Raw genomic sequence first — 57,671 nt, 5'->3', positions numbered from 1 at the left:
AATTTTGTCGGAAGATTATGGCGTGAGTCTCGCCAACCGGAAGATCCTATCCAGGCATATATGCGGCTCAATGGTATTGATGTGGCTACTTTTAATGGAGAAATTTACGATCAGGCGGTAAGATTTGTGACCTGGGATATTCCTTCACTCCGGTCTTATGGTGCCAATTACCATGGCGCCCAAACGTGGAATTATACCAGGCTGACGGACGGAAGCTATCAGGTAGCCTATAATCGTGCCCCGGGTACTACTGGTTACAATGTTATTCCTTTAACCGTTCCGGCCGCAGGTACGGTAGTATCAACCGTGTTTACCGGTATGGTTAATGCGCTCGGGTATAACCAGGTGGCAAATCCGGCAAGAGCCGGTTGGCGCCATGGATATGTTGCGATTTTAAGTACAGGAGAACGCCGGTATAGCGGCATGTGGACCAACAATGCCACCAGCAGCTTTACTGTGCCGGCTGGAACAGTAAAATTATGGTATGTTGTAACCGGAGCGCCGACTACCTATGCACCACATCCATGGGATGAAAATGAAGCCAATGATGACCAATGGCCTTATAAGGTAAAATTCACCAATAGCTCCGTGTTGTAAGACACTGCTCAATTATCCATTTTATGTAAATGAAGATGAGGCCGTCTCCAGCTTGTGGAGACGGCTTTTTTTCCATCACGTGGGTAACTTATTTAAGAAGGCTTAAAGGAATCAATTTGGTTAAGCGTTTTCTTAAAAGTAGAATGCCCTAATGTACCATAATTGAGCAGAAAGGCCGATTTTAGTTCGATTTCCTGCTGAAGGTAAAACCTTTCTTGAAAGCATTAGATCGGGTTTTTTATTTTTCTTCTTATCCTGTGCGTATGGTCACCATAAATTGGACCTAACGATAACAACGAACAATAAGATGAATTTCCATACCTGCTGGCTTAATATATGATTTCCAAAACTCATTATCCCATAAATCAGTTTCAAACCCCATTTCTTCCGCTTCGGGTAAATAATCAAATCAGCCGCCCTTACTTATAGCCACATTTGCACCATTATTTAGTGCAATCATATGGCTGGTTTAAAAAATTATGTTGTTTTTATTGGAATAGCAGTTTGTTCTTTCCTGGTAAGCTGTGGGAGCAAAAAGGATAGCGAAAAGCAAGCGGCGATAAAAAAGTTACCTGTTTTAACTCTTCAACGATCAGACGCGAATATTGATACCGATTATCCGGCGCGGATAGAAGGTAAGGTGATGGTTGATATTCGTTCGCAGGCCGATGGCTATATCGAAAAAATATTTGTTGATGAAGGTGCTTATGTTAAAGCCGGACAGCCCTTGTTCAAAATTAACGACCACGCGCTGAAAGAACAGCTCAATACGGCGAAAGCAAGTTTCAATGCGGCTAAAGCTACACTTACTAATGCAACTTTAGAACTCGAAAAAAATAAGGAGCTCAGCACAAGTAATGTGGTTTCTGATTATCAGCTTAAAGCTGCTCAGGCTAATTTTGAGCATGCAAAAGCGCAGTTAGCTCAAAATGCTTCTTTAGTTGAAGTAGCTAAAGTAAATCTGGCTTTTGCTATAATTAAAGCACCTATTTCTGGCTATATCGGAAGTATTCCCAAACGTATCGGGAACTTAGTATCAAAAGGAGATGCACTTCCGCTCACCACTTTATCTGATGTGAGTGAGGTATATGCCTACTTCTCAATGACCGAAAAAGATTACTTGCGCTTCATTTCACGGAGTGAAGCAAAATCTTTTCAGGATAAAGTTTCGGCTATGCCTAAAGTGAAGCTCATGCTGGCTGATGGAAATGCATTTGCCAATCAGGGAAGAATACAGATGATTGACGGACAGTTTGACAAGGCAACTGGTGCCATCAGTGTAAGGGCAATTTTCAGCAACAAGGAAAATATTTTACGCTCCGGCAATACCGGAAGGGTTGTGTTGCCCGAAAATTATAAGGATGTGATTTTGGTACCGGTTTTGGCAACGCTGGATGTACAAAATAAAATTTTTGTTTACCGCTTAAGCCAAGACAATAAAGCCGAGCGTGTAGCGGTAACTGTAAACGGTAAAAGTGGAGATAATTACCTGGTTTCCGGCGGGCTACATGCCGGCGATAGAATTGTGACCAAAGATTTAACCCTCATTCAGGAAGGCGAACAAATCACGCCTGAAAAATAACAATTCCTTATCTCATTCAAGATGCTGAAAAAAATAATTACAAGGCCGGTTTTGGCTACCGTAATCTCGATCATGTTGGTTTTACTGGGTTTGGTGAGTATGCAACGCATTCCGGTTACCATGTTCCCGGATATTGCACCACCAACGGTTACGGTATCAGGTTCTTATCCGGGCGGTAACAGCGAAAGTGTAATCCGTTCGGTAATTACGCCCCTGGAAGAAGCCATTAATGGTGTCGAAAATATGCAGTATATCTCTTCTTCTGCAGGTAGTGATGGTGCTTTTTCTTTGCGAATTGTATTTAAGCAGGGTGTTGATCCTGACCAGGCTTCTGTAAATGTTCAAAATCGTGTAGCGCAGGTAAACAGTCTTATTCCGGCTGAAGTAATACGGGCCGGGATTACCACCACCAAGCAACAGAACAGCAACATCATGTTCTTCAATATTTCGAGTAAATACAAGGCTAAATATGATGAGCTTTTTTTACAGAACTATGCTAAAATTAACCTCATTACCAGCCTGAAACGCATTCCGGGAATTGGTAACGTACAGCTATTTGGCTCGAAGGATTACGCGATGCGCATTTGGCTCGACCCACAAAAAATGACGGTTAACAACCTTGTACCGCAAGATATAGACAATGCTATTGCCAATAGCAGCCTGGAAGCCTCACCCGGAAAATTGGGTGAAGAGTCGGATGCACCAATGCAATATACCATCAAGTATAAAGGGAAACTGAACACTGCCCAGGCTTTTGAAAAGATTGTCGTTAAAGCCAATCCTAATGGTGCGATGCTTCGCCTGAAAGATGTGGCAAGAATTGAATTTGGAGCCTCATTTTATGGTAGTGATAATAAAGAGAATGGCTTCCCGGCAGTAACCATTGGGATTCAACAGGCAAGCGGATCTAACGCCAACGAAATAGAAACTGCCGTGAGGGCACAGCTGGAAACCTTTAGCAAGCGTTTTCCCAAAGGCGTTGAATACCATATAATCCAAAGTGTGAAAGAACGGTTAGATCAATCTATTAAACAGGTTCGCAACACTTTTATCGAAGCTTTTATGCTGGTGTTTATAGTGGTTTTCTTGTTTTTGCAGGATTTCCGATCTACCCTTATTCCGGCCATTGCTGTGCCTGTAGCCATTATTGGTACCTTCTTTTTCCTGCAATTGCTGGGTTTCACAATGAATGTGCTTACGCTTTTTGCGCTGGTACTGGCGATTGGCATTGTGGTAGATGATGCCATTGTGGTGGTTGAAGCGGTTCACGCCAAGATGCAAAAAACAGGTTTGCCTGCAAAGGAAGCAACTATTGCCACCATGGGAGAAATTACCAGCGCCATTGTTTCCATTACCTTAGTGATGTCGGCAGTATTTTTACCCATTGGTTTTATGGATGGCCCGGCCGGGATTTTTTATAAACAATTTGCCTTTACCTTAGCAATTGCCATCCTTATTTCGGCATTGAATGCCTTAACCTTAAGCCCTGCACTTTGTGCGCTTTTGCTCAAAAATACGACGCACCATAACACTGAAAAAGAGGTAAACCAGAATTTTAAGCAACGCTTTTTTACGGCCTTTAATGCTGGTTTTGATACAATGACCGGGCGTTATATCCAATCAGTTAAATGGCTGATTAAAAAGAAATGGCTGGCTTTGGCAGGATTGAGCCTGATGACTGTTCTTTCTGTCTGGATGATGAATAGCAGTCCGAAATCATTTATTCCTGAAGAAGATGACCGATTTGTGATGTACGCTTTAACATTAAAGTCGGGTACGAATATCGATTACACAACTAGAGTGATTGACCGGATTGACAGTGCTTTTGAAAAAATGCCCGAGGTAGAACTGGTGACGAGCGTATCGGGATTTGATATGATTAGTGGTAGTTCAGGCCCATCGTATGGCATTGGTTTTATCCGTTTAAAAGAAAGCAAAAACCGGGGCGAGATTAAAGATATGAACCAGGTGGTGATGGCCATGAATGAAAGGCTTAGCACCATAAAAGAAGGTGAATTGAGTATTTTTCGTTCGCCCCCTGTGGAGGGTTTTGGCAGTATAAGCGGTGCAGAACTGGTGCTTCAGGATAAGATGGGCGGCAACATTGATGACTTTTCAAAAGTGGCGCAAAAGCTGGTTGCCGAACTGAATCAATCGCCTGAAATTGGTTCGGCATTTACGATGTTCAGAAGTGATTTTCCACAATTGGAAATGGAACTGGATGAAGATAAAACCTATCAGCTTGGTACCACGCCAAAAGATGTTATGAATACGCTTGGTCTTTTTTACGGCGGTAGCCAGGCAAGTGATTTTATCCGCTTCGGAAGGTTTTACCGGGTAAATATTAAAGCTGAAGGAAAATACCGGGCTGATGAAAACTCACTCAGCCAGGTTTTTGTGAAAAGCAATAACGGCAAAATGATCCCCATCAGTACCTTGGTCACGCTGAAAAAAGTATATGGCCCTGAACTCATTAACAGGTACAATTTGTACAACAATATTTCCGTAAATATTATTCCTGCCGATGGCTTTAGCAACAGCCAGGCGATGGCGGCGGCAGAAAAAATGATGAAAAAGAAGCTGCCTGAATCTTACGTTTATGAGTGGACAGGCTTAAGCAAGGAAGAAAAAGAATCAGGCAACCAGATGATTTTTGTTTTTTCACTGTGTGTGCTTTTTACCTACTTTCTTTTGGCTGCACAATATGAAAGTTACCTGCTTCCTTTGGCAGTTATTTTTTCTATTCCTACTGGTTTGCTGGGTGTGTATTTGGCTATAGGAATGGTGGGTTTAACCAACAGCATTTATGTACAGGTAGGTTTAATTATGCTCATTGGCCTGCTTGCTAAAAATGCCATTCTGATTGTGGAATTTGCCTTGCAGGCGCGTAAGAACGGGATGGGGTTAGTTCGTTCTGCTTTATCCGGTTCAAGGCACCGGTTGCGTCCAATCCTGATGACTTCTATTGCCTTTGTGGCTGGAATTACGCCATTGATGTTTGCAAGAGGTTCTTCAGCCATTGGCAATAAATCAATCAGTATCAGTACCGCTGGCGGAATGATTTCCGGCGTTTTGCTTGGATTATTTATTATTCCGGTTTTGTTTGTGCTGTTCCAAAGTATGCAGGAATATTTTAGTCCGGTCAAAAAGCAAGATATGAAAGTACATTTTAATGATGAAAACGAATAAACTCCCGGTTATGAAACGATACAAAAGCAGCCTTCCTGTTTTATTCATGATGCTGATGCTGGGCGCTTGCAGTGTAACCAAAGATTATACGAAACCAGCTTTAGCAATGCCGGTTCAATTTGGTACAACCGAAAATGGCAGGAACGACACGACTGTGCTCGATAGAAAAGACTTTTTCAAAAACGAAAAATTAGTTAAGCTAATTGATCAGGCCATTGAAAAAAACAGCGAAATACAATTGGCAATACAAAATATAGAAAGTGCAGGAGCTATTTTTAAAAAAGTAAAACTTAATTATTTACCTGAGTTGAACGCACAAATGAATGCGAACAGAAGTACTGCATCAAAAAACAGCTTGGCCGGGATATCTGCACAACAATTTACTTCCAGTACCACCACACAAGATTTTACCACTTCTTTAGGCCTTACCTGGGAAATTGATATCTGGGGAAAAATCAAAAGGCAAAAAGAAGCGGCACAGGCTGATTATTTACAAAGCCAGGCGGTAAAAAAAGCCGTACAAACCAAGCTGGTTGCCGATGTGGCCAATGGCTATTATAATTTACTGATGTTGGATAACCAGCTTTTTGTAGCCAAAAGGAATATAGAATTGGGTGAAAATACCTTGCAAATATTACGCATTCAGTTCAAATATGGTGATGCCAATGCTTTGGGTATCCAACAGGCGACGGCGCAATTAGCACAAGTAAAGGTGTTACTATCACAGATAGGACAGGATATCGCACAGCAAGAAATTGCGCTGAGTATTTTGTGTGGAAACTATCCATCGTCAATAGACCGACAAGAAAACATAAATGATGAACTCAATACCACTCATATGGATTATGGGGTTTCGGTGCTGGCAAATCGTCCGGATGTTTCTGCTTCAGCACTCAGCTTGCGCTCAGCAAATGCAAAAGTGGGTGTGGCACAGGCTTCATTATACCCAACCATCAGTTTATCCGCACAGTCCGGACTTAATTCACTAAAAGTAAGCAACTGGTTCACTGTTCCTGCATCATTATTCAGTACTTTTGCCGGTGGGATTACCCAGCCTGTTTTCAATCGGGGTGCTTTAAAATTACAACAAAAACAGGCAAAAATAGATTATGAAAAAGCCGTTATTAATTTCCGTCAATCGGTTCTGACGGCTTATGGCGAAGTTTCTATTGCACTGATTAAAGAAGAAAAATTAAAAGAACAAGCCATACATACCAGGTTGCGGGCGCAGGAATTGGAAAAAGGAATGGTAACTGCTAAAAAGTTATTTAAAAATGGAATGGTTAATTATCTGGAAGTGATCATTGCAGAAAATAACTACCTGCAGGCAAGCCTGGCAAGCGCACAACTGCAACGGGACCAAATTGCCAATAAAATAGAACTTTACCGTGCCGTAGGTGGCGGTTGGAATTGATGTATGTATCTTTACCATCTTAATATTTCACACCAAAAAATATGAAACCCATAAAGTGGCCCGTTAAGCTCATTTCCATATTGGTAGTATTCGTATTGGTTTATTTATTTTCCTATTTAATAAATCCATTTGTCGATTTTATGAAGACGTATCGGCAGATGAGTGTATATGAAATACTGGAAGAAGTAGTTTTTGTTTTCTTACAGTCTTGGGCAATTATAGAAACCAGTGTGTTTATTGCCAAATTTTTGGATAAAAAATTGCCATGGAACAATGCACCAATGCAACGTGTGCTGGTACAATTGGTTTTGGTTATCTTTGTGGTCACGCTTATGCTCTACCTGCAACATCTGTATTACCAGGCAGAATATGATGAGCCTGAAAATACCGAGCAAGCCATCAGTATCTGGCAGTTTTTTCTGGTTGGTGTGATTGTTTCTATTTTTGTAAGCACTTTTCACACCGGATATGCTTTACTCGAATATTGGAAAAAATCGATGTCGGAAACCGCAGCACTGAAAATAAAAACCCTGGAACTCAAAGAAGTGGCCATGCAATCTGAATTGCAATCCCTCAAACTGCAACTGGATCCGCATTTTATGTTCAATAATTTCAGCACGCTATCTGCCCTGATTAATGAAGACCAAGAACTTGCCAGTCTTTTTTTGGATAATCTTTCGCAGGTGAACCGATATATGATGATCAACCTAAAAAAGAATTTGGTTACCCTGCAGGAGGAAATCAATTTTGTGAAATCGTATAGTTACCTCATCCACATCCGCCATGGTGAGAATGTTAAGATTGAAATGGATATTCCTGACGAATTTATAAACAGGTATATCCCACCTATAAGCTTGCAGCTGTTAGTTGAAAATGCCATTAAACACAATAGGGCAACAGGGGCGATGCCGCTACTCATTTGTATTAATATTGACAAGGAAACTGATTTTTTATGGGTGAGAAATAATTTACAACGCATAGCAAACCCTTTACCAACAACCGGATTTGGGCTGAACAATATCATCAACCGTTATGAAATTTTATCTGATAAAATTCCTGTAATTAAAGAAACCAGCAACAGTTTTGAAGTGGGCTTGCCTTTGTTGAACTAATATTTTAATAAATGAACATTCTGATTGTAGAAGATGAAAAACACAATGCCATACGCCTGCAACAGTTGGTTGCAGAAATATCGGATGCCTATCATATTGTTGGTACGGTAAGCTCGGTTGAGGAAACAGTGCAGTGGATAAAAAACAATGCCAAACCAGATGTTGCACTGATGGATATTCGCCTGTCTGACGGCTTGAGCTTTGATATTTTTCAGCAAACTACCGTTAGCTTTTCTGTGATATTCACCACAGCTTATGATGAATATGCGATAAGGGCTTTTAAAGTGAATAGTCTGGATTATTTGCTCAAACCCATCCAGAAAGAGGAGCTCGCCATAGCTTTAAAAAAAACTAATCCTGCCGCTTCACAGCCTGATATGGAAAAGTTGCTGGACCTGATCAACAGTAAAGCAAAAATATACCGCAAGCGTTTTCTATTGCCAGCTTTCGATGGTTTCAAAACCATAAATGCAGATGATATAGCGTTTGTGTATTTCGAATATAAATCTACACGGCTGATGTTAAAATCTGGGCAGGAAGAGATGGTATCATATTCTTTAGACGATCTGGAAGACGAATTGAACCCGGATGATTTCTTTAGGGCTAACCGTCAGTTTATCATTTCTATCAATAGCATCGAGCGTATTCTGAACAGTTTTAATGGCAAGCTGAAGGTTGTGCTTAAAGCGCATCCTGAAAAAGAAGTGTTGGTGAGCAAAGAAAAAGCAACGAAATTTAAAGAGTGGTTAAATCAATAAAATCGACCCATTATAAAAAGACTGAAAAACAAATAAGATGAATAAAATTTCAAGTACATTAAAGCCAGATCTTGGCATCCTGTTATTGCGTATCGCTACTGGTGGCTTAATGATCTTTCACGGCATAGCCAAACTGTTCCATGGATTTGATTTTATCAAACAGAGCCTTATCGAAAAGGGCTTGCCGGCTTTTGTTTGGGTTGGTGTTCCAGTGGGTGAAGTACTGGCACCGCTGATGTTGATTTTGGGTATCTTTTCACGCCTTTCCGGGCTGATGATTGCTATTGTAATGTTATTTGCAATATACCTGGCCCACGGGATGTCAGCATTTACAATTAATGAAAACGGCGGACTAGATGGAGAACTTGCACTAATCTATATGTTTGCAGGCATTGGTATATTTTTTACAGGGGGAGGGAAGTACGTTTTGTATAAAGCCGGAAATGAATGGACTAAGTAGTAAATTGTATAATGTGCAAAACCTTGTGCAAGGTATATAGCCTAAGTTATTGTTAAACGATTTATAAATAGATCTCAGTTGGCAATGCCATAACGAATTGGGAGAGGGTTTGTGCACGTTAAAGTAAGCTCGGATAAAATAATTTCAAATGACTACTTTTATCAGCTCTATTGGATCGCTGTGGATAGTTTGCTGGCAAAGAGAGAGGTCAAATGCACCGATGGCTTAACTCTGCATTTAAATAGTGTATGAAATACATTAACAATGAAGACCTTTAAATTTCTGAAAAATAAGTATGATGTTGAGCTCCTGATTGATATCGGTGCTTATAAAGATATTCCGAATTATTTTTTCGAAAGTAAGCTTCATGACGCTGATTTTTATGAAATCATATTTTTTGCTAAAGGGAACGGCTATTTAGCACTTGATCAGCAGCGCATTGAAATTACTGATCATACCATTGTTTTTATCTCTCCATTTCAAAAAAGAAGGTGGTTTTTAGACAAAACTAAGGTGGATTGTTATTTCCTGTTTTTTCAGGATAGCTTTTTGTCTGATTTCTTCTCGGATAAATTATTTGCTTTCAGGCTGCAGTTTTTCTATAACAAAACAAAACCACTCTACCTGAAGGTTAATGAGGGCTTCTTTTCACAGCTGGCGAATATTATTCAGGAGCTGCTCATGGAGATCAAAACATTTAAGTCAGATAGCGAACATATGATCAGGGCGTTGTTATACCTGGTATTAATTAAACTCAATCGCGCCTATGCACAGCATTACCTGTTGTCTTCAGAAACAGAAAATAATAGCCTGGCATTCAGGTTTAAGGAGGTTTTACAAAATGACGTATGTAAAACCAGAAATATCGATTATTATGCACAGCAGTTAGGCATTAGCAGGGTAACACTCAATAAATGCATCAAAAGGCAATTCGGGCTTACCGTTTCTGAAATGGTCAATGAATTTATCCTGTTTGAAATTAAGTCGCTTTTATCTTATACGCAGCTGAATATCAACGAAATTTCGTATCAGTTGCAATTCTCACAGGCCAATCATTTAACACGTTTCTTCAAGTCGCAAACCGGGATCTCCCCGAAAGCATTCAGAAATGCTTATCAAAAGGGTAGTTCTGTTATCTGATTGGTCTTGATTATTTTTTTATGCATGGTATTTTTGTGCAGGTGCCTGTTCACCACTAACTTTTATACAAAAAACAGGCAGACGTTCTTCACATAAAAGAAAAACCGATAAACGATCACACCATTAAAACAGCATTTAAATGAAAAAGCGAATCAGATTTATCTTCGTATTTACCCTGATTTTACTTCCCTGCTTACTCTTCGGACAGCAACAGCAAACCATCGAACTTGCTAAACTGTACAAAAAAGGAAAGCTTAAAGCCGTAAACAGAACGATCAAAATTATTTCAAGTGATAGTGGAGCTTACCTGAAAATATCGGAAAGTAAAAAGGAAGGTATTGTTTGGCTACCGGTGAAGGACTTTAAAAACGGAACCATTGAGATTGAAATGCGGGGAAAAGACGTTTTTCAGCGCAGTTTTATCGGGATTGCCTTTCATGGTGCCGATGATCTTCATTATGATGCGGTGTATTGCCGTCCTTTTAATTTTTTTGCTAAAGATGCTGTCCGGCGAGTTCATGCGGTGCAATACATTTCACAACCCGATTTTACCTGGGAAAAACTGCGAAAGGAGCGGAATGGGGTTTTTGAGAAAGAAATCATTGATCCACCAAATCCTGATGATTGGTTTAGTATGAAATTAGTAATGGAGGGCACTACTGTTAAAGCGTACATCAACCACGCCAGCCAGCCTTCACTGGTGGTCGAAAAACTCAACCATCGAACAGCTGGAAAAATAGGACTTTTTACAGCAGATAGCAGCGGAGGCGACTTTAAAACCATGAAGATAAATAATCGGTAGTGTCTTGAATTTTTTGTAAAAAAAGATGTGGGTCATTCCTGTTGTAATTAAAGAAATTCAGAACTTTATTACAAGATAATTTAGTTGATCCAGATTTTTCAATGAATTTAGTTAGGTTAGGGAATTAAATTAACAGTATTAAATCTATAATTCATTAAATCAAAACCTTGCATTAACCAAAAATAATGTCAACATCCAGACCATTAAAAATAACAGTTTTCTTTGTATTGAGCCTGCTTGCCTTATTTGGTTTAGTCATTTCATCTGTTATTATGATCAACCAGCTTGGGATGGATCAGCGGTTACAGGGGTGGGTAAATTTGCTGTGGTTACCTCTTCCCGTATTGATTTTAATTGTAGACAGGATCTGTGTAAGGAAATTTGGCGCCAAAAGCGTAAATAAAACTCAATGGTATATTTTCGTTATACTTATTTTACTCGTTATTCTAAATTATGTGAGGCTACTAATTGAATAAGAATAAAATCACAAAATCCGCAATAACTATTTGCATCTATCTATTGTTATTTAGATGATATGGATACTGCATTTAATAACTATTACGCCGGAACAAGTGGTCTTTTGCTGCCTGTTCCCAATAAACTTCATTATCCGGAAGCATTTAAAGATAAATCCAGGCTTTGCTACTATGCTTCTTTAATGAATACCATTGAAATTAATAGTTCATTCTATAAAATTCCACAAGCCTCAACAGTTAAAAAATGGGCCTTAGATGTAAACGAGGATTTTCGTTTTACCTTTAAGCTTTTTAAAGAAATTACGCATAATAAAGATCTGGCCTTTGATCCTGATGTAGTTTCCCGTTTTTTTGAAGTCATCTCGCATATAGAAGAAAAGAAAGCTTGTATTTTAGTTCAGTTTCCGCCAAGTATTAAACTCAATCATTTTAAACAGTTGAAGTATTTGATGTCTGTCCTTCGGGAAAATGATCCGGGTATGGCGTGGAAAATTGCCCTGGAATTCAGACATCCATCACTTTACATCGATGAAATATATGAGCTTCTGGATGAGTATAAGCTGGGCATGGTGATCCATGATAAGTCGCCGGCAAATTCGCCTGTCAGAGATTCAGATACTGATTTTGTTTACCTTCGTTTTCATGGTCCCGGAGGCAATTATAGGGGAAGTTACCCGGATGATATACTTGATGAATATGCAGACTATATTTCAGAATGGCTGGCGGAAGGTAAAGTGGTATTTGTTTACTTCAATAACACCATGGGTGAGGCCTATGCTAATCTGACTACCCTTCGGGAATTGGTCAGGAATAGGTGCTAAGCAGTAACTCTTGAAGACCATAAAATAAATAATTTCCATCACCACGTAATGGATTTTTGACCAGCCCGTCATTTGTAAGGCTGGCCACACATCGAAGTGTAAAATACACTAATCATTATCTCAAATTTCCTGCTAATCGCTTCCCATGTCTTATGGAGTGGCATAATTCCACATTTTTTATAGCATTGGATTCAATTTTTATATCGCCATGATTGGCAAAGCACTAACATTGTTCTGTTAAATTTTCTCCAGGATTAACGAATTGCTAACCGATATAAATCCATCATTGTCCATGAAAAAAAGCCAAATACATCCGCTTTTAAACTGTCCTTTAAGGTACAGAACCAATCGAACTTCTTTTCAACAAAACCAAATGTAACTATTATGAAAAAAAGAAATTTACGCAGTTTATTTCACGTACACCAGGTTAGTAACCTTAAAGGAATGCTCGCTTTGCCATTGCTGATGGCAGCCGCTATTGCTCCGGGTTATGCTGCCGATGTCCACCGTATGGCTTACGAAATCAACGCTTTTCAACGTGATGTGCAGATCACCGGAACCGTGCGGGCAGCTTCTGGCGAAACCTTGCCAGGTGTTTCCGTAAGTGTAAAGGGGGGCAGCAGGGTAGTGGCCACCGATGCCAATGGAAAGTATAGCATCTCTGTCCCGGAGAATGCCACTTTAGTCTTCAATTATATTGGCTTCCAATCCAAAGAAATTGTTGTAGGCAGCAATCCCGTAATGGATGTGACCTTAACTTCAGCTGATACCTCATTGGATGATGTGGTCGTAATCGGCTATCAAACCATTCGCCGGAGAGATTTAACCGGAGCTACCGGCTCGGTAAATACCACTAACACCGAAAAACTGGTCTCACGTTCTTTACCAGAAGCATTGCAAGGGCAAACCCCAGGCGTAGCCGTTAGAAATGGTGGTGCTCCAGGTCAGGAAGCGGTGGTAAATATCCGTGGTCTGGCTACTTTTGGTAACGCCAGTCCTTTGTATGTGATCGATGGGATGATTGCCGATCCGAATACCACGGTGAGTCCGAATGATATTGAAGACGTACAAATCCTGAAAGATGCTTCAGCTGCTGCCATTTATGGATCAAGAGCCGGGAATGGGGTGATCCTCATCACCACGAAAAAGGGTAAGGATGGCCCCGCAAAAATAGCGGTAACCTCCAGGTACAGTATTTCTCAGGTACCAAAAACTTACGACATGATGAATGCTGCGGAATATGCAGCCACCAATACCCGTGCTTATCAGGCTTCAGGAATGGCCATTCAGCCGGGTGTTGCCAACTATAATGGCAGTACCAATACGAATTGGGTAGATGAAACGCTTCGTACCGGATCGGTTCAGGATTATAATGCCAGTATTTCCGGTGGAGGCAATGGTTCAAAATACCTGATCTCCGGGGGTTATTTCAAAGATAAAGGCGTACTGATTGCCAGGGAATTTGAACGGGCTTCGTTCCGGGTAAATACTGAAACCACCAAAGGCAGGTTCAAATTCGGAGAAAACCTGGCTTTTTCTTCTTCCACTTCAAAATCGCCTTTTCAGGGTGGTGCTTTTGCCGGAAATCCATGGTATGATATGTTTACCAGCGTGCCTTTAATCCCGGTTCAGGATAATGCTTTAATCAGTACCAATAACCCTGGAGGATGGGGCTACGGATCAAATGCCAGTATCAATACTTTTTCCCGTAACCAAACGGCTATTGCCAATATTACTTCGGTCAAATCAAATTTCGCCAAGCTTCTGGGTAACGCTTTCGTCGATTTTAAAATCATTGAAGGCTTAACTTATCGCTTTAATGCCGGTATCGAAACCAGCTTTGATAAGAGCAAATCGCTCCGGAAAGATGGTTCGTGGTACCAGAACCAATCGCCTGATTTTAGTCAGTTAAGTGATAACCGTTCCCAGTTCCTCAGCTATTTACTGGAGCATACCTTAAACTATAACTATGTAATCGGTAAACACAGCATCAACGGGGTGGTGGGTTACACCGAGCAGACTACGCAAACGGATAATACTTTTGGCAGCGGGATTAAGCTGGCACAATTTGGAGGTGATTATTTCAATACCTTAACTTCTACAGCCGGTGAGGGGCGTACTTCTTCCGGCACGATCTATAAAAGCCTGTTAGATTCTTATCTGGGAAGGGTAAATTATACGTATAACGATAAATACCTGGTTACCTTTACCTTCCGGGCAGATAAAGATTCCCGTTTCTCTCCTCAGTTCCGAACAGGTTATTTCCCGTCAGGTGCTTTAGGATGGAGAATTTCGAAAGAAGATTTCTTTAAAGTGGATTGGGTATCTGATTTAAAACTAAGAGGTTCATATGGTTCTCTTGGTGTGAATACTTTAAGTCCCTACCAATACATCGGTTTCTTAAACCAGGCACCAGATGTAGTTTTGGGCAGCGGACAAACCACCAATGCAGGTGCTATTCAGGCTAAACTGGCTTCGGGTGATTTAAGATGGGAAAAGAAAAAGACAACCAATTTAGGTTTTGATGCCTCCTTGTTTAAGGATCAGTTCACCGTAAACTTTGATGTGTTCCGGTCAGTTTCTGAAGATGTTTTACTTGCTCAGCCTTTGCCGGGTTATCTGGGGAATTTACAGGGCGATCCAATTGTGAATATCGGCTCCATCCAAAACAAGGGGATTGAGTTAAATTTAGGCTACCGCCCAAAACTGGATGGCGATTTTAAATGGGACATCGCAGGGAATATAAGTGTAATAAGAAATAAAGTATTATCACTGGGTAACCTAGGGATTGATACAGAAACCGGTCAGCCGAAAGATTATATCCAGTCGGGCAATACCCGTACGCAGGTGGGCCGTTCCATCGGTGAGTATTATGTGTTAAAAACAGATGGTATTTTCCAGAACCAGGCAGAAATTGATGCACATAAAGCCCAGAGTGCTTATGCCAAACCGGGTGATATCCGTTATGTCAATACTGTTGATGGTGGTACCAATGATGATATCAACGATAAAGACCGTGTTTTTGCAGGTTCTGCTTTCCCTAAATTCACCACAGGTTTACAGTTCAACTCCAGATATAAAGATTTTAGTCTTTCTATTCAACTTTATGGTGCCTTCGGACAAAAACTCTATAACGATGTACTCCGGGAACTGGATAGTTACGGAAACTCCAACTACAGAAGGGCAATTAACCCGTGGACCCCAACCAATACTGCTACCACATTTCCAAGATTGGGTTACCAGTTTGCGGCGAACGACAGGGGCATTAATGAAAATGCAAGGGGCAACACCGATCGCTGGATTGAAGATGGTTCTTTCCTAAGATTGCGTAATGTAGAACTGGGTTATAACCTGCCGGTTAAATTCATTTCTAAGGCCAATATCAGCAGTGCCAGGTTATATGTAAGCGGTCAAAACTTGTTTACCATCACCAAATACAGCGGATTGGATCCGGATGTGGTAGGCGCAAATGCAAACCTGGAGCCGGGCGTAGACAATGGAAATTATCCATCATCCAGAATTATCTCATTTGGTTTAAGCGTAGGATTCTAATTTATAAACAGATCATGAAAAAATATATATTCATCTTAACGGCATCACTTATGGCCTTCTTAGGTTGCAAAAGAGATTTTGATGCCGTTAATCCAAATGCACCAACTATTTCCAGCTTCTGGAAAACAGGTGATGATGCAACAAAAGGCATTAATGCGGTTTACAGTACGTTTTACCGTACCGCCAGTTTATATTCGAGATGGATGTTCTACCATGGCATCCTGAAATCGGATGAAGGTTTTGGTTCAGGTGGCGATGGCGGATTGAATAACCTGATGCGCTTCAATCAAACCAATTATAATGATGGCTTAACCGCTCAAACCTGGTCTACTTTATACGTAGGCGTGTTCAGGGCCAATCAGGTGATTGCAAATGTACCAGCCATACCGATGGATGAAACCAATAAGAAAAGGATCATTGCCGAAGCCAAATTTTTAAGGGCCTTATTTTATTTCAACCTAACGCTTTATTATGGCCGTCCGCCTTTAATGTTAACGCCCTCGCAACCGAAAGATGTACCTGCAAATGCCACTACACAACAGGCTTATGCACAGGTGGCCAAAGATTTAACCGAGGCTTTGGTCGATTTACCGGTAAGTTATTCGGCAACAGATTTGGGCCGTGCAACAAAAGGAGCCGCTTATGCGCTTCTGGGTAAAACCTATCTGCAACAGCGCATGTATCAGGAAGCAGCCAATGCTTTTGGCTATCTGGTTACGGGTGCCGGAAGTTCAATCTACTCCCTAACAGCTGATTACCGGGATAACTTTATCATCAGCAAGGAAAATAACAGTGAATCTATCTTTGAAATTCAGTTCAGTGAAAACCAGTCTGAAAGTACAGATGATGATGTGGATGAAGCCCGAATTAACAATACTGGTTCATCTATCGCTCAGTTTTTCGCACCTCCGGGTGTTGGGTATTCAGATGGAGCAGCCCGCAGGTGGGTTGTTGACGAATTTTTACAGGAAAAAACCACCACTGGAGTGCAGGACTCGCGTTTGGCTGCTTCCTTTATTTTTAATAATGCAAATCCGGCCGGACCAACTACCACCATCGTTTACGGACAAACTTTCGCCAGTCGCTATGGCAACGGACCAGATGCCAATGGCGTATGGTTCCGGAAATTGCTAAACGATCACTGGAGAAACCAGGAAGGTTTTCGTTCGCCGAATAACTACCGTTTAATCCGCTATGCAGATGTGCTCTTAATGTATGCAGAAGCACTTAATGGTCTAAACAGAACGGCAGAAGCTTATCCATTTGTTGATCGGGTAAGGCAAAGAGCAGGTTTGGCTACGCTTACTTCAACTAAACCAGGTTTAAGCCAGGCACAATTCTTAACTCAGCTCAAACATGAGCGGGTAACGGAACTGGCAGGAGAAGGCTGGCGTTGGGCTGATTTGTTGCGTTGGGGTGATTTAACTCCGGCTTTGGCCAGCAGAGATGCAGATTTTACCGGATTTATTGTTGGAAAGCATGAGTTGTATCCGATCCCGCAAAGCGATATTGATTTGAATTCAAATTTAACGCAGAATCCGAGGTATTAATTGATTCGTTATTGCTAAAGTAATTTTTAGTCTGTGGGATTAGCGAAAATCAGCGGAGAGTATACTGTGCCACATTTAGTTTCCCGCAGATTAAGAAGATTTACGCAGATCAATTTTCATCAGCGGGATCAGCGAAAATCAGCGGGAGATATACTGTATCATGTTTTAGTTTCCCGCAGATTAAGAAGATTTACGCAGATCAATTTTCATCAGCGGGATTAGCGAAAATCAGCGGAGAGTATACTGTATCATGTTTTAGTTTCCTGCAGATTAAGAAGATTTACGCAGGAGCAATTTTATTAAGCAAAATTGATGAAAAAAACTTTGCAATGAAGATCAATAGAAAAAAAACATATTTAATCATATCCTATGAAAAACAACCCCATATTAATAAACTTAAAACTCCATTCCATCGGACTGGCGATTTTAATTTCTGTAGGTCTTTCCTGCGGGAAGACAGACAACCCCATTCCGGTTGATCCCGTCATTCCACCTCCAGCAGCAGGTACTTTTTCCAACCCTTTGATGAACGGAGCTGATCCATCGGTATTCCAGAAAGACGGGGTGTATTATTACCTGCAAACCAATGGAACTTCCATCAGTTTATGGGCCACCACTGCGATGTCTAAACTGAGTGCAGCCATTCCTAAAACCGTATTTGTTCCGATAGTAGGTGCAGCCAATTCCAGGAATGTTTGGGCACCGGAATTGTACTTTTTCGATGGCAAATGGTACATTTATTACACCGCCGGCAATGGTACTGATATCAGTCAGCGGACATGGGTACTCGAAAACAGCAGTGCCGACCCCACTACAGGAACCTGGGTAGATAAAGGTCGTATTTTTACTGCCGATACCGATTTCTGGGCGATTGATGGTTCCATCCTCGAGCTAAATGGCAGCCGCTATTTCATGTGGTGCGGAAGACCCGATGTGACCAATGTAAATCTGACACAAAATATTTACATCGCTAAAATGACAAATCCATTTACCTTAGCAGGATCAGCAACTAAGTTGACAGAACCGGAATTGAATTGGGAAAAGAATGGATTTGGTGTAAATGAAGGTCCGCAGGCATTAATATCTCCGGATAATAAGGCATTTTTAATTTATTCAGCAAGCTACTGTGGAACGGACGATTATGCTTTAGGCATGTTAAGCCTTAAAACCGGGGGTGATCCTTTGGTGAAAGCCGACTGGCAAAAGTCTGCCCAACCCGTGTTTAGCAAACAGCCACAAAGCAATGCTTATGGGCCGGGGCACAATTCGTTTTTTAAATCGCCAGATGGCAAAGAAAACTGGATGATTTATCATGCCAACTCAGAAACCAACCAGGGCTGTGCAGACAAAAGAAACGTGAGGATGCAGAAATTTACATTTAAAACCGATGGCAGTCCGGATTTTGGTGTGCCAGTAGCTACAGGATTGCAGGTGAACAAACCTTCCGGAGAACAATAATATGAATAAACACATTAAAAGATACCGCATTGTACTGAGTTTGCTGCTGATGTTCATCGTACAGGTGGGCCTGGCGCAGACTTTTAAAAACCCATTGCTACCATCAGGAGCCGATCCCTGGAGCATTTATAAAGATGGTTATTATTACTATACCCAAACCATGCAAAATAAGCTGGTGATCTGGAAAACCAAAAACCTGGCCGATCTTAAAACAGCCGAGCAGAAAACCATTTTCATTCCACCGGCAGGTAAAGCCTATTCAAAAGAACTCTGGGCCCCTGAAATTCATTTTATCGGTGGCAAATGGTATGTATATTTCGCTGCAGATGATGGTCATAACAACAATCACCGCATGTATGTACTGGAAAATGCCGCTAAAAATCCTTTGCAGGGTGAATGGGTATTTAAAGGCAAAGTGGGCGATGCCACGAACAAATGGGCCATTGATGGTTCAGTTTTTATCTACCAGAAGCAGCTTTATATGATCTGGGCCGGATGGGAGGGAGACATCAACCAGAAGCAGGAAATCTATATTGCCAAAATGAAAAACCCCTGGACGGTTGAGGGTGCACGTTACAAAATTTCCAGCCCTCAGTTTGAGTGGGAAAAACATGGCGACCTGAATGATCCCAATAATCCACCCCATGTAGATGTAAATGAAGGTCCTCAGGTACTTGTGAATAAAGGCAAAGTTTTCCTGATTTATTCGGCCAGTGGCTGCTGGACAGATTTTTATGCCCTGGGGATGTTAAGCCTGAAAGGAAAAAATCTTCTGGATGCGGGTTCATGGGTAAAAAGCCCCCAACCTGTATTTAAACAATCGCCCGAAAATAGGGTATATGCACCTGGTCACAATTCCTTTTTTAAATCGCCCGACGGGAAAGAAGACTGGATTTTATACCATGCCAATGCTGGTCCGGGGCAAGGCTGCGGCGGACAACGCTCTCCAAGGGCGCAAAAATTTACCTGGAATGCTGATGGATCGCCAAATTTTGGTGTTCCCCTAAAAACCGATCAGGAGCTAAACATTCCCTCACAAAATAAATAAGCTGGTTCGGCAAAAGCCGGACAACACCTAAAATTAATATGATGAAAAAATATGTTAACCTTTTATTGCTCGCACTGTTAAGTATCAGCACAGTGACAAGTGCACAGGAAGCCACGCCCGTTGTAGGCAAGGTATGGTCAATTGAAAAGGCCAACGCCTGGTATAAACAATACAAATGGATTAATGGTGCCGATTTCTTACCCAGTACCGCCATTAACCAGCTGGAAATGTGGCAGGCTGATACATTCGATCCTGCTACAATAGATAAAGAGTTGGGTTGGGCAGAAGGCATTGGTTTCAATACCATGCGGGTTTACCTGCACAGCCTGGCCTGGAAACAAGATCAGGAAGGTTTCAAAAAGAGAATGGATCAATACCTCACCATCGCCAATAAACATAAAATTAAAACTGTCTTTGTGTTTTTTGATGATTGCTGGAACAAGCAGGCTAAAATTGGCAAACAACCTGCACCGAAACCCGGTATCCACAATTCTGGATGGGTACAGGACCCGGGCGATCCGGATTCGAAAAATGCCGCTAATTTTCCTGCACTTGAAAAATATGTGAAGGATGTAATGACCCGTTTCAAAACGGACAAACGCATTTTATTATGGGATTTATACAACGAACCTGGAAATTCGGGCAAGTTGACCACATCTTACCCCTTGCTGAAAAGTGTGTTTACCTGGGCCAGGGCGGTTAATCCTGAGCAACCCATCAGTGCCGGCCTTTGGGCATGGGATTATAAAGAACTGAATGCTTTTCAGGCGTTAAATTCGGATGTGATCACTTACCACGACTACGAAGAGCCACAATGGCACCAACGCGTCATTGACATGTTGCGTTCACACGGAAGGCCGATGATTTGTACAGAATATATGGCCCGTACCCGAGGCAGTCGCTTTGAAAATGTGATGCCTTTGCTGAAAAAGGAAAACATCGGTGCCATTAACTGGGGGTTGGTAGATGGAAAATCAAATACCAAATACGCCTGGGATACACCACTTCCAAACGGAGACGAACCAAAAGAATGGTTTCATGAAGTGTTCAGAAAAGATGGAACACCTTATAAAAAGGAAGAGGTTGAGTTGATTAAAAAATTGAACGACATAAAATAACAGCCACGAAAGGCAATTTCACTAACTTGTGAAACCTATCTAACCATTTATGATGTACAAAAAGATAAGCAGGGCGGTAGTCCTGCTCCTTTTTTTTAGCCTTTTTATTTTAAATTCTGTCACTGCTCAGAAAATTTTCTTTAGGCACTATACCGTATCTGATGGTTTGTGTGCCAATACCGTTTGGGATATTGAGCAGGATGATCAGGGTTACATGTGGTTCGGCACTAAATATGGCCTCAGCCGTTTTGATGGCTATGATTTTAAATCCTTTCAGTTTCAGAAAGGCATTCCCGGAAGTTTAGGCAACAACTTTATCCGCAAAATTTTTAAGTACGATGCAAAAACCTTTTGGATCGGTACCGATGAGGGGATTTATATCTTCAACCTGGAAACCGAAAAGTTTAGCCTTTTTAAACCGCTTCAGCATTTTTTTATCAATGATGTCATTCGTGCTCGAAATGGCGACATCTGGATCGCGACTAAAGAGAAAGGGGTTTTCGTTTACGCAGCAAAAAGCCGGCAAATCAAGCGTTTCAATACTACATCTTCACCAGCACTAGCATCAAACGAGGTGTCTAAAATCCTCCAGGATGACGCAGGAGAGATCTGGATGGGCACTTATGGCAAAGGTATTGATGTGCTTAACCCCAAAACCAATCAAATCAGACAATACAACACGTTATCGCCAGGGGCGAAACTTTCGAGTAATGTCATCCTCGATTTGTACAAAGATAGTCATGGCGATATCTGGATTGGCACCATGGCGGGTGGCTTAAACCTCTGGAATAAACGTACAAACCAATTCACCATTTACCAGAAATCGTCGGGAAATTCCATTAGCGATAATATTGTAAGGGCCATTTATGAGCCCAAACCCGGATACATTTGCTTAGGCACGGAAAAAGGTTTAAACATTTTCGACCGGAAAAATAACCGATTCACCGCTTATCAGAAAAAGAACCACGATCCTTTCAGCATTAATGATGATGCGGTTTATAATGTGTTTAAAGACCGGGAAGGGGGCATCTGGATCGGCACCTATTTCGGCGGACTCAATTATTACCATGAAGGAAGCTCGGGCTTTGAATTTTACTATCCTTCGGGCGTGAAAAATTCCCTTTCCGGGAATGCGGTAAGTGCCTTTTTAGAAACCAAACCCGGTCAGATGTGGATTGGTACAGAAGATGGCGGACTCAACTATTTCAATACCACGGATAAATCCTTCCGCAAATTTCCCTTTTCAGCCGGGCAGGATAGCCTTTCTTACCATAATATTCATGCGCTTTATCAGGACAAGGCCGGCAACATCTGGATCGGCATGTACACCGGTGGAGTGAATATCCTAAATCCGCGTACCGGAAAGATCAGGCGTTATAAAAGTGACCCAGCCAATCCGGCTTCACTGAGTGACAACAGCGTTTACTCCATTGATGAAGACCGGCAGGGACGCATCTGGGTATCCACCATTTCAGGCTTGAATTTGTACGATCAGCAAAACGATCGCTTTATTCGTATTAAAGGTAAAAACCTGGACAAAAGCTGTATCTACCAGGTCTATCAGGATGAAGATCAGGTCATCTGGATTGCCACCTATGATAATGGCCTGATCAGAATGGATCGAAATAACCACCTCACACAGTATGCCTATTCGCAAAAAACCGGTTCCATCAGTTCCAATAAGGTGATCTGTATGCTGGATGACGGGGAAGGAAATTTATGGCTGGGAACGGATGGCAGCGGACTGAATGTACTCAACAAAAAGACCGGGAAATTTAGGGCCTTTGATCATGAAAACTGGATCAGGAGTGCTGTAATTTACGGCATTGTAAAAGATCAGGCCGGGAAATTATGGTTTTCGACCAACAACGGCATCTTTGAATATCATCCAAAAACGAAAACCAAAAGAAGTTTTGGAAAATGGGATAACCTGCAAAGCCAGCAATACAATTATAAGGCCTATTATAAAGATTCATCAGGCAAACTCTATTTTGGTGGCATTAACGGGTTCAATGCATTTTCACCAGCGGAGGTAAAAAGCAGTCCGGCTATACCAAAGGTAAGTTTCACTAATTTTCAGCTGTTCAATAAAGATCTGGATGGGAACGACAATAATAGTCCTTTGAAGCAATCCATCAACTACAGCAGTGAAATTGTTTTAAAGCATCATCAATCGGTATTGAGCATAGAATATGCCTCACTCAGTTTTATTGCACCCAACAAACTCCAATATGCCTTTAAAATGGAAGGTTTTGATAAAGGATGGAACAATGTGGGCAGCCAGCGCAAGGCCACTTACACCAATCTGCCTCCGGGAGATTATCATTTTCAGGTGAAGGTGATTGACGATTTAGGGATGGGTGTCGGCGAAGTGTCCGGTATTAAAATTAAAATCCTGCCGCCATTTTACAAAACCGTTACGGCGTATATTCTTTACCTGATCGCATTGGTTTCAGCCGCCATGTGGCTCCGAAGGTATGTGTATGAAAAAGAACGTAAACGAAATGAAATCAAGCTGGAACGGCTTAAAAATAAAAGTGAGCAGGATTTTTATAAGCAAAAGATAGAGTTTTTTACGGCTATGGCGCATGAAGTGCGTACCCCGCTCTCGCTCATTATTGCTCCTTTGGAACACCTCCTGACTCAAAAGAAGAAAGATCCGGAAAGTATGGAGCAGTTGCTGGTGATGGAAGAAAACTCAGACCGCTTGCTTACACTGGTCAACCAATTACTGGATTTCAGGCGGATTGAAAGTGATATTTTTGAAATTCATCCCGAACCTTTAGAACTGATTTATTTAATCAATAGCATCAGGGATCGTTTCTCGCCAATCGCCACTAAAAAGGGATTGGAGTTTAGTGTAGTCACTGCATTTGAAAAACTGGATATTCATGCTGATCCGGAAGCCCTGATGAAGATTCTGAGTAATTTGTTGATCAACGCATTTAAATTTGCCAGGAGAAAATTGGAAATTAAAATCAATGATATGCAGGTGGCTGTCAATGGTGAAGAAATGATTTCCATCAGCGTAGAAGATGATGGCATTGGTATCCCGAAAGCACAATTGGATTCGATCTTTAAAAAGTTCTTTAAGGTGTCAACCGAAGAGCATCAGTACACCAATCTGGGTGGCACCGGCATCGGCCTGGCGCTGGCCAAATCCCTGACAGAAAAACATGGCGGACGGCTTGAGGTGCAAAGCGAAGAAGGACTAAAAACCATTTTTACGGTGCTCATTCCATTTCGCCAGTATGAACTTGCACCAGCACTTGAGCTGGAAGAAGCCAACGAAGAATATGAAGGAAAGCAAACAGTCCTGGTGGTGGAAGATGACCCTTCGCTGTTGGATTTCCTTTCCAAAAGTTTTATTGCCGAAGGTTATCATACTTTAAGGGCAAAAAATGGCAAGGAAGGATTGAAACAATTGGATAATCATCAGGTTGACCTGGTCATTTCTGATGTGATGATGCCCGTAATGGATGGGATTGAATTGTGTAAAATCATCAAGAACGATATTGATTACAGTCATTTGCCTGTGGTTTTGCTTACGGCTAAAACGAATACCGAAGCGGAGATCCAGGGATTGGAAAGTGGTGCCGATGCTTATATTTCGAAACCGTTTAAATGGAAACAGCTGTCGCTGATGATTAAAAACCTACTCGAACGCCAGTCTAATTTAAAACAGCGGTTCGCCCAAAACCCGCTGGAAGGAACGGAAATACTGAATACCGGAAACCGGGATAAAAAGTTTCTGGCGAAAATCACACAGATTATTGAAGCCAGAATTGCCGATCCGCAACTTTCAGTAGAAGACCTGGGCAGGGAAGTAGGGCTGAGCAGATCGAGTTTATACAAAAAGATCAAAGCCAAAACCGGGCATGTGCCGAATGAATTTGTGCGGATTATTCGTTTGAAGATGGCTGCAAAATTACTGGTTGAACAGGAATATACCATTGCCGAAATCGGCTATATGGTGGGTTTCAATTCGCATTCCTATTTCAGTAAATGTTTTTATACCCAGTTCGAATTAACGCCGACTGAATTTGTGGAGAAGCACAAACGGCGCACGGAGGCGGATTAGGCGAATCAATTCTTTACGGATTAAACAATATGCTGAATTTTTAATATTATAAGTTTTGTTTCATTTTTGAAATCTGTATTCCATATCTTTGCCGCTGAATGTTGAACAGGTTTATTGCCATATCTTTATTAGTTGCACTGATCGGATCTAACTGTTCGCGTTTTTTCATTTATGCCGGTTTTGAGTTAAACCAGAAGTATATTTCAGAAAAACTATGCGAAAACAGAGACCGGCCCTGGATGCATTGTAATGGCAAGTGTTTTTTAATGAAGAAACTCAAGCTTGCTGAAGAAAAAGAAAAAAAGCAGGAAAGGGAAAATCAGCGGAGCCATCACATGGAAGCACTGCCTGTAGCTGCAGCATCTTTTACTTTTAAGAAATCAAACATCAGGGTTATCTATCCACAACGTCCGGTGCTTAACACAGTACACCGAACTTTTACCATTTTCCAACCGCCCAAAGCTGCTATTCTACAGGCTTAATGTTATGCTTTATCGCTTTTGATTATATCTTACAGCCTTAAAGCTCTCACGATATTTCTTTATGCCGCTAAATGTTCCTGCTTTATGATTAGGAGTGTTCTGGCAATGGCCTGTATTCTTTTTTCGAAGATAAATATGCTGTTTGCTAAAGATTTACTGCCCACCGTAGAAAGCTTTAGTAAATATGAATTCGTATTAAAAATGCTAACATCATGAAAAGATTTTTTAAAATAGCTGCTGCAGTCAGGATACTGTTTATTCTCTGTATTTCAATATTTTTGGGTTGTAGCAATGAGCCTGACTACAAAGTGATTCGCCAGGAAGTGGTCGATCTGCACAATAAGGTAATGGAGGATGGCGAAATGGCCTCAAAATACAGGCTCATGTTGGATACTTTATCCAGAACAGGATTGAAGGGAATCAGGATAACTCAGCCAGGTATTGATACCACAGCTGAACAAAAAAACATCGCCATACTAAATACAAAGCTTAATCAGGTAGATCAGGATATGATGAAATGGATGCAGGATTTTGTACCAGATATAGAAGGAAAGCGTAATGCGGAGGCTGTTAAGTACTTTGAAGGAGAGCGAATTAAGATTAAAAAACTGGATAGCCAATACAATCAAATCCTTAATGAATCGCATGCTTACCTGAAAAAATTTAATCTGATAACTCCATCAAATCAAGCGGATCATCATCACGATAAAAATTAAGTAGCAACGCGCAAGATCACTCAGGTCATATTGCAAATAAATTTATTCACAATTAATTTTTTGGGCGATGATCCAGCTATGGATCATCGTTTCCACCATTAGCGGTAGTTAGAAAACTACTCATAAAAAAATAATGAAAAAAATCATATTTACCGGACTCTGTCTGGTACTACAAATATTCCTGGCATTCGCTCAGGAAAAGCCATCAATAAACAAAGATTCGACAAGCAAGGTGAGGGATACTTCGGCAAAAACACTCCGCGAAGTGAAAATCAGTTCGCGTTACTATCGCCGTTACAACATCAATAAGTCGTCAGCCAGTCTGAAACTTAAAACGCCCTTACTCCAGTTGCCGCAAAATATTCAGGAGATTGATCAAAGCATCATTGCTGATCAGCAGGCCATTTCAGTAAATGAAAGTGTAACCAGAAATGTCAGCGGTGCCACACGGAATAACAATGCTGATCTTTACACCTCTTATGTATTTATGCGTGGTGCTCAGATTAGCCCGATGCGCAATGGTTTGGATCTTTCAATGATCTATGCCGGTCCAAGTGCGGAGGATGCCGCCATCATCAGCCGGGTAGAATTTATTAAAGGCCCTTCCAGCTATATCAATGGCCTTTTTGATCCGGCAGGTTCCTATAACATAGTAACCAAACAACCCATGGGTACCCATACCCGTGAGCTTGGTTTTTCTGTTGGTTCCTTCAACCTGTACAGGGCAAATGTTGATTTTGACGGCAACCTGGACAAAGCCGGAAAATGGCAGTATCGCCTGAATGCAGCCGCGCAGAAAGCTAAATCCTTTCAGCAATATAATTTTAACGATAAGGTGGTGGTAGATCCGGTGCTGAAATACAACATTAACAACCATTCATACCTTTCAGCTGAATATATTTTTCAGTCGCAACGCTTTCAGCAATACTTTGCCACCGTTTTTGCGCCAGATGGATTTGCAAGTTTGCCGACTGATTTCACCATCAATGACCCCAACAAGGCACCCATGAAATCTGTTGAGCACAATGGTTTTTTAAGCTATCACAATGCCTTCAATGCCAACTGGCAGTTAACGGTAAATGCGGCCTATGCCCATGACCACCTGGAAGGAACTTACTTTTTTGTGTCCAGGTACAATGCTGCTCAGCCAAATCTGATCATGCGGAGGGCAACTTATGAAAGACTCAATACCGATGTATTGGCTATCCAGCCCTATATTAATGGGGTATTTAATACGGGCAACATCCAACATAATTTTATAGGAGGTTTCGACATTAATCACAAAAGTTTCCTTTCTTATTCAGGGTCTAACGATCCAACGGCAAATCAAACGCTTTATCCGCTTGATGCTTCAAACCCGGTTTATGGGATTGCTTTTGATGCCAATGTAAGGACAGGCGCACTTGCAGATATTGCAACAGACCAGCAATCTATTGCTTATCAGGCTGCCTATGTGCAGGATGAACTCGGACTGCTGAAGGGAAAACTCCGCTTAACACTTGGTGCCAGGTTTACTTTTAGTGAAACAGGCGTGCAAAAAAGTGCTTCAAAAACCAGTTTGGGTACCACCAAGAACAAAGTATTTACACCTAAGATAGGCATGAGTTATTCATTGCTTTCTGAATTTTCTGTCTATGGTCTTTACGACGAAACTTTTACGCCACAAAGCGGCGTAAACACCACCACAGGTGAAGCATTTAAACCATTGAAAGGACAAAACCTGGAATTTGGATTGAAAAAAGACTGGATGAACGGCAAGTGGAATACTACCGTTTCTGTATACCGGATTATCCGCGATAATGTGAAAGTGAGCGATCCTACCATTAATGTACAGACACAACTTGGGCAAACCCTTTCAAAGGGTATAGAATTTGATTTGAAAGGTGAGGTTTTTAAAGGACTGAATGCGGTGATCAACTATGCCTATACTGATAGTCATATTTCAAAAGACACCAATCCTGCCCGGGTAGGGCTGGTTACACCATTTCGGGTAAAGCACATACAGAATACCTGGCTGAATTATGCTATTCCATTTACAGGCTTAAAAGGTTTTTCAGTTTCCGGTGGATATCAATGGCAGGTAGGCAGGGCAGGGAGATATGAACTTCAACAATTATCATTGGCCCCCATATTCCGCCTGGATGGTGGTGTAGGCTGGTCTAACAGCCGTTTTTCTGTCAACGGAATTATCAACAACCTCCTGAATAGGTTTAACTATGGCAGCGGATGGATTACGCCATCTTCAGCCAATATTGGTGCCTATGCTTATGTACCCTATCCGCCACGCGAATTCAGGCTAAACCTCGGGTATAAATTTTAAAGCAGTATGAAGATGAAACGGTTGACAAAAATATCTTTTAAGGTGCATGGCTGGCTGGGGCTCGCTTTGGGGCTGTTCTTTCTGCTTTATGGAATCAGTGGTTCATTGCTTGTTTTCAGGCATGATCTTGACCGTTACTTTAATCCCGGACTTCATCATCTGAAGCCCGGGAATACAAAAGTTCCGGCTGATGATATTTACAGGATGATTCTTCGCACGCACCCTAACCTGAAAAAGCTGGTGCTGCATGATTTTCCGAGTGACCGTTTCGACTGTTATGAATTTATGCTTTATAAGCGGCAAGAGCAACTCACCACCAGTTACCTGTATTATGTTTTTGTAAATCCCTACACCGGAAAAATTATTAAAGAAGGTGATCATGGTCAGCTTTCGCCTTCTTTTTTGCGTTGGCTTTACACCTTGCATTACAGCCTGCAGATGGGCATCCCGGGCATGCTGATCACAGCCATTATGGGATTGTTGATGTTGCTTTCACTGCTCACCGGCATCATTATTTACCGCAGGCGTTTTTGGCAGGTAGTAACATTCAGATCAGGTTTTCGCTTTAACAACTGGCGTACCGGCGCGTCATCTCTTCACCGCATTATTGGGGTATGGTCGCTGGTCTTTAATGTGTTGCTTTTTTTTACTGGTTTCTGGATGCTCAGGGAATATTTCAGTCCTTCTATGTGGGTACTACCAAAACAGCAGAAAAATTACGAGGTATCTGCAAATATTGATCACATTGTAGCAAAAGCGAAAGTGCATGTTCCGGGCTTTGTGCCGATTGCAGTGAATATCCCGACAGTTAAGAATGGTGAAATACTGGTAAGGGGGCATATGCCATCAACGACTAATGTACTGCTCCAGGGAAAGGCGAGTAGCATGACCTTTGATGCAGAAACCGGAAAATTGAAAAAGCAGACTGTAATTGATAAGCAAAGTATGGAAGATCGTTTTGAATATATGGCTTATCAACTACATATAGGTGCCTTTGGCGGTCATGTACTTCAATGGATTTATGTTTTATTTGGACTTACACCTGCATTTTTATCCATCACCGGAAGCCTGTTATGGATGAAAAGAAAATATCCGCAGCGCAGCAAGGAATAGCATCCAAATGTTACTTATTATTTTCATATAAAGAATACTTTCCGGCAAGTCAGATTGATCTGCTTTAAAGCACAAATGAAATTAATTTGTTGATTTTCAATTCATTTTCAACAAAATTTAGAAGCCTGTGCAACATTCGCTAAACTTCTGCATCTAGTAAATAACCGGGCAAATTATTTTGCAGACCAAATCCATTTTCTATGAGCAGATACTTAACGATCTTATGCATGGCCTTGCTGTGTAGTTTTACCTTTTTCACTCTCCAGGCACAAGAAAAAAAACATCAACTGAGTGGTGTTATTGTCGATAGCCTTACCCAAAAACCGGGCGAATATTTTACCGTTGCATTAAAAAAAGATTCGTTGGTTATTAAAAGTGCTGTTTCCAATGAACAGGGAAAATTCTCTTTCGAAGGAATTAGTCAGGGTAAATATAAAATCATTATCGGATCGCTTGGATATCGGTCAAAAATGCTTGATCTCAACCTTAAAGAGGATATTAACATCGGTAAAATTTTGGTTATTTCATCAGGTAATGAACTTAATGAAGTATCTGTTGCAGGAAGTAAACCTATCATTAAACAAGAACCAGACCGGATTACCTATGATATCCAGTCTGACCCTGAAAGTAAGGTGCTATCTGTAATGGATATGATGCGTAAAGTGCCGCTTCTATCTGTAGATGCAGATGACAATGTTAAACTAAAAGGAACCGGCAATTACCGCATCCTGATTAATGGAAAGCCTTCAGGAATCTTAACACGTGATCCTAAAGAATTTCTAAAAAGCATGCCTGCCGCAGGTGTGCAGAAGATAGAGGTAATTACCACGCCACCATCCAAATATGAAAGCGAGGGTTTGGCCGGGATTATCAATATCATCACTTCAAAAAAAATGGAGAATGGCTACAGCGGGAATGTGAATGTACGCAACCAGTTTCCAGGCGGGCCGAGTGGTAATCTAAACATGACGATCAAGCAGGGAAACTTTGGTGCCAGCCTTTACGGTGGTACGGGTGTGTGGCAGATAGATGGCATAAAAATTACAGAATTGAGAAACAGCCGTGGCACCGCCATTCCGTCTAGCATGTATTCCTTCGGTACGCAAAAAACAGATAATAAATGGGGTTGGGGTGGCGGCGAGTTTAGCTATGAAATTGATTCCCTAAATCTGGTAACCCTTGAAGTGAACCCGTACGGTGGTTACAATGAACAAAACTTAAATCAGCATTTTGATATTAAAGATGGCTCGGTATCATCAGGTTATGATCTGGATAGCAAGACCAGGTATGAATGGGGTGGAACGGACTATACACTAAACTTTCAGAAAGGATTTAAAGATAAAAAAGACCATCTCCTAACTTTCTCTTATAAGTTTTTTGACAGTTCTGAACCACAGTTGAATGATGTGATGTTTAGCAACAGGTTCAATTACATGGGACTGAACTATAAGCAAGATAATACGAGCAAATCGAAGGAACAAACCGCTCAGATCGATTACATTAATCCATTTAAAAAGCTAACGATAGAAGCAGGTGTAAAAGCAATTTTGAGAAATGGTGAAAGCAATTTTCAGTACCTGAATTTTAATGAGGCCCAGCAGATCTATATCAATGATCCAACACAAAGTAACGTTTATACCAATGATCAGAATATTTTTGGAGTATACAATACCTACACCTTAAAATTAGAAGACTGGACTTTTAAAGGAGGTGCCCGTTTGGAGCGTACGGATGTGAAAGGCAATTTCGAAAGCACCAACTCAACGGTTAAGTCTGATTATTTTAACCTGATTCCATCGGTTTCCTTAAACAGGACTTTGAAAAACAGTCAGAGTATTAGTTTAGGCTTCACTCAACGCATTCAGCGTCCGGGTATTTGGGATCTGAATCCATTTGTAGATAAATCAAGGCCAAATTTTGAATATTTTGGAAACCCTGACCTGAAAGCTGCTTTAAGCAATAACTTCGAAATGACCTATAGCAACTTTAAGAAAGGATCTTTAAACATCAGTTTAACCTATAATTTCGCCAACAACACTCAACAGCAAGTATATGAATATTTTGCAGCCGAAAACCTGACACGAATTACCTCTTATAATATTGGTAAAAACAAACTTCTGGGTACCAATGCCAATTTTAATTATCCGATTACAGGGAAGTGGAACCTTAACGTGAGTGCGAATATGAATTATATCTGGCTGGAAGGGATGATTGCAGGTGTGCTCACCAAAAATAGTGGCATTACCGGTTATGCTAATTTTAATACCAGTTATAAGTTTGAAAAAAACTGGAAGTCCAGCGTTTCAGTAAATTATGGTGCGCCGGATGTAATGTTACAGGGCAAGTCAAATGATAATTATTACATCGCCTTCAGCGGAAGTAAAGATATTATCAAGGATAAGCTGATTTTTTCGGCCATGGTGGCTAATCCTTTTCAAAAATACAGGGCGTATAGAAGTGATAATGAAGGGGTGAATTTTACACAGGAACGAATTCGTGAAAACGCCTTCAGGCGTATTAACCTGAGCATGAACTGGAAATTCGGAAAACTGAAAGGCTCCATTAAAAAGAGTGAACGCAGCATTTCCAACGACGATACTAAAAAATCTGCTAATTAATAATGCCTGCAGCTGTTAGGTGAATAATGATTGATTTGTATTTTTATAATAATTAATTATTGTTTTACGATAATTAATTATTATTTTTGGTGAATAATTTATTTGCCAGCTATATGAAGTTAGTTCGCCATATTTCAATCATCGCCTTTTACCTGACCAGGGTAATGGCTGCCGGATATATTTTAACGGCTCTTTACATTATTCTTTGTGTGCTATTCCAGCCGTCTACCCTTCAGCACCTGCCCGGTAACCGCTTCGCCATTTGTTATCCCTTTACTTCCGAGCATTTTTTATTGGGTGCTGAATATACTGTGGGCTACATTACAGAAATGATTCTGGTTATCTTTCTGTACGGCGCGTTTTTTGCCTTGCTCAGTAATGTTTTCCAATCATTCAGGCCTCAAAAAATATTTACGATGAGGGGCATTCGCCATCTCCGGTTTTTCTACCTGATCAATCTCTTTCTTTTTCCGCTGGTATTCCTCATTCTGGGCATTTATTCTATTGAAGATTATCCCTACGTAGCCATGATTACAGCCCATTGCATCATGGGTATATTTGCGCTTTTTCTCGCTGCCATATTTGAGCAGGGTTTGAATTTACAGAACGACCAGGACCTAATTATTTAACCATGCCAATTGTAGTAAATGTAGATGTGATGCTGGCCAAACGTAAAATGCAGAGTAAGGAACTGGCCGACCGGTTAGGGATCACCCCAGCTAATTTATCCATACTTAAAACCGGGAAGGCAAAAGGAGTAAGGTTTGATACACTGGAATCCATTTGCAAAATCCTGAATTGCCAGCCAGGCGATATTCTGGAGTATATAGAAGTATAAATAACGGCTTTTATCTTTTCATTTAAAAAAGCACTTTCCTCAGTGCACGGAAATCGTATTGCCTAAAAATTAATAAAAATGAATCACTTATCCATTAAAAACCTTCGAAAAACTTACGCCAATGGTGTGGAAGCCATCAATAATATTTCCCTTGAAATCGGGAATGGCATGTTTGGTTTATTGGGCCCAAATGGCGCAGGAAAATCATCCTTAATGAAAACCATTGTTGGTCTTCAGGCTGCGGATAGCGGCGAAATCATGTTCAATGGTGCAGATGTATTGGCAGATCCGGCCTTGATTAAAAAACACCTGGGTTTTCTGCCACAGGATTTTGGTGTCTACCCCAAAATATCAGCCTATGACCTGCTTTCGCACCTGGCTGTTTTAAAGGGCGTAACAAATGCCGCTGAAAGAAAAGCACAAATTCTGGCTTTGCTGGATAAAGTAAACCTTTTTCAGCACCGGAATAAAGAAGTGCATACATTCTCGGGCGGTATGCGTCAGCGATTCGGTGTGGCACAGGCCCTGCTGGGGCAACCTCAGCTGGTCATTGTGGATGAGCCTACTGCTGGTCTTGACCCTGAAGAACGCAACCGTTTTAATAATTTGTTAAGCAGCATCAGTGAGGAAGTGATTGTGATTCTTTCCACGCACCTGGTGGAGGACGTACATCATTTATGTGCAAAAATGGCCATTATGAATAAAGGCACCCTACTAGCCCATGGTAACCCAAGTGATCTTATTCAGGAACTGGAGGGCAGAATCTGGCAGAAACAAGTAAGCAGCAGTGAACTGGAACAATACAAAAATGAACTGCAGATCTTGTCTTCACAGTTTATAGCCGGTAAAATGAGTATCCGAATAAGGGCAGATAAAGCACCTGAAAATTTCAGGCCGGTAATGCCAATCCTGGAGGATGTATATTTTTCAGTTCTTAAACCTGCAAAAGCCTGATCATGAAAGCCATATTTCTTTTTGATCTTCAGGGATATTTTAAAAGGCCAGGTTTTTACGCCCTTTTATTGCTCCTTACTATACTGGCTGTTCTGGGTGGTGCCCATGCCAGGTTTTCGGTTGGGGAAGATGTTTTTGATAATTCACCTTACCAGATTAGTTTAATCACTAACCTGGTTAGTTTGGTGACGATTTTTTTTAGTACTTTGTTTGCCTCGCAATTGCTTTTCAGGGAAGCTGATGCCCGTTTTGAACTCCTGCTCTTTAGCACACCCATAAAGAAGAATGCATTTTTTGCAGGCAGGTATGCCGCACTTTTATCGCTGAGCTTGTCATGTATGCTATTGCTGATTATGAGTTTTTTTATCGGATATGCATTTGGAGAATCTTCAGCACAACATACCGGATTTGTATTCAACTGGTATTGGTATCCGATGGTGGTTTTCACGCTGATCAATACTTTATTTACCACTTCGGTATTAAGCACTATAGCGTGGTTTAGCCGGAATAAATTACTGGTGTATGTAAGCGGCCTGCTGTTGTATATCTTGTATATGGTGGCCCTGATCTATTCTGGTTCACCCTTGATGGCGCAAAGTATGCCACAATCCGATCAGGCGCAGTTTATTGCTGCATTATTCGATCCCTTTGGCTTTTCTGCCTTTTTTTACCAGACAGCGCACTGGTCGGTAGCACAGCGAAATTCAGAAATAGTAGAATTAAGTGGCTTGTTTTTATTCAACAGATTTGCCGTACTTGTTCTCTCTGCGGGTTCAATATGGTTAGGCATTAAAAAGACTTCGCTAATTAAAATCCAAAAATATAAGCGAACTGCAGCTCGCGTGGAGAGTACGGAACACATTACTTTGGCTGCTTATCAACCCGTTAAAACAAGTGATCATCTTAAGGCGCAATTCAACGCACTGGTTTCATTTGTCAGGATGGATCTGGTTTATATTTTTAAAAGTATACCATTTATCATTACCGCAATGGCCCTGCTATTTTATGTAGGGATGGAAATGTATGGGGAGATAGAAAAAGGCATCAGGATCCCGCAACAATATGCCAGTTCAGGTTTAATGGTAAGTACCATCATCCAGGATTTTCATGCCTTATGTATGATTGCGGTATTATATTATGCGCATGAAATTTACTGGAAAAGCAAAAATGCCAACTTTAATCTGATTGAAGATACCGCGGGCAATGTTAAATTCCATTTTTTTGCCCAATGCCTGTCACTGGCCATTTTGATCTTTTTGTTTAGCGGACTGATCATACTGGAAGGTATTCTTTTTCAGTTGCTGTATCATTATCCTTTTATAGAATGGTGGGTTTACGCGCATGTATTCCTGTTTAATAGTTTTCCACTGGTATTATTGGGGATGCTTATTTTGTTGATCCAGAAGGTGATCAGGCAAAAGTATGCCGGCCTTGGTTTAACTGCTCTTTTTGCGCTGATCATGGCCACTTCCTTAGGCAAAAAGGTTTTCAGTCATCCTTTGGTGAAGTTTTTACAACCTTTTCAAGGGGTGTTTAGTGATATGAATGGCTTTGGTGCTTATACTGCTTTTTATGTAGAAAGATTATGTTTTGGGATTGGGATAGTGGCCCTATTGCTCATTATGTTCAACCTGCCCAAAGGGAAGTTGTTAAAATGGCCTGGCATGATTGCTTTACTGTTTGCTGTAGTCCTGAGTTTTAGTATGGGAAGTATTTTGATGCAGGGTTACCGGCCTAAAAATGAACAATATGATTTGCAACGGCAGGCTGCTTATGAAATTGCTTACAGGAAATACGAGCACCTGCCACAGCCTACTGTTACTGAAGTAACTACACAAGTAGATTTGTTCCCGGAAAAAAATGCTTATCATATCCGTGGTAACTATAAGCTCGTCAATAAAACAAAACAGCGCATCAATGGGCTGCTTGTCAACCTGGGTAATGAAATGGATGTGGAGTATGCTGTTTACATAAATGGTGCAGAAAAGATCCGGATCAAAAAGCCATACGAATTCATTCGATTGCGAAAAGCCTTGTTGCCAAATCAGGAAGCCAGCTTTGAGTTTAGTATCCGCTATTCATGGAAAGCTGTGAACGGACACCAGTCGTTTAATGCCATTTTACAAAATGGCTCATTTATGCGCATCAGCAGGTTTTATCCGCAGTTTGGTTATTTGTCAACTAAGGAAATAACAGGTAAAAGCCGCAGGAAGCCATTCGGACTAGGTCCGGTTACGGCTGTAAAGGCTTTTGATGCGCCTAAAGTGCCCAATGATGATTTCATCAATTTGAATATGGTAATCTCCACACCGTTGAAGCAAACTGCTATTGGTGTTGGTGAACTCAACAGGCAATGGAAAGATGCAGATAGAAATTACTTTCAATACCAAACAAGCTCACCAATTCCTTTTCGATTTGCTATCTCAGCTGCAAAGTATGCCATTAAAAAGGCGTTTTATAAGGGGAAAAACTTTGAAATTTATTACCATCCTGCTCATGCTGAAAATGTAGCGCATTTGCTTAAAAATGCAGAAATAACACTGGATTATTGCGAAAACAATTTTGGTCCTTATCCCTTTAAAACCATTCGTTTTGCCGAGGTTTCCGGCTTTACCAAAGGTTTTGCCGCAACGGCCTATCCTGCAACAATTTTTATGACCGAAGATATGTTGTTTCATGCGAATATTAAGGGGGATAGGCAGCAGGACGTCATTAATGAACTGGCAGGCCATGAATTGTCGCACATGTGGTGGGGGAATAATCAGATCTCGCCCGATGATAGGGATGGTGCAGCCATGCTTACAGAAACGCTGGCGATGTATACAGAGATGATGCTATTGAAAAAGATGCACGGCAAGGCAAAACTGCTGGAGAAAATAAAAATGCACCTGGGGATTTATCTGGATGAAAAAGGCTTTACTACTGAACAACCCTTATACCGGGTGAAAAATGAAGACATTCACATTTCCTATTCCAAAGGTGCGGTAATCATGTACAGGTTAAGCGAACTGATTGGCGAAGAGAAGGTAAATCTGGCACTCAGAAATTTCCTGGCCAGGCATAAGTACCCGAATCCAAAACCGGTTTCCGTTGATTTTTTGAAGGAGCTTTACCAGGTAAGCGATCCAAAGTACCATGCCGAAATTGAAAACATGTTTATGAAAACTGGTGGATTAGAGGAAGGAATGAAATGATAGGAATGAATTTTTCCTATCATTTCAGGATCTGTTAGTTTGATGAAGAAAAATTGAGTCTGCGGATCAGCAGTTCATTGTGTTTTTCAAGTAGTTGAATGTACTTCAATTTCCAGTGATCGCGGTCTTTCAGCAGTTCATCATAGTTCATTACTTCAATGTTAAAGGTCTCTTTTGCTGTCAGGCTTTTCATTTCGGGAAAATCAACGGAGAAATCATATTTTAAAACTTCACCATAGGCAAGCAGGAGTTTAAAATCGAGTGTTTCCATTTCAATGTGGTGGTGAATGGCATCTATGGAGTATTCCAGGGCTTTTGATAAATCGAATATAGATATATCGCTTTTCTGAATGATTGATTTGAGCAGTTTCCCCCTATGTATTGGCATCTTGATGTTAATTAATAAAATTCTAATCCAAAACGGTAATTTATTCAAAAAAGTTTTTTTAAAAAGTTAAAACTTGAAAGTGAGAGCTATCTGAACGTTTAAAGGAAGATGGAAGAATGATCTGCTGTCTGGTCGCCGGGACAAAAATAAATAAGGCTGCCTGTTTAAAGGGCAGCCTTATCTTTGATCGGTCAACTAACCAAAGTATACGATCAGTTTTTTAGGTAGATGTAGTATAAAAACCACTTAAATTGAGTTTTGTTTTAAAATTTTAAATTATTTTTTTGATGGAAGGGAAGCTATGATTAATCAATCTGATAAATATAAAAGATGTCAAATCTCAGGTTCAAAACAGCATCCGTTGCATCTGATTTATTTTATACTTCATCTACCTTGTCGAATAATGTCCATTCATTATTCCTTACCTTCAGATTTTGCTTTTTTGCGGTCAAAAGAAAATCTCCTGGAAATGCTGAAACCCCAGCGGTACTGCCCCTTCAACCAAGAGCTTGTGGTTTCCGGAATAAACTGCATTTCCTGAATGGCAGTTGCATTGGTAAAATTGATATGAAATACATGGCCACCGGTTTCCATTTCTAAGCCTACACCAAGCGGATTATAGAATTTTGTTGCCCTTTGTGCTTCTACGTATTCTTTATCAGCTTTATTTCGAAAAGGAAGAAAATAATCAATTACCAGGGCCATGCGTTTGGTAAATTTGAATCTTCCGCCGGCACCAATTGCAAACAAGTCATTCGGATCTCTGAAGGTGGTTAGGTTTCGGTGTACATAACTTGGCGTTAAACTAAAGGACAAATTAGAACTGAATTTCCTGGCCAGGATAATTTGTGCCACCCAGTTCATTCTTTCACCGAAATTCCGGTACGAAGTAGCTGCGGTAGGATCATCTTTATTGGCTTCCACTGCGGCAATGGTATTACTCCCGAAAAGCGTGACCGCCAAGGGTACCTTATTGTCTACTGTTTGTTCCAATAAACGATACTTGAGGCTTCCTTCATAAAGCTGTTGCACAGCGGTTGCACCTTTTGCACGGGCAAGTCCGACGGTTAATTTATCGGTTAACCCATATTCAAAACCAATCCGTACATCAGTTGAATTATCCAGTCCGAAAAACTTTTTTATCCCGCCGTTACTTCCTGCTATATCACCAAAGCGGTGATCTACTTTGAAATCCAGTTCATGTTTATAAAGTGTTTCATTGGTATGGCCATTAATGAGTTTGGTGGATTTAAATGTAGCTATCACCTTTTCACTCTTTCCGCCTGACGTAGCCATGGCCTTTTCCAGATCATCCTGCCCATAGCCTTTAAATGAAATCATAATGGCCAGGATTGACAGACAGATACTTAGTTTGTTTGTGTATTTTTTCATGATTTCTTTTCTGAATAGGTAGCCTGAACTCGCACATCAATTTCCTCAGCGATTTTCTTGAAAACGATTGTCGGAATATCTATTTTATGATCTGCTATCTTAATTTTGAAAGTTGAAGTTGCGGTAACTATACCTTTTGAAACAAGGATATCTACTTTTGCTTTACATGGTTTAGTTACACCATGAACATTAAGCGTTCCATCTACATCCATTTTAGTAAGCCCGTCTTTTGCCAGATTAATAGGCGCAGAAAGTGTCCCTTTAAATTCAGATGTAGGATATTTGTCAGACTCCATATAATTCTCATTAAAATGTTCCTGCATCAGTTTTTTAGGGAAGTCAAATGAGCGGTTATTTAACCTGAAGATAATCTTCCCAGATTTTACATCGATGACAGAATTACCGGTCACACTTTTAGCCTCAATATCTTCTAAAGGTGTTTTGGAATAAAAAGAAACCTGAGCTTTGTTGGTACTGATGATCTGGGCAAAAGCAGGGAGGCAGAAAAACCCCATTACTGCTAAAAAAAGTATTTTTTTCATAATTAATTAGGCATTTTGTGATCAAACCATTCTTGTAGTGATGAGAGCTCTGCAGCAGTTAATGAACCTCCAACGGGCATTGATTTGGTTTCCAGTACAACCCGTCTGATTCTGGTTTCATTACTTGTAATTGATGCCAGGCCATTGAAAGTCCATACAGATGCTACAGACCTTCCGGGCGCATGGCAACCAGCGCATTTTGTTTGAATAAGTGCTTGCGTAAAATTGGTATAAGTAACCGTTGATGTTCCGCCACCCGGATTTGTGGGTTTCGGAACCATTTCATCGGCCTGTCTTTTAGAGCAACTGATGCTCATTAAGATGTATACGACAACCAGGGCAGCGTATATTAGTTTCTGATTTTTTTTCATCGTTATGGGTTTAAGGCAATGGTAGATTTTGTCAGAATTGGCCAAACACCAGGATTTGGTACACTCACACCTTTTGTTTCGCCACGTTTAGCATCTGGTCCAAAATAATATAGTGGATGTCCTTTGTAGGTCAGCTGTTTTTTTCCTGCGGCTGTAATCTGGCTGAACACATTTTTTGAAAGTACAGAAGGCACATTTAATACATCCGATTCATAAATCGGCCAGATGTTGTTATTGCTTAAATCGGCCTTGGTGTAAGTATTTACATTATAAGTATCCGGAGCGAATGCATAGAGTGTACGGCCCGATGCATCGGTGAGGTACTGGGTAATGCCATCGCCAGCGGTAGCATTTTCAAGATAGTTTTTTCCATCGTTTCCAACCAGTTGCGTATTCGCCAGCATTACTGAATAGTCTGGCTTGGCCACAAACCAGGTGCCTCCGGAAGCATCACCTTTAATATCCAAAGCCGCTACATCACCAGCATAATAATATAATGGCCAGCCTTTGTAGGTGGTTTGTTTCTTTCCGTCTGTCCTGGTAATCGTTGAAACATCTGCTGCGTTTAAACCGGGCATGCTGCTTAGATCGTCAGCTAGAAATACCGGCCAGGCTGTTTCGCAACCACCGGTACAGCCTGAACTGCCATTGGCATCCATAGAAAAGAAATACAATGTTCTGCCATCTCCATCAGTGATGACTGTTCCAAAGTTTGCATTTGAAACTGTTTTCAATGTTTTTTTCCCTGTTGCAGTTGCTGGATCGGGGCTGGCCACATTGTTTTTTGAACAGGAAGAAATTACGGTAACGAATAAAAGAGCGAACAGAGACCAGTTTTTCTTGAATTTAAGTTTCATAAAAGATAATTTTAAAATTGTTTAATTATTAGGGTTACGGCGCTGTCAGGCAAAAGGTTGCCTGCATGGATTCAAATTGTTTTAGTTTTTTTTTAAACGGCTATTAAACAGTTGCTTAAATTCTTCTAAAGTATTTTTGCTAGCTTTGGCAACCTTTTGAGTGCTTGTCCCGTATACCGTGTATAAAGAAGAACAAAACAATAACATAGACTTGTTAGTGAACGAAATTATTAGTGGATGTATCAGGAAGGATAGAGCCAGTCAGCATCTGCTATACAAAGAATTTTACAGTTACTGCATGGGGATATGTAAAAGATATTCCATCAGTGATTTTGAAGCGGCAGATGTACTGAACAACGGATTTTTAAAGATTTTCAATAATATAAATAAGTATGATCCTGCCAAACCCATTAAAGCATGGATAGGTAAGATTATGGTGAATACAGCGATCGATCATTATCGGGCAAACCTGCGCTTTACCACCTATGATGATATCAGTGAATATGAACAAAACAGTACGGAGGCCATTGTGTACGAACAAATGGCTTACAAAGAGTTATTAATGTTAGTACAAAGTCTTTCACCAAGCTATAGGGTTGTTTTTAATATGTATGCCATTGATGGCTATTCGCATGATGAGATTGCAAAAACCTTAAATATTTCAGTGGGTACTTCCAAATCAAACCTCTTTAAAGCCAGGCAAAGGCTTCAGGAGATGATCAGGGATATGGAACCCCTGAATGCGAGAATGAAAGTTGTTTCTAACCAAGAAAAAATCAGGATTAATAATGAAAGACGAGCATAATCTGGATAAGTTGTTTAAAGAGGGGCTGGATGAGATTGATATTCCCTTTCATGAGCCAGACTGGGCGGAAATGTCCAAAAAACTTGATCAACAGGATAAAAGAACGAATTTTCCACTTTGGTGGAGTCTTTGCGCTACGGCAGCAGCTGCAGTTTTAGTATTTTTTATTTTTTTTAACACACCTAAAAACAACCATACGGCAAGCCGGATAGAAAAACACCAGCCTTTAATATCGCCTGAAAACACCACTGCTGATACGCTGATTCATCCTGAAGGGAAAAAACCGTCAATAGAGAAGCAAGCCCCTGTTATGGCTGAGCAACATGCTTTAGCCAGTATACCTGCCGCTGCGATCAGAAACCTGCAACCTGTTTTATCAAAGGTTGTTATAGATGAAAAAGATGTTAATAATGCATCACTGGCACAGCTGAAAACGGATGGGCTACTGCCCTTGACCTTAAGTGCAGGCAAACCAATGCCTTCAGGAAAAGATTTGCAGAAGATTGTTACGCCAAACCGGTTTTCTTTAACGGTAATGGCGGCACCAGATATCTCATCTACCAGTTCGAGTGTGGGTAATAAAGTCAGTACTAATTTTGGTCTAATGATGAACTATGCATTAACCCAAAAAATAGGAATTACAACAGGTGTTATTTATGCAAAAAAAATATACGATTATAATGGTTCAGGTGCATCCTTACCTGGTTATAGCGCCGGCCCGTGGCAGGTAAATGCAGATTGTAGAGTGCTTGATATACCTGTTAATATCAATTACCGGGTTTTCAAGAAAAGAAGCATCACTGTTAATGCGAGTGCCGGACTTTCCAGCTACATCATGTTGAATGAAAAATACCAGTTAACCAGCGGCCCCGATTTAACAGTGACCAATGAAGAGGTTACCGGTAACAAGCATTTTATGGGCATTGCCAATTTTTCAATAGGGGTGGAGCGTAAAGTAAATTCACGTTTAAGTCTTGGATTACAGCCATTTTTAAAAGTTCCCTTAACCGGTATTGGAAAATATGAAGGTAACCTCAGTTCTGCCGGTGTATCTATATTGTTTAATATCAAAGGTTTAAGTAATAACTAACTTCTTTTAGATAAGTGGCTTGGCTTTTTATCATCGTAAATGATCTGCCCTGCAATATGATCTATTTTCCTGAAAGGTTCTGGATGACAGGCTTTCTGAAATTACCATCGCGCTAAATTCAGCTATACGATAACTGCCTGGCTTTACGCATAATCTTCCTCCTGGCGAAATCCCGCCAAACTTTTGAATCAAAAGATTTGTTCCTATATCAAACTAATGATAAAAGGTAATGATAAACAAAGACGAGCAACCGATAGCAGGCGGAAAAGACCAAACGGAAGAAATTAACAACCATCAGGCAAAAGGATCCAATACCATCAAAGATCCGGATGAGTGGACTACAGGTGACGAACCTATGACGGGCGCACAGCAATCTTATCTTAAAACACTTTCTGATGAAGCGGGTGAAGCATTTGATGATACTTTAAGTAAATCTGAAGCTTCAAAACGGATTGATGAACTGCAGCATAAAACCGGCAGAGGCCTGGAAGAATAATCACCATTGACCATTTCGGATGCTTTAAAATTAATTTGAAAGATAAACATGTGGATATTATGGGCAGTGCTTGCTGCCATATCAGCGGCGCTGGTAATCGTATTAACCAAAGCCGGCTTGAAAAATGTAGATTCTAGCCTGGCCTTCGCCATACAGGCGGTATTGATTTTGCTCATTACCTGGAGCGTTGTACTTTATCAGGGGAATATTGGCGATTGGAAGGGTATAGAAAAAAATGCATGGATGTTCTTACTGGCAGCGGGTGTTTTTACCTCTCTATCTACCTTATTTTCTTATAAAGCACTGTCTATGGGGCCAGCATCCTATGTTTCAGCCATAGAACGCTCTTCGCTGGTATTTGCCATCTTGTTATCCATCATTTTCTTAAGGGAGAAAATCACCTGGCAAATCATCGTAGGCGGAATTGCCATTATTGGTGGTGCCATGTTAATTGCATTGTCAGATCCCGGAGAGTAGTGCTGAAATCAAATTTTATCCGCAGGATATTCAAAATGTATAAAAATCATTAGCCGGTCATTAAAAAATGACTGGCTTTTTGGGTATATATCCCTCTCAGAAAGATGAAATTCCAGAAATATATTGGAGGCGATATGCTTGGTGCCAATCTTGATTTATCAGGGCTGATACGATCAAAAATGCAAAGCGTTTGGATAAATGGCTTTAAAAATCATACTCCTTTAAACTATATTATCCATTTGGTAAAACCATCTCGGCAGTTGGCTGTTAAGCTATCTAATTTAACCAATATTAAATGGAATGATGGCAGATTAAGATATGATTCATCCATCTGCCATGGGCCAGTAACAAATTTATTTAGCACCATATATTTTTGATTGATCACCAGTTTTAACTTGCAGATTAACTATCCGTTCAGCCAACAAACCTAAATTTATACACTTGACTACACCACAACAAGCCGTTAACGGGACAAAATCTTTTGTGCCCAGAATCCTGCTGATTCTCTTCCTCGCCATTTTACTTAGCGTTGAGGGGTTTTTTGCCTATAGATTACACATTCTTTCAAGTGAACAGGAACATCTTAAGAAAGATTATGCTGATATCAACAACATCACCTATGGTCTTTTCTCGGTAGCGCAATGGCATGATAAGGTTGCTGCGATTATCCACCACCAGGTACGGAATTTTAACATGACCAAGAGTCAAAAAAAGGAACTGCAAACGGAAGTGGAACAGGTCATTGTAGCCTTGGTCGATAAGGCTGAGGCTTTGGTAAATAAGCCAAAGAAAACGGTGGATGGAAAGATCAAAAAGTTCGTGATCAATACATTTGTAGATGTAGATAAGATTAAAGCGCAGGCCCCTGCCTTTGCCAGAACCATTATTGCCCAGGTTGATAATGCAGCGAATAAGAAAAAGATGAGTAAAATGGCCATGGGTAAATTTACAGAAATGGAACGTACCGGAACCATTGACAGTACTTTGACTGCTATTGAAACCACCACAAAGGGCATGTACAAAAAGTACCAGGTATCATCAACGGAAGAATTGAATCAAAAATTTACGACCAGCCTGGCTGACATCCGGAAATCTACCTATGGTTATTCTTTTGGAATGCTGGGCTGCATTGTGGTCGTACTATCGCTTTGGTGGGCTTTCAGAAAACGCACTGAACTGCATACCACACTGTTTATAATGTCATTACTTTTTGCTTTTATCTTACTGGCAGTTGGATTAACCGCTTCTATGATTGAGGTAGATGCACGGATTAAATCTCTTGATTTCACCTTGCTGGGCGAACATGTGGTATTTAAAGATCAGGTACTGTTTTTCCAGAGTAAAAGTATTATGGATGTGGTACTGGTTTTAATCGGCCAATCAGCCATTGACTCAATTTTAGTAGGTATTTTGATCCTGGTATTTAGTGTGTTGTTTCCAATTATGAAATTGAGTTCGACCGGTATTCACCTGTTGGGCAACAAGAAGTTTGCCGAAAATAAATTTATTAAATATTTTGCTTTTCAATCAGGCAAGTGGAGCATGGCAGATGTAATTGTAATTGCGATATTAATGACTTACATCGGCCTGAATGGTCTGCTGGAGGCTCAACTGAAAAGTCTGCACATCAATAGTGATCTTTTAACCATCATCACGACCAATAATACTGCACTTCAGCCCGGCTACATCATCTTTATCAGCTTTGTACTGTACGGATTAACGTTGTCTACCATTTTAAAGTTTATTACGCCGCACGATTCGCACTAACTCACTTAAAAGTATTTTTCACCATCATATACAATCAGCATTGACAAATCATATTCAACAACCAGCCAAAAGAAAAACCACCGTGGCCAATATGCTGCTTATTGCAGGCCTGGGGATTTTGCTTTGCGGGGAAAGCTATTTTGGCTATCGCCTGCATACCATTTCTGCGGAGCAGGAGCAGATAAAAGAAGATTACAGCGTGGTGAACAGCATTACCTTTGGTATTTTTTCTGTTGACCAATGGCGCGAGAAAATTTCTGCCGTGGTAGGGCAGCAAGTGAATGGTTTCAGTATGACAGCCAAACAGAAAGCAGCCTTACAGGCTCAGGTTACTGATCAGCTGAATGGCTTAATCAATAAAACAGTAGCACAAATTAATAAACCGCAAAAAAGCCTTGGTGGTAAACTCAAAAAACTGGCTTTTAACAGTTTTGTAGACGAAGATGAACTCCACGCGCTGGTTCCTGTTTTCTCCAAAACGATTATCACCAAGATTAATAGTCCGGCAAGTAAAAGAAGGCTTAAGCGCATTGCGAACAGTAAAATGGATCAGCTGGAAGATCAAACTTATGATAAAACTGAAATTGCTAAAAATGCCATGACGCGCCAGATGTTTGCCAAGTATCAGGTCTCAAATGCGTCTGCCTTTGATCAGTCAGTTAAAAATAAGCTGAGGGCCATCAATAACCTCACTTACCATTATGCTTATGCCATGATGGCTTGTGTACTTTGTGCACTGGTATTGTGGTTCATCTTAAGAAAAAAGACCGGACTGCAAACTACACTTTTTATCATGTCGCTTTTGTTTGCCCTGGTATTATTGGCCTCGGGTATTACCACTACCATTATTGAAGTAGATGCCAGAATCCAAACCCTGAACTTTAAGCTTTTTGATGAAAATATCGCATTTACCAATCAGGTGTTATTTTTTCAAAGCAAAAGTATTCTGGGGATTATTGAAACCTTAATGAAGCAGCCCAAACCTGATTCGATTTTGGTTGGCGCGCTGTTAATGCTTTTTGTTATTGCACTGCCTGTTTTGAGGCTGTTGGGGAAGGGGCTGCATGTATGGGGCAGCGATCGTTTTGCTGAAAGTAAGGTAGTGCGCTACCTGGCTTTTGAATCTGGCAAATGGGATATGTCTGATGTGATGGTGGTAGGTGTCGCCATGACTTATATCGGTTTAAATGGCATTTTAAAAAGTCAGCTTTCTAACCTCAATATGGATACCGGACCATTGAAAACCGTCACTGAGAATAACAGCAGTTTACAACCCGGATATTTAATTTTTGTGGGTTACGTCATTTTCGCTATGGTTTTATCGTATATATTAAAACGCATTGCCAAACCGGAAGAGAAAAAGCCACAGGTATTGGATGAAGAAAATGTTCCCACTTAAAAACAACAATGCTAATCAGCTTACCAATATAAACCCTTACAACATATAGTTATGGATCTTCAATTTTCGCAACGCCCTTTTTATGTCAAAACCATGTGCGTGCTGGTTAGCCTGATTGCCTTTGGTTACCTGGTCATCATCGCGAAAGAAATTCTCTCGCCATTGATTTTTTCATGCTTGTTTTCCATTTTGCTGTTGCCGATGGCTTCTTTTTTTGAAAGGCGATTTAACCTGCCCAGAAGTGCGGCTTCGATGTTATCTGTAATTCTGATGCTGGGCATCATCTGCCTCGTGCTTTATGTGATTGGGTCACAGCTGAGTAACCTTGCTTCAGACTGGCCTCAGTTTAAAGAGCAATTAAACGTTTCAATATCAAATCTTCAACAGTGGATTGATGCCCGCTTTAATATTGATGCGGCACACCAACTTAATTATGTACATAGTGCTACCACTAAAGCACTGGCTTCCAGTACAACGGTAGTGAGTGCCACCGTGCTGTCACTCTCATCCATTTTACTTTTTCTGGTCTTTACTTTTATTTATACCTTTTTCTTTCTCTTATACCGTAGCTTAATTATGAAGTTTTTGGTTTCGGTTTTTCTGGAAGAGAATAAAAAACTGGTTTATGACATCATTGAGCAAGTGCAATACATTATCAGGAAATATATTATTGGCCTCCTGATTGAAATGGGCATTGTAGCCACAGCGTTAAGTATTATTTTCTGGGCGCTGGGCATCAAATATGCCATCCTGCTTGGGTTAATCACAGGAATTCTAAATGTTATTCCGTACATCGGGATTTTTGTGGCCCTTTTATTAAGCACCTTAATCACTTTTGCTACTGCAGCCGTGTTAACCAAAGTAATATTGGTGGTGGTTACCCTGGTGGTTATCCACCTGATTGACAGTAATGTACTGTTGCCGATTGTAGTGGGATCTAAAGTGAGAATTAATGCTTTAATCACCGTATTGGGCGTAATTGTGGGTGAAATGCTCTGGGGTATATCCGGAATGTTTCTGTCCATCCCGGTGATTGCCGTACTTAAAATTATATTCGACCGGATTGAAAGTTTGAAACCCTGGGGAATAATTTTGGGTGATGAAGAAAAGAAACAGAACAGATTGGCTAAACGCATGACCGTTAAGCGAAGTAAAAGTTAATCAATTCTTTTTGCGAAATTTGTTACTTAAATTAGTGGAATCATTTACAGGTTCCACTTTTCTGTTTCTGGATTTGTGGTTCACCATTTAAAATATACCTAATGATTTTAAATACCTTATCAGCATTAGTTTTACCAGAAACGTTTAGTCCTTATTTTAAGCCTAAAACGGTAGCGGCAAAAACAATTTTGTTAGAAGAGGGGGCGGTCGCTAGACATGCTTTTCTAATCAAAAATGGTTGCTTAAGGCTTTGGTTCAATGATCATGGCAGAGATATTACCTTTCAGTTTTTCTTTGAGGGGGAATTTGTATCTTCTTTGGAAAGTTTTAGATCTGGCCTTCCTAGCAATTTCTTTTTAGAAAGTATAGAACCTTCAGTGCTTGAATATATTACCAAAAAAGATTTCCAATCCATCATAGAAAAATCTGGTCAGGTTAAAAATGAAGTTGAAGAACATATCTTTCAGAGGTTGGTTTTTTATCAGCAACTGTTTCTATCCCGTATCAGAGATAATCCTGAACAGCGATATAAAAATATGCTGACACAATATCCAAAAATATTACAGCGTGTACCTCAACACTACATCGCCTCTTATCTCGGCATTACATCTGTTTCCTTAGCAGGATCAGAAACCGGAAATAATATTACTTAACAATTGTTATCGTCCTCCATTTTGTAAAGAATCACTTTTGTGCTATATCATTTAAAAGCACAAATATGAAAGTATTAATCGTTTTCAACCACCCATATGAAGGAAGTTATTGTAACGCTATCCTTCAATCTGTCACAGCAGGACTAAAAAAAGCCGAATATGAAGTTGATTTAATTCATCTTGATCGGGATGGGTTTAACCCGGTGATGACAGCTGATGACCTAAACGCATTCCGTAGAAAAATGCCCGTTGACCCGGTTGTAATCGATTACAAGGCACGGTTAATTGATGCTGATCACATCATTTTTATATTCCCGATATGGTGGGAGTTGATGCCCGCCATGATGAAGGGTTTTATCGACAAAGTAATTTTTCCTGGCATTGCATATGATTATAAGGATGCCTCAAATACGTTGATGAAGCCACTGCTCACCAAATTAAAAAGTGTAACCATGATTACCACAATGAACACGCCCGGCTGGCTTTATGCCTTAATTTTTGGCAATGCTATAAAAAAGGCAATGCTGCTCGGTACATTTTGGAAAATGGGTTATAAAAACAGAAAATGGATGAGTTTCAATCGAGTTAAAATGGTTACGCCCGAAAAAAGAGAAAAATGGCTAAACAAATTAGAAAGCAGATTTGCATCCTTAAATTAGCTGATGATTACTATTTAAATGTGTTGAGTCCGATGAAGTTTTCCTGGTACGCAATGCTATGAAATCTTCTTAAGAAAAGAGATCCTGATCAAGCGATCTGCTTAACCTTAATTTAACATGCAAGCGCTTACTTTGCTGAAAAACCAGCTTTTAGCATGATGAAGTATTTTTGGATTTGTTTATTTTTCATATTTCCCATCTCGACCGTTTACAGCCAGAAAGCCGGACCATTATCTTTTTTTGATCAGGACGCTAAAAAACCAATTGAATCGCTTACCAAGCTGAAAAAAATATATGCGCAAGCTATAGAAGATGGCAATGTAATTTTGGAAGGAAAATGCCTGCAGCAAATGGGGAAGGTGTGTTACGTTCAGGGGCATTTCAGGCAGTCTTTAGAGTTTTATCTTAAAGCCGATAAAATTTTTGATGTTTCAAATAAACCACTGATGCTGGCGGCTACCCAGTGTGATATTGGCGTGCTCTATTTTTATATTAAACAACCGGATAAAGCACTGAAGTGTTATCGCTCTGCACTCAAAACATATCAGCGGTTACACCATTTACGCGGACAATCAGCTGTATATGGGCATATCGGGCAGCTTTATGAAAAGCGGCAGAATTATGAACAGGCCTTTAATTATCAGAAAACTGCTTTAAAATTAAGTGAGAAAAATAACGATCTGGCCGGTGCAGCCAAAATTTATGAAAATATAGGAAGCATTTATGAAGATTTAGAAAAGTATGATTTGGCTGATCTCAATTTTAAAAAATCACTCCGTTTATATCAGCAGAATAGAAACCAGGTTGCCAGTATTGAAGTGATTAATAACCTGGGTGATATTTTACGTAAAACAGGGCATTACCAGGAAAGTATAGTACAAACAAAGGCTGCTATGAACCTGGCAGATAAACTGGGTAATATTTACCAGCTGGCATCATGTTACAGGGATTTGGGTAAGGCTTATGAATTGACTAACCAGATGGATAGTGCCTATCACTATGTTAAGCTGGGCTATAAATATACGCTGGATTTATACTCTGAAGACGGGGCCAGGCAGGTGGCTTTTTTGCAGGTGCTTTATGATATTAATAAAAAATCTGATGAAATCAATAAGCTGCAAAATGATAAAAAACTTAACCGCATTATCATCGCTTCGGCTACTATTGTGACCTTACTGCTGGTGGTATTGGGATTTGTGGTTTTCAGCAGGCAGCGATTGAGACTTCGGGATCAGCAGATGTTGGCTAAGCAAAAGGAAATTGAACATGATTTAACGAGTCTGGAGTTGAAGAATCTTCAACTGGAAGAGCAGCACCTGAAACAACAGCTGGAAGTGAAAAGCAGGGAATTATCCAACCATACCTTAAACCTGATCAAGCATAATCAGTTCCTGGAAAATTTGCGCAACACCTTGCAGGCGATGGTGAAGGATGATAAGCGGGATCAGAAAAAGCAAATGAATCAAATCCTGACAGAGATAAACCAGAGCTTTAACCATGAACGCAACTGGAAAGAGTTTACCCAAGCCTTTGAACAGGTACACCATCAGTTTCTGGAAAACCTGAAAAAATTTAGTAATGCGCTTACCTCGGCAGATATGCGACTGATTGCGCTGCTCAAAATGAACCTCGATTCTGCTGATATTGCCACTTTGCTGGGCATATCTACAGATAGCTTAAGGGTATCGCGTTACAGGCTGCGGCGAAAACTCAACCTGGCCCAGGGTGATAACCTTTCTGCATTTATACAGGCACTCTAAGCGTTACATCGCTGCTGAATTTCGTGTGCTATTTCAGTTGTTTTTGAGGCTTAACAATTAGTTAATGTAACGATAATAAAAGCATAACGGCGTTTCTATTAATAGTTAAGGTGTTGTCATTCAGTTTTTTATTTATTGTTGTTGCCTTTTCGTTGATGCCTGTTGTAACGCTGTTGCCTTTATGTAACCCTATTAATTTTTTGTTGTGAACCGGGGTATACACCTTTGTTCCGTCGATCATAACAGACATACCAAACACAATGAATAAACTATTACAAATTCTGTTTTTTGTTCTCTTTTGTGTGGGCACAGCCCATGCCACTAAAATAAAGGGACACGTTTACGATAAGCAAACCGGGGAAGCCATTGTTGGTGCTACGGTAGTGATGGAAAACCCCAGGCGGGTAACCAATACCGGCCTTGATGGAACTTTCGAATTTAAAGCGGTAGCTACGGGATCAGCCTCTATCAGTGTAAGTTATATCACCTATAAAACCATTACCAAAACCTTTACAGTGGCAAAGGAAGATAATGAACACTTAAAATTTTATATGGAAAGTGATTCGAAGCGGCTGGATGATATCACGATCAAATCAAATCCGGTAAGTTCAACAGACCAGGGTGCCCGCAGACTGGAGAAAAATGCCACTCAGGTAATGAATATTGTTTCGGGCAAAGCCATTGAAATTTCACCCGATTTAACGGTAGCGAATGTGATGCAGCGTGTATCTGGTGTATCCATTGAGCGGAACAGCAATGGCGACGGGCAATACGCTATTCTAAGGGGCATGGATAAAAGATACAATTATACGCTGGTGAACGGGGTAAAGATCCCAAGTCCGGATAATAAATACCGATACGTGCCGCTTGATCTTTTTCCGGCTGATTTGCTGGATCGTTTAGAAGTTTATAAAACGTTAACACCAAATTTGGAGGGTGATGCCATAGGCGGTGGAATCAACATGGTGATGAAAAATGCGCCGGGCAAGTTCCAGGTAAATGCCAATCTTTCTACCGGCTATAACCAGTTGTTTTTCGACCGCAAATTTGCCAGCTATAATGCTTCTGATATTCAACACAAATCACCTTATGAACGTAATGGTAAAAGCTATAGTGCCACCCAAAACGATTTCACTAAAGGAACGCTTGATTATCAATATAAAAATCCGGCACCAAACCTTATCGGGAGTTTATCTTTAAGTCAGCGGTTTTTAGATAATAAGTTAGGCGTAGTTTTGGCCGGTAGTTATCAGAATACTTATCGCGGCAGCAACAGTACTTTTTATAATAATGCCGTTACCGGAACAGATGCCTATGCTGTGATTACCAGCAAAAGTTATCGTGAATTTTCAGAGCAACAGCAACGTACAGGTTTACATGGAAAGGTAGATTATGTTTTCAATAAAAATCACCAGTTAACGCTTTACAATGTTTACGTTAATTTAAAAAATCAGCAGCTCAGAGATGCGGTGACCACAACATACAATAGTGTTTACAATCCAACGGCTGGTAATGCTGAACTGGTTTACAATACCCGGAGCCGTTTAACTGAACAACAGATTTACAACAGCACACTTCATGGCGATCATCAATTCTTTGATAAATTTAAGGTACAATGGTCGGCGGTTTATTCTTCAGCCAAAAACGAGGTGCCGGATAATACCAGCATCAGCCTGAATGGCTTACAGCAGCACTTTCAAAGCAGCAGAACAACTTTGGTAAATACTTCTCCTGTAAACCACAGGTGGGAGCGCAATACCGATGAAGATTTAGCAGGCTATTTAGATCTCACTTACCGTTTCGCCATTGGAAATAACAAGGTGGATGTAATGGCTGGTGGGTTATACCGCAATAAACAGCGCAGCAGCTTTTTCAATAATTATACACTCTCACCGGGCGCTGCCGATGCAGGCCGTGTTTATGGGGTAGATTTTCAGAACTATACTGATTTGAATTTAATTGTAACCAACCCAACAGGTGCGGTGGCTAATCCCTTAACCTATGATGCATCGGAAAAAATCAGTGCAGGTTATGGGATGTTTAAATATAGCGTATCAAAATTGGAAGTAGTAGGTGGTGCCAGAATTGAGCACACCAACCAGGGCTATAACCTGCTTTTTTCTGCCGGAGAAACATTTCCAAAGGGATCACAAGTATATACTGATGTATTACCGAGCCTAACGGCAAAATACTTTTTAACCGAAAAAGCACAATTGCACGCTTCGTATTATAAGGCACTTAATCGCCCAGGGTTTTATGAAATTGTACCTGGAAAGGTTGTTAATGAAGAGTTTCAGGAACGAGGTAATCCAAATTTGAAGCGTGCCCTGGCCGATAATTATGATTTACGCTACGAGCTTTTTCCAGGTGCATCAGAACAGTTAATGGTTGGTGCTTTTTATAAAAAGATTAAAGATCCTATTGAATATACTTTTCAGGCTGATGCGACTCGCGGACAGGATATTTACTATACTCCGGGAAATTTCGGTACAGCTCATAACTATGGTGCAGAGGTAGATTATATCAAGTATTTCAGCAAGATAGGGGTAAAGGCGAATTATACCTATACGCACTCCCGCATTACTACGCCTAAAACAACCCGAATCATTAATGCAATTACAGGAGATATTCAGGCGCTTTCAGTAGATCAGGAACGTCCACTTTTCGGACAGTCTGAACATATCGGAAACCTTTCTTTATTATTTAAGGATACTAAAAAGGGCTGGGATGCCCAGCTGGCCGGTGCTTACACAGGTCCGCGGATCAATACCGTTTCACAATTCCTCAATAATGATTTATGGCAGGAAGGTTTTATTCAGATGGATGCCTCGGCCGAGAAACGTTTCAAAGGCGGGATCAGTGTTTTTATCAAGGCAAACAACATCTTAAATACCCCTACTAAATTATTTATTAAAGGTACCAACCCTGAGAATGATAAAATCAATGAAGATCTGGTTAAAGATGGGCACACACTGATCAGAAGTGATTACTACGGACAGAGCTATTTGCTGGGTTTCAGGTATAAGTTTAACTAATCGACAATTTAAAATATAAAAAGATGAAATCGAATCAGATTTTTAAATTACTCATCCTGTTGGTGTTGGCCCTTGCCGGATGCGAAAAAGCCAATATTGATGTAGATACGAGCGAGGTGAATGGCTCAGCCATCGGAGAAGTATCCGGTGTTTGGGCAAAAGGAAGTACGCAGGTAATAAAAGGCGATATCATTATCCCGGAAGGTAAGTCACTCACCATTGAAGAAGGCGTAACCATTTTAATGGATACTGTAGCTAAACCTGAAATTGTGGTAAAAGGCAATTTATATGCTCTGGGCACGGTAGATAACCCGATTAAATTTACGGTAAATGAATTTTATAAAACCACCCAAAAGAAATTTGGTAAGCTTTGGGGTGGCATACTGGCCGGTCCAACTTGCGAAGAACTGGTTTTGGATCACGCCATTATTGAGTATGCCGGCTCCACTACCTCAGATGCTTCCACTTCGGTAAAAATGGGCCTTTACAAAGCCGTTGCAGGTGAAAATTTGCCAGCACTTTGGTTTGCCAATGCCAAAGGTAAATTGGTGGTGCAAAATAGTATTTTTAGAAACCTGCAGGAAGATTGTACCTATATTGAAGGTGGAAAAATCATTTTTGCCAACAATATTTTCTACACTACAGGGGTAAGCGGTGGTGAGGCCATGAACTTTAAATCGGGCTGTTTGGCAGATATTGCTTATAACCTGATTTACAGTACCAACACCAATGCTTTAAAACTTTCCAATACCGGCGATAAGGTACCGCAAGCCTATATTATTGCCTATAATAATACTATGGTGAATACCGGCTGGAGAAGACCAACGGCAAAAGGTGGTTCAGTATGGCTGGAAAGTACTGTACGGGCTGATTTGTATAATAATCTCTTTGCCAATACCCGTTTTGGTGTTAAAAGAGATCCTAAAAAACCGGAAGATTCACGCTCTGTATACAGCAACAACTGGTATTATGGTTTTGACCAGGTTACGGTGAATCAGTTTCAGCCTAAAGGCGATATTATTGGGGGTAAAAATGATGTGATCAGTAGTGCTGCAGGTGCGAATGATCCTAAATTTGTAAATTATCCTTTAAATACCGCTGTAAACAATGCAGATTTTAATACTGCCTGGGATTTTCATTTGCAGGGGAATTCACCAGCTTTAAACAAAGGGATTACCAACTTTACACGTCATCATCAGGCAGAAATTGTCATGAAAAACGGAATAACTTACACCTCACCAGCACCAGCTGCGTTTATTGGCGCATATGGCACAAAATAATCAAATGAAGCACAGAAACCTCATATACATCGCATCAGTTGTGGTGTTAAGCCTAAGCCTTTCCTGTAATGGCGGCGCACAGCAAATGAATAATAATGAAGTAAAACCTTTATATGTATCCGATCCGGTTGATTTTGATAGCGATGACCCGGCCATCTGGGTTAACAAGGCCAATCCGGCAAAATCATTGGTGATTGGTACGGATAAAGATACCAATGGCGGATTATATGTTTTTGACCTGAAAGGAAAGATCATCAAATCGAAAACAGTTAAGGGTTTAAAGCGGCCCAATAATGTGGATATTGCTTATGGTTTAAATCTGAACGGTAAAAAGACTGATATTGCCGTAACTACCGAACGCTATACGCACAAACTGCGGATGTACAGCTTGCCTGATATGACACCTGTTGATAATGGTGGCATCCCGGTTTTTGTCGGGGAAACCGGAGCAGAATACCGCGACCTGATGGGGATTTCGATGTATACTGATCCTAAAGGGCAAATTTATGCCATAGTTGGTCGGAAATCCGGGCCGAATGAAGGCGGATATTTGTGGCAATACCTTTTAAAGGATGATGGCCATGGGCATGTAAAGGCAGATTTAGTGCGGAGGTTTGGCAGCTACAGCGGTAAAAAGGAAATTGAGGCTATTGCAGTAGATAATGAATTGGGTTTTGTGTATTACTGTGACGAACAGTTTGGCGTTCGGAAATATTATGCAGACCCGGCAAAAGGCAATCAACAGCTGGCATTGTTTGGGCAGGGTGATTTTGCCGTAGATAATGAAGGGATTGCTATTTATAAAATCCATGGTAATAAGGGATATATTTTGGTTTCAGATCAGGGGGGCAGGCAGTTAAAGGTATATGGCAGAACAGGCAAAGATGGTAAGCCAAACCAGCACCCGCTGTTAAGCACCTTAAAATATGCGGCTAACCAAACCGACGGAATTGATGTGGTTTCAATACCTTTAAATGCTGATTTTAAACATGGTTTGCTGGTGGCCATGAGTGATGATAAGACCTTTCATTTTTACCGTTGGGAAGACCTTGCCGGGAAAAGGCTTGACGTGAATCGCTAGTTCAGGATGAGCATTTGTAGATAAGCCTATAAAAAATCATCGGTTAGGCCATCGTTGCTTTGCCGGCTTTTTCAGCCGGCAGCCTGTCCCGACCTTTCGGGAAAGCAATCTTTGCCGTAATTACTGGCAGGAGTTGTTTTCGGCTGGCTGCCGATGGACTCTTTCTTTTGGCTTAGCCCAAAAGAAACAAAAATCCAAGGCTTGCATCCTTTCTTGTAAAAAGCTACGAAAATCTTTATTGCGGCAGCCTCTAGGCTTCTTACCCCTTTCTTATCCCAGCGCACAAGCTTGATTCTGCCTTGGGTTGTGGGTTAATGAGCGGAAGTGCGTAGATTTTCGTGCTTTTTTCTGCGAAAATCTGCCAGGCCGGTAGCAGAGGAATGTTACGCATAATTTCATTCAATCGTCATCTCGACCGCAGTGGAGAGATCTTTGTATGTTACCTTTTAAAAATTTTTCTAATGCGATCGTCATTCCCGTGCAGGCTGAAACCTTAATGCTTTCACTATTCTGCTGTACTTTTTTATTTTGCCCCATGCTCTGGCTTGCCTCGGCTCACCGCCGCCGAGGGGCTCTTTCTTTTGGCTTAGTCCAAAAGAAACAAAAATCCAAGGCTTGCATCCTTTCTTGTAAAAAGCTACGAAAATCTTGATTGCGGCAGCCTCTAGGCTTCTTACCCCTTTCTTATCCCAGCACACAAGCTTGATTCTGCCTTGGGTTGTGGGTTAATGAGCGGAAGTGCATAGATTTTCGTGCTTTTTTCTGCGAAAATCTGCCAGGCCGGTAGCAGGGAGCAGAGGAATGTTACGAATAATTTCATTCAGGATCAATCGTCGTCTCGACCGCAGTGGAGAGATCTTTGTACTTAACCTTTAAAAATATTTCTGACACGTCCTTCATTCCCACGCAGGCGGGAACCTTAATGCTTTCACTATTCCGCTGTACTTTTTTATTTTGCCCCATGCTCTGGCTTGCCTCGGCTCACCGCCGCCGATGGGCTCTTTCTTTTGGCTTAGCCCAAAAGAAACAAAAACCCAAGGCTTGCATCCTTTCTTGTAAAAAGCT

At 40.8% G+C, this 57,671-nt stretch carries 44 protein-coding genes (1 of these 44 running past the window's edge); 38 read left to right on the top strand and 6 right to left on the bottom strand.

Annotated elements, in window-relative coordinates:
- The 16 genes from CBW18_RS06120 to CBW18_RS06040 form a co-directional block, all read left to right on the top strand.
- Positions 1-597 carry the end of a DUF6055 domain-containing protein gene (locus CBW18_RS06120; protein ID WP_088300433.1) on the top strand. 789 nt of this gene lie to the left of the window's left edge, so only the last 597 of its 1,386 coding nucleotides appear in the window; its start codon lies beyond the left edge, outside the window; it ends in the stop codon at positions 595-597.
- 460 nt (positions 598-1,057) lie between these two features.
- Positions 1,058-2,179, top strand: coding sequence for an efflux RND transporter periplasmic adaptor subunit (locus CBW18_RS06115; protein WP_088300432.1), 1,122 nt, complete (start codon positions 1,058-1,060; stop codon positions 2,177-2,179).
- Between the two features lie 21 nt (positions 2,180-2,200).
- Positions 2,201-5,368, top strand: coding sequence for an efflux RND transporter permease subunit (locus CBW18_RS06110; protein WP_088300431.1), 3,168 nt, complete (start codon positions 2,201-2,203; stop codon positions 5,366-5,368).
- Positions 5,369-5,378: 10 nt separating this feature from the next.
- Positions 5,379-6,782 carry an efflux transporter outer membrane subunit gene (locus CBW18_RS06105; protein ID WP_088301300.1) on the top strand — a complete coding sequence of 468 codons (1,404 nt, stop codon included), beginning with the start codon at positions 5,379-5,381 and terminating at the stop codon, positions 6,780-6,782.
- Between the two features lie 41 nt (positions 6,783-6,823).
- A complete protein-coding gene (locus tag CBW18_RS06100) occupies positions 6,824-7,894 on the top strand; it encodes a sensor histidine kinase (protein WP_088300430.1) in 1,071 nt (356 codons plus the stop codon).
- A gap of 11 nt (positions 7,895-7,905) precedes the next feature.
- The gene (locus CBW18_RS06095) at positions 7,906-8,652 is read left to right on the top strand and encodes a LytTR family DNA-binding domain-containing protein (RefSeq protein ID WP_088300429.1); all 747 of its coding nucleotides are present in this window, start codon (positions 7,906-7,908) and stop codon (positions 8,650-8,652) included.
- Between the two features lie 37 nt (positions 8,653-8,689).
- Positions 8,690-9,112 (top strand): DoxX family protein, encoded by a 423-nt coding sequence (locus CBW18_RS06090; RefSeq protein WP_088300428.1) that lies wholly within the window; start codon positions 8,690-8,692, stop codon positions 9,110-9,112.
- A 264-nt stretch (positions 9,113-9,376) separates the two neighbouring features.
- A complete protein-coding gene (locus CBW18_RS06085) occupies positions 9,377-10,252 on the top strand; it encodes an AraC family transcriptional regulator (protein ID WP_088300427.1) in 876 nt (291 codons plus the stop codon).
- Positions 10,253-10,391: 139 nt separating this feature from the next.
- Positions 10,392-11,054, top strand: coding sequence for a hypothetical protein (locus CBW18_RS06080; protein WP_088300426.1), 663 nt, complete (start codon positions 10,392-10,394; stop codon positions 11,052-11,054).
- Between the two features lie 535 nt (positions 11,055-11,589).
- Positions 11,590-12,351, top strand: a complete 762-nt coding sequence (locus CBW18_RS06070) for a DUF72 domain-containing protein (protein ID WP_088300424.1) — start codon at positions 11,590-11,592, stop codon at positions 12,349-12,351.
- A 384-nt stretch (positions 12,352-12,735) separates the two neighbouring features.
- On the top strand, positions 12,736-15,903 hold the full coding sequence (locus CBW18_RS06065) for a TonB-dependent receptor (RefSeq protein ID WP_088300423.1): 3,168 nt from the start codon (positions 12,736-12,738) through the stop codon (positions 15,901-15,903).
- Between the two features lie 14 nt (positions 15,904-15,917).
- Entirely contained in the window at positions 15,918-17,453 is a 1,536-nt protein-coding gene (locus tag CBW18_RS06060) for a RagB/SusD family nutrient uptake outer membrane protein (protein WP_172406459.1), read from the top strand.
- Positions 17,454-17,822: 369 nt separating this feature from the next.
- Positions 17,823-18,911: a family 43 glycosylhydrolase gene (locus CBW18_RS06055; protein ID WP_088300421.1), complete on the top strand. Its 1,089-nt coding sequence runs from the start codon at positions 17,823-17,825 to the stop codon at positions 18,909-18,911.
- A gap of 1 nt (position 18,912) precedes the next feature.
- Positions 18,913-19,959 carry a family 43 glycosylhydrolase gene (locus CBW18_RS06050; RefSeq protein ID WP_088300420.1) on the top strand — a complete coding sequence of 349 codons (1,047 nt, stop codon included), beginning with the start codon at positions 18,913-18,915 and terminating at the stop codon, positions 19,957-19,959.
- A 38-nt stretch (positions 19,960-19,997) separates the two neighbouring features.
- Positions 19,998-21,077 carry a cellulase family glycosylhydrolase gene (locus CBW18_RS06045; RefSeq protein ID WP_253248975.1) on the top strand — a complete coding sequence of 360 codons (1,080 nt, stop codon included), beginning with the start codon at positions 19,998-20,000 and terminating at the stop codon, positions 21,075-21,077.
- A gap of 49 nt (positions 21,078-21,126) precedes the next feature.
- The gene (locus tag CBW18_RS06040) at positions 21,127-25,158 is read left to right on the top strand and encodes a hybrid sensor histidine kinase/response regulator transcription factor (protein WP_088300418.1); all 4,032 of its coding nucleotides are present in this window, start codon (positions 21,127-21,129) and stop codon (positions 25,156-25,158) included.
- A 46-nt stretch (positions 25,159-25,204) separates the two neighbouring features.
- Here CBW18_RS06040 and CBW18_RS21725 read toward each other — a convergent pair whose 3' ends face one another.
- Entirely contained in the window at positions 25,205-25,327 is a 123-nt protein-coding gene (locus tag CBW18_RS21725) for a hypothetical protein (RefSeq protein WP_256387650.1), read from the bottom strand.
- A gap of 97 nt (positions 25,328-25,424) precedes the next feature.
- Here CBW18_RS21725 and CBW18_RS21205 point away from each other — a divergent pair, with 97 nt between their 5' ends.
- The 9 genes from CBW18_RS21205 (at position 25,425) to CBW18_RS05995 (ending at position 37,393) form a co-directional block, all read left to right on the top strand.
- Positions 25,425-25,640, top strand: coding sequence for a hypothetical protein (locus CBW18_RS21205; RefSeq protein WP_140418637.1), 216 nt, complete (start codon positions 25,425-25,427; stop codon positions 25,638-25,640).
- A gap of 212 nt (positions 25,641-25,852) precedes the next feature.
- Positions 25,853-26,356: a hypothetical protein gene (locus CBW18_RS06030; protein WP_088300416.1), complete on the top strand. Its 504-nt coding sequence runs from the start codon at positions 25,853-25,855 to the stop codon at positions 26,354-26,356.
- A gap of 133 nt (positions 26,357-26,489) precedes the next feature.
- Entirely contained in the window at positions 26,490-28,676 is a 2,187-nt protein-coding gene (locus tag CBW18_RS06025; protein WP_088300415.1) for a TonB-dependent siderophore receptor, read from the top strand.
- A gap of 12 nt (positions 28,677-28,688) precedes the next feature.
- Positions 28,689-29,789: a PepSY domain-containing protein gene (locus CBW18_RS06020; RefSeq protein ID WP_172406458.1), complete on the top strand. Its 1,101-nt coding sequence runs from the start codon at positions 28,689-28,691 to the stop codon at positions 29,787-29,789.
- A gap of 200 nt (positions 29,790-29,989) precedes the next feature.
- A complete protein-coding gene (locus tag CBW18_RS06015) occupies positions 29,990-32,407 on the top strand; it encodes an outer membrane beta-barrel family protein (RefSeq protein ID WP_088300413.1) in 2,418 nt (805 codons plus the stop codon).
- Positions 32,408-32,520: 113 nt separating this feature from the next.
- Positions 32,521-33,036: a DUF2975 domain-containing protein gene (locus CBW18_RS06010; protein ID WP_088300412.1), complete on the top strand. Its 516-nt coding sequence runs from the start codon at positions 32,521-32,523 to the stop codon at positions 33,034-33,036.
- 2 nt (positions 33,037-33,038) lie between these two features.
- Complete coding sequence (locus tag CBW18_RS06005; RefSeq protein WP_088300411.1) at positions 33,039-33,245, top strand: helix-turn-helix transcriptional regulator; 207 nt, start codon at positions 33,039-33,041, stop codon at positions 33,243-33,245.
- A 78-nt stretch (positions 33,246-33,323) separates the two neighbouring features.
- Entirely contained in the window at positions 33,324-34,199 is an 876-nt protein-coding gene (locus CBW18_RS06000) for an ABC transporter ATP-binding protein (protein WP_088300410.1), read from the top strand.
- A 2-nt stretch (positions 34,200-34,201) separates the two neighbouring features.
- Entirely contained in the window at positions 34,202-37,393 is a 3,192-nt protein-coding gene (locus tag CBW18_RS05995) for a M1 family aminopeptidase (protein ID WP_088300409.1), read from the top strand.
- Between the two features lie 34 nt (positions 37,394-37,427).
- Here the strand turns inward: CBW18_RS05995 and CBW18_RS05990 are convergent, their stop codons facing one another.
- From CBW18_RS05990 to CBW18_RS05970, 5 genes are all read right to left on the bottom strand, one after another.
- Positions 37,428-37,781 carry a hypothetical protein gene (locus tag CBW18_RS05990; protein ID WP_088300408.1) on the bottom strand — a complete coding sequence of 118 codons (354 nt, stop codon included), beginning with the start codon at positions 37,779-37,781 and terminating at the stop codon, positions 37,428-37,430.
- Between the two features lie 414 nt (positions 37,782-38,195).
- The gene (locus CBW18_RS05985; RefSeq protein ID WP_088300407.1) at positions 38,196-39,173 is read right to left on the bottom strand and encodes a DUF5777 family beta-barrel protein; all 978 of its coding nucleotides are present in this window, start codon (positions 39,171-39,173) and stop codon (positions 38,196-38,198) included.
- Positions 39,170-39,715 carry a YceI family protein gene (locus tag CBW18_RS05980; protein ID WP_088300406.1) on the bottom strand — a complete coding sequence of 182 codons (546 nt, stop codon included), beginning with the start codon at positions 39,713-39,715 and terminating at the stop codon, positions 39,170-39,172. Before CBW18_RS05980 ends, CBW18_RS05985 begins: the two co-directional genes overlap by 4 nt.
- A gap of 2 nt (positions 39,716-39,717) precedes the next feature.
- On the bottom strand, positions 39,718-40,086 hold the full coding sequence (locus tag CBW18_RS05975; RefSeq protein ID WP_088300405.1) for a cytochrome c: 369 nt from the start codon (positions 40,084-40,086) through the stop codon (positions 39,718-39,720).
- Between the two features lie 2 nt (positions 40,087-40,088).
- Positions 40,089-40,943 (bottom strand): hypothetical protein, encoded by an 855-nt coding sequence (locus CBW18_RS05970; protein WP_088300404.1) that lies wholly within the window; start codon positions 40,941-40,943, stop codon positions 40,089-40,091.
- 217 nt (positions 40,944-41,160) lie between these two features.
- On the opposite strand from CBW18_RS05970, the gene CBW18_RS05965 reads away from it, so the two are divergent.
- The 13 genes from CBW18_RS05965 (at position 41,161) to CBW18_RS05895 (ending at position 56,606) form a co-directional block, all read left to right on the top strand.
- On the top strand, positions 41,161-41,748 hold the full coding sequence (locus CBW18_RS05965) for an RNA polymerase sigma factor (protein WP_216359203.1): 588 nt from the start codon (positions 41,161-41,163) through the stop codon (positions 41,746-41,748).
- Positions 41,732-42,838, top strand: coding sequence for a hypothetical protein (locus tag CBW18_RS05960; protein WP_088300402.1), 1,107 nt, complete (start codon positions 41,732-41,734; stop codon positions 42,836-42,838). The genes CBW18_RS05965 and CBW18_RS05960 overlap by 17 nt, the downstream gene beginning before the upstream one ends.
- Before the next feature lie 229 nt (positions 42,839-43,067).
- Positions 43,068-43,334 (top strand): DUF3072 domain-containing protein, encoded by a 267-nt coding sequence (locus tag CBW18_RS05955; protein ID WP_088300401.1) that lies wholly within the window; start codon positions 43,068-43,070, stop codon positions 43,332-43,334.
- Positions 43,335-43,382: 48 nt separating this feature from the next.
- Complete coding sequence (locus CBW18_RS05950; protein WP_088300400.1) at positions 43,383-43,811, top strand: EamA family transporter; 429 nt, start codon at positions 43,383-43,385, stop codon at positions 43,809-43,811.
- 441 nt (positions 43,812-44,252) lie between these two features.
- The gene (locus CBW18_RS05940) at positions 44,253-45,578 is read left to right on the top strand and encodes a paraquat-inducible protein A (RefSeq protein ID WP_253248974.1); all 1,326 of its coding nucleotides are present in this window, start codon (positions 44,253-44,255) and stop codon (positions 45,576-45,578) included.
- 40 nt (positions 45,579-45,618) lie between these two features.
- Positions 45,619-46,977 (top strand): paraquat-inducible protein A, encoded by a 1,359-nt coding sequence (locus CBW18_RS05935; RefSeq protein WP_253248973.1) that lies wholly within the window; start codon positions 45,619-45,621, stop codon positions 46,975-46,977.
- A gap of 51 nt (positions 46,978-47,028) precedes the next feature.
- A complete protein-coding gene (locus CBW18_RS05930) occupies positions 47,029-48,138 on the top strand; it encodes an AI-2E family transporter (protein ID WP_088300398.1) in 1,110 nt (369 codons plus the stop codon).
- 101 nt (positions 48,139-48,239) lie between these two features.
- A complete protein-coding gene (locus tag CBW18_RS05925; protein ID WP_140418636.1) occupies positions 48,240-48,791 on the top strand; it encodes a Crp/Fnr family transcriptional regulator in 552 nt (183 codons plus the stop codon).
- Positions 48,792-48,856: 65 nt separating this feature from the next.
- On the top strand, positions 48,857-49,450 hold the full coding sequence (locus CBW18_RS05920) for an NAD(P)H-dependent oxidoreductase (protein WP_088300397.1): 594 nt from the start codon (positions 48,857-48,859) through the stop codon (positions 49,448-49,450).
- A gap of 155 nt (positions 49,451-49,605) precedes the next feature.
- On the top strand, positions 49,606-51,210 hold the full coding sequence (locus CBW18_RS05915; protein WP_088300396.1) for a tetratricopeptide repeat protein: 1,605 nt from the start codon (positions 49,606-49,608) through the stop codon (positions 51,208-51,210).
- A 260-nt stretch (positions 51,211-51,470) separates the two neighbouring features.
- Entirely contained in the window at positions 51,471-54,245 is a 2,775-nt protein-coding gene (locus tag CBW18_RS05905; protein ID WP_088300394.1) for a TonB-dependent receptor, read from the top strand.
- A gap of 23 nt (positions 54,246-54,268) precedes the next feature.
- Positions 54,269-55,525 carry a hypothetical protein gene (locus CBW18_RS05900; RefSeq protein ID WP_088300393.1) on the top strand — a complete coding sequence of 419 codons (1,257 nt, stop codon included), beginning with the start codon at positions 54,269-54,271 and terminating at the stop codon, positions 55,523-55,525.
- 4 nt (positions 55,526-55,529) lie between these two features.
- Positions 55,530-56,606, top strand: coding sequence for a phytase (locus tag CBW18_RS05895; RefSeq protein WP_088301297.1), 1,077 nt, complete (start codon positions 55,530-55,532; stop codon positions 56,604-56,606).
- Positions 56,607-57,671: the final 1,065 nt, after the last annotated feature.

Source organism: Pedobacter sp. AJM (genome assembly GCF_002197755.1).
In the GTDB taxonomy this organism is placed as follows: Bacteria; Bacteroidota; Bacteroidia; order Sphingobacteriales; family Sphingobacteriaceae; genus Pedobacter.
Note: the sequence above shows the minus strand (reverse complement) of the source record. Positions and strands in the feature narration are given on the sequence as shown.

Coding starts and splice junctions, on each gene's coding strand:
- CBW18_RS05925 (WP_140418636.1), top strand. CDS start 48,240: ATGATTTTAAATACCTTATCAGCATTAGTTTTACCAGAAACGTTTAGT.
- CBW18_RS06030 (WP_088300416.1), top strand. CDS start 25,853: ATGAAAAGATTTTTTAAAATAGCTGCTGCAGTCAGGATACTGTTTATT.
- CBW18_RS06095 (WP_088300429.1), top strand. CDS start 7,906: ATGAACATTCTGATTGTAGAAGATGAAAAACACAATGCCATACGCCTG.
- CBW18_RS06015 (WP_088300413.1), top strand. CDS start 29,990: ATGAGCAGATACTTAACGATCTTATGCATGGCCTTGCTGTGTAGTTTT.
- CBW18_RS05950 (WP_088300400.1), top strand. CDS start 43,383: ATGTGGATATTATGGGCAGTGCTTGCTGCCATATCAGCGGCGCTGGTA.
- CBW18_RS06110 (WP_088300431.1), top strand. CDS start 2,201: ATGCTGAAAAAAATAATTACAAGGCCGGTTTTGGCTACCGTAATCTCG.
- CBW18_RS05975 (WP_088300405.1), bottom strand. CDS start 40,086: ATGAAAAAAAATCAGAAACTAATATACGCTGCCCTGGTTGTCGTATAC.
- CBW18_RS06060 (WP_172406459.1), top strand. CDS start 15,918: ATGAAAAAATATATATTCATCTTAACGGCATCACTTATGGCCTTCTTA.
- CBW18_RS05995 (WP_088300409.1), top strand. CDS start 34,202: ATGAAAGCCATATTTCTTTTTGATCTTCAGGGATATTTTAAAAGGCCA.
- CBW18_RS06085 (WP_088300427.1), top strand. CDS start 9,377: ATGAAGACCTTTAAATTTCTGAAAAATAAGTATGATGTTGAGCTCCTG.
- CBW18_RS05960 (WP_088300402.1), top strand. CDS start 41,732: ATGAAAGACGAGCATAATCTGGATAAGTTGTTTAAAGAGGGGCTGGAT.
- CBW18_RS06020 (WP_172406458.1), top strand. CDS start 28,689: ATGAAACGGTTGACAAAAATATCTTTTAAGGTGCATGGCTGGCTGGGG.
- CBW18_RS06040 (WP_088300418.1), top strand. CDS start 21,127: ATGATGTACAAAAAGATAAGCAGGGCGGTAGTCCTGCTCCTTTTTTTT.
- CBW18_RS06055 (WP_088300421.1), top strand. CDS start 17,823: ATGAAAAACAACCCCATATTAATAAACTTAAAACTCCATTCCATCGGA.
- CBW18_RS21725 (WP_256387650.1), bottom strand. CDS start 25,327: ATGAAAAAACGCGAACAGTTAGATCCGATCAGTGCAACTAATAAAGAT.
- CBW18_RS05970 (WP_088300404.1), bottom strand. CDS start 40,943: ATGAAACTTAAATTCAAGAAAAACTGGTCTCTGTTCGCTCTTTTATTC.
- CBW18_RS06025 (WP_088300415.1), top strand. CDS start 26,490: ATGAAAAAAATCATATTTACCGGACTCTGTCTGGTACTACAAATATTC.
- CBW18_RS06000 (WP_088300410.1), top strand. CDS start 33,324: ATGAATCACTTATCCATTAAAAACCTTCGAAAAACTTACGCCAATGGT.
- CBW18_RS06005 (WP_088300411.1), top strand. CDS start 33,039: ATGCCAATTGTAGTAAATGTAGATGTGATGCTGGCCAAACGTAAAATG.
- CBW18_RS05915 (WP_088300396.1), top strand. CDS start 49,606: ATGATGAAGTATTTTTGGATTTGTTTATTTTTCATATTTCCCATCTCG.
- CBW18_RS05990 (WP_088300408.1), bottom strand. CDS start 37,781: ATGCCAATACATAGGGGGAAACTGCTCAAATCAATCATTCAGAAAAGC.
- CBW18_RS06105 (WP_088301300.1), top strand. CDS start 5,379: ATGAAACGATACAAAAGCAGCCTTCCTGTTTTATTCATGATGCTGATG.
- CBW18_RS06050 (WP_088300420.1), top strand. CDS start 18,913: ATGAATAAACACATTAAAAGATACCGCATTGTACTGAGTTTGCTGCTG.
- CBW18_RS05905 (WP_088300394.1), top strand. CDS start 51,471: ATGAATAAACTATTACAAATTCTGTTTTTTGTTCTCTTTTGTGTGGGC.
- CBW18_RS05895 (WP_088301297.1), top strand. CDS start 55,530: ATGAAGCACAGAAACCTCATATACATCGCATCAGTTGTGGTGTTAAGC.
- CBW18_RS06100 (WP_088300430.1), top strand. CDS start 6,824: ATGAAACCCATAAAGTGGCCCGTTAAGCTCATTTCCATATTGGTAGTA.
- CBW18_RS05985 (WP_088300407.1), bottom strand. CDS start 39,173: ATGAAAAAATACACAAACAAACTAAGTATCTGTCTGTCAATCCTGGCC.
- CBW18_RS05980 (WP_088300406.1), bottom strand. CDS start 39,715: ATGAAAAAAATACTTTTTTTAGCAGTAATGGGGTTTTTCTGCCTCCCT.
- CBW18_RS06090 (WP_088300428.1), top strand. CDS start 8,690: ATGAATAAAATTTCAAGTACATTAAAGCCAGATCTTGGCATCCTGTTA.
- CBW18_RS06080 (WP_088300426.1), top strand. CDS start 10,392: ATGAAAAAGCGAATCAGATTTATCTTCGTATTTACCCTGATTTTACTT.
- CBW18_RS06045 (WP_253248975.1), top strand. CDS start 19,998: ATGATGAAAAAATATGTTAACCTTTTATTGCTCGCACTGTTAAGTATC.
- CBW18_RS05900 (WP_088300393.1), top strand. CDS start 54,269: ATGAAATCGAATCAGATTTTTAAATTACTCATCCTGTTGGTGTTGGCC.
- CBW18_RS06070 (WP_088300424.1), top strand. CDS start 11,590: ATGGATACTGCATTTAATAACTATTACGCCGGAACAAGTGGTCTTTTG.
- CBW18_RS06010 (WP_088300412.1), top strand. CDS start 32,521: ATGAAGTTAGTTCGCCATATTTCAATCATCGCCTTTTACCTGACCAGG.
- CBW18_RS06065 (WP_088300423.1), top strand. CDS start 12,736: ATGAAAAAAAGAAATTTACGCAGTTTATTTCACGTACACCAGGTTAGT.
- CBW18_RS06115 (WP_088300432.1), top strand. CDS start 1,058: ATGGCTGGTTTAAAAAATTATGTTGTTTTTATTGGAATAGCAGTTTGT.
- CBW18_RS05955 (WP_088300401.1), top strand. CDS start 43,068: ATGATAAACAAAGACGAGCAACCGATAGCAGGCGGAAAAGACCAAACG.
- CBW18_RS05930 (WP_088300398.1), top strand. CDS start 47,029: ATGGATCTTCAATTTTCGCAACGCCCTTTTTATGTCAAAACCATGTGC.
- CBW18_RS05920 (WP_088300397.1), top strand. CDS start 48,857: ATGAAAGTATTAATCGTTTTCAACCACCCATATGAAGGAAGTTATTGT.
- CBW18_RS21205 (WP_140418637.1), top strand. CDS start 25,425: ATGAAGAAACTCAAGCTTGCTGAAGAAAAAGAAAAAAAGCAGGAAAGG.